The organism is Polaribacter sp. WD7 (assembly GCF_003335085.1).
Lineage (GTDB): Bacteria > Bacteroidota > Bacteroidia > Flavobacteriales > Flavobacteriaceae > Polaribacter.
In genome coordinates this window covers 173,015-230,685 of sequence record NZ_QPEJ01000017.1, presented here as the reverse complement: position 1 = coordinate 230,685, position 57,671 = coordinate 173,015, and the positions used below count along the sequence as shown (strand labels likewise).

The 57,671-nt window shown below is 30.2% G+C and carries 57 protein-coding genes and 2 tRNA genes (2 of these 59 running past the window's edge); 26 read left to right on the top strand and 33 right to left on the bottom strand.

Annotated features, from left to right (window positions below; all coding sequences use genetic code 11):
- Positions 1–27, top strand: partial view of a CsbD family protein gene (locus tag DUT90_RS07340; protein ID WP_114426514.1) — the final stretch only. 159 nt of this gene lie to the left of the window's left edge; 27 of the gene's 186 nt are visible here — the last part of the coding sequence; its start codon lies beyond the left edge, outside the window; it ends in the stop codon at positions 25–27.
- A 33-nt stretch (positions 28–60) separates the two neighbouring features.
- Here the strand turns inward: DUT90_RS07340 and DUT90_RS07335 are convergent, their stop codons facing one another.
- Positions 61–1,311 carry a sodium:proton antiporter gene (locus DUT90_RS07335; protein WP_114426513.1) on the bottom strand — a complete coding sequence of 417 codons (1,251 nt, stop codon included), beginning with the start codon at positions 1,309–1,311 and terminating at the stop codon, positions 61–63.
- A gap of 86 nt (positions 1,312–1,397) precedes the next feature.
- Entirely contained in the window at positions 1,398–2,672 is a 1,275-nt protein-coding gene (gene glyA, locus DUT90_RS07330) for a serine hydroxymethyltransferase (RefSeq protein WP_114426512.1), read from the bottom strand.
- A gap of 196 nt (positions 2,673–2,868) precedes the next feature.
- On the opposite strand from glyA, the gene fahA reads away from it, so the two are divergent.
- Positions 2,869–4,146 carry a fumarylacetoacetase gene (gene fahA, locus DUT90_RS07325; RefSeq protein WP_114426867.1) on the top strand — a complete coding sequence of 426 codons (1,278 nt, stop codon included), beginning with the start codon at positions 2,869–2,871 and terminating at the stop codon, positions 4,144–4,146.
- A gap of 190 nt (positions 4,147–4,336) precedes the next feature.
- Positions 4,337–5,158 (top strand): hypothetical protein, encoded by an 822-nt coding sequence (locus DUT90_RS07320; RefSeq protein ID WP_114426511.1) that lies wholly within the window; start codon positions 4,337–4,339, stop codon positions 5,156–5,158.
- Between the two features lie 46 nt (positions 5,159–5,204).
- Here DUT90_RS07320 and DUT90_RS07315 read toward each other — a convergent pair whose 3' ends face one another.
- Positions 5,205–6,755 (bottom strand): DEAD/DEAH box helicase, encoded by a 1,551-nt coding sequence (locus DUT90_RS07315; RefSeq protein ID WP_114426866.1) that lies wholly within the window; start codon positions 6,753–6,755, stop codon positions 5,205–5,207.
- A gap of 59 nt (positions 6,756–6,814) precedes the next feature.
- Positions 6,815–7,216 (bottom strand): bacillithiol system redox-active protein YtxJ, encoded by a 402-nt coding sequence (ytxJ, locus tag DUT90_RS07310; RefSeq protein WP_114426510.1) that lies wholly within the window; start codon positions 7,214–7,216, stop codon positions 6,815–6,817.
- 155 nt (positions 7,217–7,371) lie between these two features.
- Here ytxJ and clpB point away from each other — a divergent pair, with 155 nt between their 5' ends.
- On the top strand, positions 7,372–9,978 hold the full coding sequence (gene clpB, locus DUT90_RS07305) for an ATP-dependent chaperone ClpB (RefSeq protein ID WP_114426865.1): 2,607 nt from the start codon (positions 7,372–7,374) through the stop codon (positions 9,976–9,978).
- Between the two features lie 94 nt (positions 9,979–10,072).
- Positions 10,073–10,573, top strand: coding sequence for a histidine phosphatase family protein (locus tag DUT90_RS07300; RefSeq protein WP_114426509.1), 501 nt, complete (start codon positions 10,073–10,075; stop codon positions 10,571–10,573).
- Between the two features lie 174 nt (positions 10,574–10,747).
- On the opposite strand, the gene DUT90_RS07295 is transcribed toward DUT90_RS07300, so the two are convergent.
- Positions 10,748–11,476 carry a DUF6503 family protein gene (locus DUT90_RS07295; protein WP_114426864.1) on the bottom strand — a complete coding sequence of 243 codons (729 nt, stop codon included), beginning with the start codon at positions 11,474–11,476 and terminating at the stop codon, positions 10,748–10,750.
- A gap of 93 nt (positions 11,477–11,569) precedes the next feature.
- On the opposite strand from DUT90_RS07295, the gene smpB reads away from it, so the two are divergent.
- The 5 genes from smpB (at position 11,570) to DUT90_RS07270 (ending at position 15,239) form a co-directional block, all read left to right on the top strand.
- A complete protein-coding gene (smpB, locus tag DUT90_RS07290) occupies positions 11,570–12,031 on the top strand; it encodes an SsrA-binding protein SmpB (protein WP_114426508.1) in 462 nt (153 codons plus the stop codon).
- Positions 12,032–12,069: 38 nt separating this feature from the next.
- Positions 12,070–12,939, top strand: coding sequence for a geranylgeranylglycerol-phosphate geranylgeranyltransferase (locus tag DUT90_RS07285; protein WP_181858158.1), 870 nt, complete (start codon positions 12,070–12,072; stop codon positions 12,937–12,939).
- 33 nt (positions 12,940–12,972) lie between these two features.
- Complete coding sequence (locus DUT90_RS07280; RefSeq protein ID WP_114426506.1) at positions 12,973–13,551, top strand: Maf-like protein; 579 nt, start codon at positions 12,973–12,975, stop codon at positions 13,549–13,551.
- A gap of 129 nt (positions 13,552–13,680) precedes the next feature.
- Positions 13,681–14,634 (top strand): transketolase family protein, encoded by a 954-nt coding sequence (locus tag DUT90_RS07275; protein WP_114426505.1) that lies wholly within the window; start codon positions 13,681–13,683, stop codon positions 14,632–14,634.
- A gap of 5 nt (positions 14,635–14,639) precedes the next feature.
- Complete coding sequence (locus tag DUT90_RS07270) at positions 14,640–15,239, top strand: porin family protein (RefSeq protein ID WP_114426504.1); 600 nt, start codon at positions 14,640–14,642, stop codon at positions 15,237–15,239.
- A 77-nt stretch (positions 15,240–15,316) separates the two neighbouring features.
- Here DUT90_RS07270 and DUT90_RS07265 read toward each other — a convergent pair whose 3' ends face one another.
- Positions 15,317–16,105: an FKBP-type peptidyl-prolyl cis-trans isomerase gene (locus tag DUT90_RS07265; protein ID WP_114426503.1), complete on the bottom strand. Its 789-nt coding sequence runs from the start codon at positions 16,103–16,105 to the stop codon at positions 15,317–15,319.
- Between the two features lie 78 nt (positions 16,106–16,183).
- On the opposite strand from DUT90_RS07265, the gene DUT90_RS07260 reads away from it, so the two are divergent.
- Positions 16,184–16,564, top strand: coding sequence for an RNA-binding S4 domain-containing protein (locus DUT90_RS07260; protein WP_114426502.1), 381 nt, complete (start codon positions 16,184–16,186; stop codon positions 16,562–16,564).
- Positions 16,561–17,067, top strand: coding sequence for a phosphoribosyltransferase family protein (locus DUT90_RS07255; protein WP_114426501.1), 507 nt, complete (start codon positions 16,561–16,563; stop codon positions 17,065–17,067). The genes DUT90_RS07260 and DUT90_RS07255 overlap by 4 nt, the downstream gene beginning before the upstream one ends.
- Here DUT90_RS07255 and DUT90_RS07250 read toward each other — a convergent pair.
- Positions 17,047–17,574, bottom strand: coding sequence for a shikimate kinase (locus DUT90_RS07250; protein ID WP_114426500.1), 528 nt, complete (start codon positions 17,572–17,574; stop codon positions 17,047–17,049). The two genes, DUT90_RS07255 and DUT90_RS07250, sit on opposite strands and share 21 nt — an antisense overlap.
- A 95-nt stretch (positions 17,575–17,669) precedes the next feature.
- Between DUT90_RS07250 and DUT90_RS07245 the strand changes: the two genes are divergently transcribed.
- The 3 genes from DUT90_RS07245 to DUT90_RS07235 all read left to right on the top strand — a co-directional run bounded on the left by DUT90_RS07245 (position 17,670) and on the right by DUT90_RS07235 (position 18,769).
- Positions 17,670–17,742 (top strand) — tRNA-Lys (locus DUT90_RS07245).
- Between the two features lie 47 nt (positions 17,743–17,789).
- Positions 17,790–17,873 (top strand) — tRNA-Leu (locus DUT90_RS07240).
- A 92-nt stretch (positions 17,874–17,965) separates the two neighbouring features.
- Positions 17,966–18,769, top strand: a complete 804-nt coding sequence (locus DUT90_RS07235; protein ID WP_114426499.1) for a carboxypeptidase-like regulatory domain-containing protein — start codon at positions 17,966–17,968, stop codon at positions 18,767–18,769.
- Positions 18,770–18,841: 72 nt separating this feature from the next.
- On the opposite strand, the gene DUT90_RS13505 is transcribed toward DUT90_RS07235, so the two are convergent.
- The 4 genes from DUT90_RS13505 to DUT90_RS07220 all read right to left on the bottom strand — a co-directional run bounded on the left by DUT90_RS13505 (position 18,842) and on the right by DUT90_RS07220 (position 23,050).
- Entirely contained in the window at positions 18,842–18,967 is a 126-nt protein-coding gene (locus DUT90_RS13505) for a hypothetical protein (protein WP_258848518.1), read from the bottom strand.
- A 469-nt stretch (positions 18,968–19,436) separates the two neighbouring features.
- Positions 19,437–20,267 carry a prohibitin family protein gene (locus DUT90_RS07230; protein WP_114426498.1) on the bottom strand — a complete coding sequence of 277 codons (831 nt, stop codon included), beginning with the start codon at positions 20,265–20,267 and terminating at the stop codon, positions 19,437–19,439.
- A gap of 99 nt (positions 20,268–20,366) precedes the next feature.
- Complete coding sequence (locus DUT90_RS07225; RefSeq protein WP_258848517.1) at positions 20,367–22,181, bottom strand: VWA domain-containing protein; 1,815 nt, start codon at positions 22,179–22,181, stop codon at positions 20,367–20,369.
- Positions 22,182–22,540: 359 nt separating this feature from the next.
- Entirely contained in the window at positions 22,541–23,050 is a 510-nt protein-coding gene (locus tag DUT90_RS07220) for a redoxin domain-containing protein (RefSeq protein WP_114426497.1), read from the bottom strand.
- A 222-nt stretch (positions 23,051–23,272) separates the two neighbouring features.
- Between DUT90_RS07220 and DUT90_RS07215 the strand changes: the two genes are divergently transcribed.
- The gene (locus DUT90_RS07215; protein WP_114426496.1) at positions 23,273–24,910 is read left to right on the top strand and encodes an acetolactate synthase large subunit; all 1,638 of its coding nucleotides are present in this window, start codon (positions 23,273–23,275) and stop codon (positions 24,908–24,910) included.
- Between the two features lie 6 nt (positions 24,911–24,916).
- Positions 24,917–26,284: an NAD-dependent succinate-semialdehyde dehydrogenase gene (locus DUT90_RS07210; protein ID WP_114426495.1), complete on the top strand. Its 1,368-nt coding sequence runs from the start codon at positions 24,917–24,919 to the stop codon at positions 26,282–26,284.
- Between the two features lie 39 nt (positions 26,285–26,323).
- Here the strand turns inward: DUT90_RS07210 and DUT90_RS07205 are convergent, their stop codons facing one another.
- From DUT90_RS07205 to DUT90_RS13345, 3 genes are all read right to left on the bottom strand, one after another.
- On the bottom strand, positions 26,324–27,442 hold the full coding sequence (locus tag DUT90_RS07205; protein ID WP_114426494.1) for an alkene reductase: 1,119 nt from the start codon (positions 27,440–27,442) through the stop codon (positions 26,324–26,326).
- A gap of 52 nt (positions 27,443–27,494) precedes the next feature.
- A complete protein-coding gene (gene hpf, locus DUT90_RS07200; RefSeq protein ID WP_114426862.1) occupies positions 27,495–27,797 on the bottom strand; it encodes a ribosome hibernation-promoting factor, HPF/YfiA family in 303 nt (100 codons plus the stop codon).
- A gap of 141 nt (positions 27,798–27,938) precedes the next feature.
- A complete protein-coding gene (locus tag DUT90_RS13345; RefSeq protein WP_181858157.1) occupies positions 27,939–28,076 on the bottom strand; it encodes a hypothetical protein in 138 nt (45 codons plus the stop codon).
- Between the two features lie 267 nt (positions 28,077–28,343).
- Here DUT90_RS13345 and DUT90_RS07195 point away from each other — a divergent pair, with 267 nt between their 5' ends.
- Both DUT90_RS07195 and DUT90_RS13500 read left to right on the top strand, forming a co-directional pair.
- On the top strand, positions 28,344–28,628 hold the full coding sequence (locus tag DUT90_RS07195; RefSeq protein ID WP_114426493.1) for a hypothetical protein: 285 nt from the start codon (positions 28,344–28,346) through the stop codon (positions 28,626–28,628).
- A gap of 4 nt (positions 28,629–28,632) precedes the next feature.
- Positions 28,633–28,767 (top strand): hypothetical protein, encoded by a 135-nt coding sequence (locus tag DUT90_RS13500; protein ID WP_258848516.1) that lies wholly within the window; start codon positions 28,633–28,635, stop codon positions 28,765–28,767.
- An 18-nt stretch (positions 28,768–28,785) separates the two neighbouring features.
- On the opposite strand, the gene DUT90_RS07190 is transcribed toward DUT90_RS13500, so the two are convergent.
- From DUT90_RS07190 to DUT90_RS07125, 14 genes are all read right to left on the bottom strand, one after another.
- Complete coding sequence (locus DUT90_RS07190) at positions 28,786–30,084, bottom strand: nitrate/nitrite transporter (protein ID WP_114426492.1); 1,299 nt, start codon at positions 30,082–30,084, stop codon at positions 28,786–28,788.
- Between the two features lies 1 nt (position 30,085).
- Positions 30,086–30,973 carry an EamA family transporter gene (locus DUT90_RS07185; protein ID WP_114426491.1) on the bottom strand — a complete coding sequence of 296 codons (888 nt, stop codon included), beginning with the start codon at positions 30,971–30,973 and terminating at the stop codon, positions 30,086–30,088.
- Positions 30,974–31,198: 225 nt separating this feature from the next.
- Positions 31,199–31,798, bottom strand: coding sequence for a bifunctional phosphoribosyl-AMP cyclohydrolase/phosphoribosyl-ATP diphosphatase HisIE (gene hisIE / locus DUT90_RS07180; RefSeq protein ID WP_114426490.1), 600 nt, complete (start codon positions 31,796–31,798; stop codon positions 31,199–31,201).
- Positions 31,799–31,925: 127 nt separating this feature from the next.
- Positions 31,926–32,681 carry an imidazole glycerol phosphate synthase subunit HisF gene (gene hisF / locus DUT90_RS07175; protein ID WP_114426861.1) on the bottom strand — a complete coding sequence of 252 codons (756 nt, stop codon included), beginning with the start codon at positions 32,679–32,681 and terminating at the stop codon, positions 31,926–31,928.
- 88 nt (positions 32,682–32,769) lie between these two features.
- Positions 32,770–33,504, bottom strand: coding sequence for a 1-(5-phosphoribosyl)-5-[(5-phosphoribosylamino)methylideneamino]imidazole-4-carboxamide isomerase (gene hisA, locus DUT90_RS07170; RefSeq protein ID WP_114426489.1), 735 nt, complete (start codon positions 33,502–33,504; stop codon positions 32,770–32,772).
- Positions 33,505–33,640: 136 nt separating this feature from the next.
- A complete protein-coding gene (gene hisH, locus DUT90_RS07165; protein ID WP_114426488.1) occupies positions 33,641–34,222 on the bottom strand; it encodes an imidazole glycerol phosphate synthase subunit HisH in 582 nt (193 codons plus the stop codon).
- A 55-nt stretch (positions 34,223–34,277) separates the two neighbouring features.
- Positions 34,278–35,414 carry a bifunctional histidinol-phosphatase/imidazoleglycerol-phosphate dehydratase HisB gene (gene hisB, locus DUT90_RS07160; RefSeq protein WP_114426860.1) on the bottom strand — a complete coding sequence of 379 codons (1,137 nt, stop codon included), beginning with the start codon at positions 35,412–35,414 and terminating at the stop codon, positions 34,278–34,280.
- Positions 35,414–36,469, bottom strand: coding sequence for a histidinol-phosphate transaminase (gene hisC / locus DUT90_RS07155; RefSeq protein WP_114426487.1), 1,056 nt, complete (start codon positions 36,467–36,469; stop codon positions 35,414–35,416). Before hisC ends, hisB begins: the two co-directional genes overlap by 1 nt.
- A gap of 41 nt (positions 36,470–36,510) precedes the next feature.
- Positions 36,511–37,791 carry a histidinol dehydrogenase gene (hisD, locus tag DUT90_RS07150; protein WP_114426486.1) on the bottom strand — a complete coding sequence of 427 codons (1,281 nt, stop codon included), beginning with the start codon at positions 37,789–37,791 and terminating at the stop codon, positions 36,511–36,513.
- Between the two features lie 84 nt (positions 37,792–37,875).
- On the bottom strand, positions 37,876–38,733 hold the full coding sequence (gene hisG, locus DUT90_RS07145; protein ID WP_114426485.1) for an ATP phosphoribosyltransferase: 858 nt from the start codon (positions 38,731–38,733) through the stop codon (positions 37,876–37,878).
- A 343-nt stretch (positions 38,734–39,076) separates the two neighbouring features.
- Positions 39,077–39,334 carry a DUF1704 domain-containing protein gene (locus DUT90_RS07140; protein ID WP_114426484.1) on the bottom strand — a complete coding sequence of 86 codons (258 nt, stop codon included), beginning with the start codon at positions 39,332–39,334 and terminating at the stop codon, positions 39,077–39,079.
- Positions 39,335–39,389: 55 nt separating this feature from the next.
- Entirely contained in the window at positions 39,390–39,716 is a 327-nt protein-coding gene (locus DUT90_RS07135) for a hypothetical protein (protein ID WP_114426483.1), read from the bottom strand.
- Positions 39,717–39,728: 12 nt separating this feature from the next.
- A complete protein-coding gene (locus tag DUT90_RS07130) occupies positions 39,729–40,568 on the bottom strand; it encodes a sulfurtransferase (RefSeq protein ID WP_114426482.1) in 840 nt (279 codons plus the stop codon).
- Between the two features lie 386 nt (positions 40,569–40,954).
- Positions 40,955–42,280, bottom strand: coding sequence for a dicarboxylate/amino acid:cation symporter (locus tag DUT90_RS07125; RefSeq protein WP_114426481.1), 1,326 nt, complete (start codon positions 42,278–42,280; stop codon positions 40,955–40,957).
- A gap of 121 nt (positions 42,281–42,401) precedes the next feature.
- On the opposite strand from DUT90_RS07125, the gene DUT90_RS07120 reads away from it, so the two are divergent.
- Positions 42,402–43,040 (top strand): DUF937 domain-containing protein, encoded by a 639-nt coding sequence (locus tag DUT90_RS07120; RefSeq protein WP_114426480.1) that lies wholly within the window; start codon positions 42,402–42,404, stop codon positions 43,038–43,040.
- A 50-nt stretch (positions 43,041–43,090) separates the two neighbouring features.
- Here DUT90_RS07120 and bshA read toward each other — a convergent pair whose 3' ends face one another.
- The 5 genes from bshA to dnaB form a co-directional block, all read right to left on the bottom strand.
- Positions 43,091–44,224, bottom strand: coding sequence for an N-acetyl-alpha-D-glucosaminyl L-malate synthase BshA (bshA, locus tag DUT90_RS07115; RefSeq protein ID WP_181858156.1), 1,134 nt, complete (start codon positions 44,222–44,224; stop codon positions 43,091–43,093).
- A gap of 480 nt (positions 44,225–44,704) precedes the next feature.
- On the bottom strand, positions 44,705–45,508 hold the full coding sequence (locus DUT90_RS07110; RefSeq protein ID WP_114426478.1) for a hypothetical protein: 804 nt from the start codon (positions 45,506–45,508) through the stop codon (positions 44,705–44,707).
- Positions 45,509–45,975: 467 nt separating this feature from the next.
- On the bottom strand, positions 45,976–46,821 hold the full coding sequence (locus DUT90_RS07105; RefSeq protein WP_114426477.1) for a transketolase: 846 nt from the start codon (positions 46,819–46,821) through the stop codon (positions 45,976–45,978).
- A gap of 84 nt (positions 46,822–46,905) precedes the next feature.
- Positions 46,906–48,090 carry an asparagine synthetase B gene (locus tag DUT90_RS07100; RefSeq protein ID WP_114426859.1) on the bottom strand — a complete coding sequence of 395 codons (1,185 nt, stop codon included), beginning with the start codon at positions 48,088–48,090 and terminating at the stop codon, positions 46,906–46,908.
- 146 nt (positions 48,091–48,236) lie between these two features.
- A complete protein-coding gene (dnaB, locus tag DUT90_RS07095) occupies positions 48,237–49,763 on the bottom strand; it encodes a replicative DNA helicase (protein ID WP_114426476.1) in 1,527 nt (508 codons plus the stop codon).
- Between the two features lie 120 nt (positions 49,764–49,883).
- On the opposite strand from dnaB, the gene DUT90_RS07090 reads away from it, so the two are divergent.
- The 6 genes from DUT90_RS07090 to DUT90_RS07065 form a co-directional block, all read left to right on the top strand.
- Positions 49,884–50,978 carry a DUF3810 domain-containing protein gene (locus tag DUT90_RS07090; protein WP_258848515.1) on the top strand — a complete coding sequence of 365 codons (1,095 nt, stop codon included), beginning with the start codon at positions 49,884–49,886 and terminating at the stop codon, positions 50,976–50,978.
- 97 nt (positions 50,979–51,075) lie between these two features.
- Complete coding sequence (locus tag DUT90_RS07085; protein ID WP_114426474.1) at positions 51,076–54,036, top strand: amidohydrolase family protein; 2,961 nt, start codon at positions 51,076–51,078, stop codon at positions 54,034–54,036.
- Between the two features lie 4 nt (positions 54,037–54,040).
- Entirely contained in the window at positions 54,041–55,342 is a 1,302-nt protein-coding gene (locus DUT90_RS07080) for an amidohydrolase family protein (RefSeq protein ID WP_114426858.1), read from the top strand.
- A gap of 190 nt (positions 55,343–55,532) precedes the next feature.
- Positions 55,533–56,327: an RNA methyltransferase gene (locus tag DUT90_RS07075; protein WP_114426473.1), complete on the top strand. Its 795-nt coding sequence runs from the start codon at positions 55,533–55,535 to the stop codon at positions 56,325–56,327.
- Positions 56,328–56,333: 6 nt separating this feature from the next.
- Complete coding sequence (gene ppgK, locus DUT90_RS07070; RefSeq protein ID WP_114426472.1) at positions 56,334–57,080, top strand: polyphosphate--glucose phosphotransferase; 747 nt, start codon at positions 56,334–56,336, stop codon at positions 57,078–57,080.
- Positions 57,081–57,671, top strand: the beginning of a protein-coding gene (locus DUT90_RS07065; RefSeq protein WP_114426471.1) for a M48 family metallopeptidase. Its footprint extends 642 nt past the window's final position; 591 of the gene's 1,233 nt are visible here — the first part of the coding sequence; its start codon is at positions 57,081–57,083; its stop codon lies off the right edge, out of view.

Here is a 57,671-nt window from a genome sequence, read left to right as displayed (position 1 = left end):
ATTGCAAACAAAATAAAAAATTGGTAATACAGAAACTTAAATTACACAAAACGCATCAAATTATTGATGCGTTTTTTCTTTATATTTATGTACTAAATTACCAACTGTTAACCCTTGTACAATAATAGAGAAAACAACGACAACATAGGTAATTACCAAAATTAAATCTCTGTTCATTTCTGATGTTAAACTTAAAGCTAAGGCAATAGAAATTCCACCTCGTAAACCTCCCCAAGTCATAATTAAATTAGTTTTAGGTACAAATTCTAATTTTTCTTTAAAAAGATGAATCGGTAAAAACAAAGAAATATACCTGCAAACCAATACGATTGGTATGGCAAGACAACCAGCCAAAATGTATTTGCCATCTAAAACTAAAATTAGCATTTCCATACCTATCAATACAAACAAAATTGCATTCAATAGTATGTCTAACAATTCCCAAAATTTATCAACATATCTTTCCGTTATTTCAGACATAGATGAAGCCCTGACACGATCATTTCCAATAATTAAACCTGCTGTTACCATGGCTAAAGGTGCAGACAAATGTAGTTTTTGGGCTATTACAGTCCCCCCCATAACAGCAGCCAAAGTAATGATTACTTCAATATCATAATCGTTTATAGATTTCATTAATCGATATGAAATCCAGCCCAAAACAAGTCCTAATACAATTCCCCCAAAAACTTCTTGACCAAAAAGTTGTATTACATCTAGCACGCTTGTATTTGAAACACCAGACTTTGCTATTTGAAAAATAGTTAAAAATACCACAACTCCTACTCCATCGTTAAATAAAGATTCTCCTACAATTTTTGTTTCTAACTTTTTAGGCACACCAGCTTTTTTTAAAATTCCTAGTACTGCTATAGGATCTGTAGGAGAAATTAACGCTCCAAATAACAAACAGTAAATAAAGTCTATAGTAAAATTAAAAAGTTGTAATATAAAAAACATCATACCTCCTACTAAAAACGTAGATGTTAACACACCTAGTGTAGAGAATAACAAAATTGGCCATCGTTGAATTTTTAACTGCTCAAAATTTGTGTGTAATGCGCCTGCAAAAAGTAAAAAACTAAGCATTTCATCTAAAAGCAAGGTTTTAAAATCAATATTAGCGATAATAGATTTTTCTAGATTTAGTAAAGTTGGGTCAACATAACTTAGTAGTAAAACACCTAATGTAAAAATGATCGTAATAATCATTAAACCTATAGTATTAGGCATTTTTAAAAACTTTATATTGATGTACCCAAAAATGGCAGCTAAAAAAATTAGAATTGTAGCAATAACGTAAGTATCCATTATAGTATGTTAATTGAATTTTAAAGATAAAAAAAGCATCAAGATAACTTGATGCTTTTTAACTATATTTTTTAGAAGTTTATAATTTACATTACAAACAATCTTCTTGCACTCATCATTTCAGATACTCTTTCTGCTATTTCATGCAATGCTTCTTCATTTTCTGCATTTTTAATAGCTTCATCAATAAAATTAACAACTTGTACCATATCTTCTTCTTTTAAACCACGAGTAGTAATTGCTGCAGTACCAACACGAATTCCAGAAGTTACAAAAGGAGATTTATCATCAAAAGGAACCATGTTTTTGTTTACAGTAATATCTGCTTTACCCAATGCAATTTCTGCATCTTTTCCAGAAATGTCTTTGTTACGTAAATCAATTAGCATACAGTGGTTGTCTGTTCCGCCAGAAATTAAGTTATAACCTTTGTCTACAAACTCCTCTGCCATTTTAGCGGCATTCTTTTTTACTTGAATTTGATATTGTAGAAACTCATCAGTCAAAGCTTCTCCAAAAGCAATAGCCTTTGCTGCAATAACGTGCTCTAAAGGACCTCCTTGATTACCTGGAAAAACTGCTGAATTTAACAACATAGACATTTTTTTTGGTTTACCACTCTTTAGTGTTTCTCCAAAAGGATTGTCAAAATCTTCTCCCATCATTATCAAACCACCTCTAGGACCACGTAATGTTTTATGTGTTGTAGTGGTTACAATATGACAGTGTGGTAAAGGATCATTTAAAATACCTTTAGCAATCATACCAGAAGGATGAGAAATATCCGCCATTAAAATAGCGCCAACACTATCGGCTATGACTCTAAAACGCTCAAAATCGATGTCTCTAGAGTAAGCAGATGCACCAGCAATAATTAATTGAGGTTTTTCTGCAGTTGCTATTTCTTGAATTTTATCATAATTTAAAATTCCAGTTTCTTTTTCTACACCGTAAAAGACAGGGTTGTATAATTTACCTGAAAAATTAACAGGAGATCCATGTGTTAAGTGTCCTCCATGAGATAAATCGAAACCTAAAATTTTATCACCAGGTTTTAAACAAGCTGCAAAAACAGCTGTATTTGCTTGAGAGCCAGAGTGCGGTTGAACGTTTACATATGCTGCACCAAATAACTCTTTAGCTCTATCTATAGCAATTTGCTCAACAATATCTACCACTTCACATCCTCCATAGTATCTTTTACCAGGATAACCTTCAGCATATTTATTGGTTAAAATAGAGCCTTGTGCTCTCATTACCTGATCACTTACAAAGTTCTCAGAAGCAATTAATTCTAGACCATTTAGTTGTCTTTCTTTTTCTTCCTCTATTAAGTCAAAAATTTGATTGTCAAGTTGCATTATTGTTGTGTTTTATAAAAGTACAAAAATAACAAAAAACTAAGGTGTAAAAAAACAAGTTTTGTAGATATTTTTAAAAAGCTACTATCTAAAAACAATCCAAATTAAACATCTGTTAAAATTACTGTTTTCACTTATTTTTTATCTTTAAATGAAAAAAAAATATGTAGGTTTGATAAAAATAAAATTCAATAAAATGAAAATAACAGCAAATAATCCTAACCGTAAATCTTGGTTAAAAGTGGATGAAAACTCAGATTTTCCAATCCAAAACATTCCTTTTGGTGTGTTTATTACTAGGGATGATATTATTACTATTGGAAGCAGAATTGGAGACTATGCCATAGATTTAGGTGCTTTTCATCAGTTGGGCTATTTTGAGGGTATTCCGTTAACAGATGACATTTTTTTGCAGGATAATTTGAATGATTTTATTGCAGACGGACGCAAAACATGGCGCTTGGTTCGTAATAGAATTGCTGAAGTTTTTGATGTGAAAAATGGAAGTTTACGAGATAATGCAGCTCATAAAGATAAGATTATTTTTAGGATGGATGAAATTGAAATGTTATTGCCCGTTGCTGTAGGAGATTATACAGATTTTTACGCTAGTAAAGAACATGCTACAAACGTAGGGTCTTTATTTAGAGATCCAAAAAACGCTTTATTGCCAAATTGGTTGCACATACCCGTAGGTTATCATGGTAGAAGTTCTTCTATTATTCCTTCTGGTACTCCAATTAGAAGACCTTATGGACAAACAAAACCTGAAGAAGGAAGTAATAGCCCTGGTTTTGGACCAAGCAAATTATTAGATTTTGAATTGGAAATGGCATTTATTACAACAGATGCAAATGTTTTAGGAGAAAGAATTCCTATAGAAGAAACAGAAGAGTATATATTTGGTTTGGTACAATTAAATGATTGGTCTGCAAGAGACATACAAGCTTGGGAATACGTTCCTTTAGGACCATTTTTAGGTAAGAATTTTGCCTCAACGATTTCTCCTTGGATTGTTACTTTAGATGCTTTAGAGCCTTTTAGAGTAGACAACCCAAAACAAGAACACGAACCGTTACCCTATTTAAAACAAGAAGGGAAAGGAAGTTATGATATTCATTTACAAGTTGCCATTAAACCTGAAAATGCAAAAGAAACTGTTGTAGCCAATTCTAACTTTAAATATATGTATTGGACAATGATGCAACAATTAGCACATCACACTGTAAATGGTTGTCCTGTTGAAGCTGGAGATATGATGGGGTCTGGAACTATTTCTGGACCAACAAAAGATAGTTTTGGCTCTATGTTAGAATTGACATGGAAAGGACAAAACCCAATCATGATGAGCGATGGAACCAAACGAAAGTTTATTAACGATAATGATACTGTAGTTATGCGTGCACATTGTAAAAATGATAAAGTACGTATTGGCTTTGGAGAATGTGTAGGTAAAATATTGCCTGCGAAATAGAATATATAATTTTAAAAAAAACCTCAAGATTCTATTGAGGTTTTTTATACCAACAATTTAATATTTATCATTCTTTTTTAAAATAATATAAAAATATAAGGAATTTTCCTCATTAATAAACAGTATTTCACCTTAAAATTTTTGTGACATTTTTTTGAATTTAGCATAAATAAATTTAAACAAATATATCATGAAAATCAGAAACTACTTTTTCGTTATTTTTTTTCTTATACTGATCTCGTGTCAACAACCCAATACCTGTTTATCATTATCAGGAAATCCTATAGATGTTCAAATCTCAGAGTTTTGTGCTAATTCTTTATGTGCACAAAATAGAGCTACATTAACATTACCCAATGGTTTTCCCAATGGTTTTAATGTTGGAACTGACACTTATTTTGTTTACGAACAACTTTCACCATCAACACCATTAGGAACTTTTGTTTATAATGGTGTTAATCAGTTAGGTCAACCTTATTTTAGTTGGTGTTTTAATACACCGGGAGCAATTCAGGCATTTTACATAAAATTTGGTTTTGCAGGGGGGGCAACCAGTTGTCAGTCTCAACAATTTGGTTGGCCAACATCGTCAAATTATTTAAATAGTAATCTAGAAGTATATCTTACAGAAAATAATGATTTAAATACAATTACAGATTCCACAAAACATAGATTGTGTTTTGGAGATGTTACAGATCCAGTATTAGATATTAGAAAGTCAGACAATATATTGAATTATAGGTTAGAATATAGACCTGTTTTCTCAAATGGAACCTTAGGGTCAACAACTACCAAATATTTTCAATATACCAATTCTAGTTCTGATGGTTTAGTTAGGCTTAGTGATGAGTTTACTATTACACCTCCAACTAATACAAACCGAATAAGTAAATTTAAGTTAAAAGTAATTGCCGATAAATGCGATGGAAGCTCTGTAAGCGAAACGTTCGACGTTTCTATAGATATCAAATGCACAACAAATTCTGGAATGCAACTCCCATATAAAAATTAAAAATAATCAAAATAATAAATGTACTTGTTAAAGCGCTTTAAAATTGTTATTCATCCAAAGGTGGATGCCCAAATATTTTCTCAAAGTCTCTATCAAAATTATTTCTAAGATATGTATGTAATTTTTTACGATAGTCGTCTTTTAACCAAGTAACGAAGTTATGGGTACTTTTAGAAATACATTTTGCGTATCTGTTGATTCTGTCGTCTATTTCTTCACCTAATTTTTTAGAAAGAATTAAAGCATCAAATACATCTTCGCTGTTTTCTATACACATTTTTGCATGGTGTTCTATAGATTTCTCCAATACACGTTTAGAAGATTCTCCCGCTCTAATAGTGTCTATATACACTTTTTTCATATCAAAATAAGTGTCTTCAGACTTTGCAAATTCTTTTTTTACATCTGCGGGTAGTTCGTAACGAAAAGTGCTTTCAATTTCTTCATCAGAAAGTATAGCGTTTAGATAATAATCTGGCGCTCTAAACATTTTTTGCCAATCTAAATCTGCACCCCAAGGTCCAAATCTGTAAAAATTATTTCCTAAATCTATAACATCAAACGTACTTTTATTTCCAAAAATACGAGAACCACGCCCAATCATCTGGTAGTATAAGGTTAACGATTTTGTTGCTCTATTCAATATTATAGCTTCTATACTAGGCTCATCAAAACCAGTGGTTAAGATACTTACAGATGTAATAATTGCATTTGGTGTTTTATGAAACCAACGTAAAATTAACTCGCGTTCTTTTTTAGTATTGGTATTGTCTAAATGTGCAATAGGATATCCTGCCTTTTTAAAGGCATGAAAAACTTGAATAGAGGTATGTATACCATTGTTAAAAATTAAAGTCTTTTTTCCTTTAGCAGTTTCTTCATATGCAGAAACTAATTTAGACAACATGTCTGAATTGGTATATAAATCTTCTGATGATTTTACAGTATAATCTCCATTAGCACCTACCTCTAAAGAAGTTAAACCTACATTGTAAGAGTACATGTTGGCCTTGGCTAAATAACCACTATCTATTAAATCTTGAATGGATTCTCCTACAAACAGCTCTTGATAGTTCTCATACATAGGTAATTTTATGTTAGAGCTTAAAGGAGTTGCTGTAACACCTAGAATAAAAGAGTTGTTAAAAAACTTAAATATTTTTGTAAAAGAATTGTAATGTGCTTCATCTACAATTACCAAACCTATGTCTGAAATATCTAATTTATCATCATTTAGGCGGTTTTTTAGCGTTTCTACCATAGCCACAAAACAGTCAAAATCATGCTGATCATCTAATTTTGCGGTCGAATTTATAATCTTATTTGTAACGCCAAACTCACCAAGCATTCTAGAAGTCTGCTTACTTAATTCTATTCTATGCGTTAAGACTAAAACTTTCTTTTTAAAAGTTTCTAAATAACGTCTAACAATTTCAGAAAAGATTACTGTTTTACCACCACCGGTAGGCAATTGATACAGCAAATGGTAATCTGCTGGGGCAGTTTCAAAGCGCTTAAAAATTTCATGAAGCGCATCTTTTTGATAACCGTATAATTCTTTACCTGTTGTAGTGTTTGTCGTATTTGTATCTGCCAAGAGCATAAAAATTTAAGACACAAAAATACGATTTAAATAAGGTTTTATGCAAGTTTATGCTATAGAAATCTTGTTAAATCTACAGTAGTGATATCATAATGTGAAGTATGAAGCACAGTTACTCCGTTTTTTACAACAATTAATTGTGGAGATTGATGCATTACCTGAAAGGTATACCCTACTTCATCAGAAATGTTTCTGTAGTTTAATAAATCTAAATAATACACCTTTAAACGTTGATGTTCTTCCTGAAATAAAGCTTCAAATTGCTTGATAACCATACTACTAACACCACAACGTGTAGAGTGTTTAAAAATAAGTATAGATTCCGTTTTAGATTGTTCTTTGATTGTCTTTAATTGATCTAAAGAAGTTAACGGAATCCAATTAAGATTCGATTTACGTACTACTTTAGGCTCTTTATTTTTTTTATTTCCAAACATACTATTTAATAATCCCATTTGTATTTTCTTTATAAGTCGTCGTAAAGATATAAAACTTTCATCAGTCAAAAAGTCAGTTTACATGCTTAATTGCAAGACAAATTGACTTGTTTTCGATTTTTTATATTGATGGTATTATAATTGACTTACTAGAGGAAAATAAAAAAAGAATTATGAATTTTAATAATTATACAACAAAATCTCAGGAGACCATACAAATGGCGCAACAGATTGCGCAAGGTTTTGGTCATAACCAAATAGAAAACGAACATATTTTTAAAGCTTTAACACAAGTTGATGAAAATGTACTTCCTTTTCTATTGAAAAAATTGAATATCAATATTGCTATTGTTAGCCAAATACTAGACAAACAATTGCAAAGTTTTGCTAAAGTAACCGGAGTAGATTTAATGCTATCTAGAGAAGCTAGTAAAACACTAAATGAAGCGTCTATCATTGCTACTAAAATGAAAGATGATTATGTTTCTATAGCGCATTTAATTTTAGCCATTTTTAAATCAAAATCTAATATTGCTCAGGTTTTAAAAGATCAAGGAGTGACAGAAAAAAATTTAAAATCGGCTATTGATGAATTACGTAAAGGAGAAAGAGTAACTTCTCAAAGCGCAGAAGAAACCTATAACGCGCTAACTAAATATGCAAAAAATTTAAACGAATTAGCTCAAAACGGAAAGTTAGATCCAGTAATAGGTAGAGATGAAGAAATTAGAAGATTACTACAAATTCTATCTCGTAGAACTAAAAACAACCCTATTTTAGTTGGAGAACCTGGTACTGGTAAAACTGCTATAGCAGAAGGTTTAGCACATAGAATCGTAGATGGTGATGTACCAGAAAACTTAAGAGATAAACTTATTTTTTCTTTAGATATGGGCGCCTTAATTGCTGGGGCAAAATATAAAGGTGAATTTGAAGAACGTTTAAAATCTGTCATAAAAGAAGTAACTACTTCAGAAGGAGATATTGTGCTTTTTATTGATGAAATTCATACGCTTGTAGGTGCTGGTGGTGGACAAGGAGCTATGGACGCAGCAAATATTTTGAAACCTGCTTTGGCTAGAGGAGAGTTGCGCGCTATTGGTGCAACTACCTTAGATGAATATCAAAAATATTTCGAAAAAGACAAAGCTTTAGAGCGTCGTTTTCAAAAGGTTTTAGTTGATGAGCCAGATACAGAAAGTGCCATTTCTATATTAAGAGGAATTAAAGAAAAATATGAAACACATCATAAAGTTCGTATCAAAGACGAAGCTATTATTGGGGCGGTAGAGTTATCTCAACGTTATATAACCAATCGTTTTTTACCAGATAAAGCCATAGATTTAATGGATGAAGCTGCTTCTAAATTACGTATGGAAATCAACTCTAAACCTGAAGAATTAGACGTTTTAGATCGTAAAATAATGCAGTTAGAAATTGAAATTGAAGCGATTAAACGAGAAAAAGACGAAGTAAAACTAAAATCTTTACGTTCTGAGTTGGCAAACTTTAAAGAAGAAAGAAATACAATTAATGCGAAATGGAAATCTGAAAAAGAGGTTGTAGACAATATTCAGATTGCAAAATCTAATATTGAAAATTTTAAAATTGAAGCAGAAAAAGCAGAACGAGAAGGAGATTATGGTAAAGTTGCAGAAATTAGATATGGTAAGATAAAAGAAGCTCAAAATAAACTTGAAGAATATCAAGAAATATTAGCTCAAAATCAGAATGGTAGTTCTTTAATTAAAGAAGAAGTTACTTATGAAGACATAGCAGAAATTATTGCAAAATGGACAGGTATTCCTCTTACAAAAATGATTCAATCTGAACGTGAAAAATTATTGAAATTAGAACATCAATTGCACAAAAGAGTTGTGGGTCAAGAAGAAGCTATTGTTGCAATTTCAGATGCAGTTAGACGTTCTAAAGCTGGTTTACAAAACCCATCTAAACCTATAGGTAGCTTTTTATTTTTAGGTACAACAGGTGTTGGTAAAACAGAATTAGCCAAAGCGTTAGCTGAGTATTTGTTTGATGATGAAAATGCGATGACAAGAATTGATATGAGCGAATACCAAGAGCGCCACTCTGTAAGTAGATTGGTTGGTGCACCTCCTGGATATGTTGGTTATGATGAAGGCGGACAATTGACAGAAGCTGTTAGAAGAAGACCTTATTCTGTAGTATTGCTAGATGAAATTGAAAAAGCACATCCAGACACTTTTAATATTTTGTTACAAGTTTTAGATGAAGGAAGATTAACTGACAACAAAGGGCGTGTGGCAGATTTTAAAAATACCATCATCATTATGACCTCTAATATGGGAAGTCATATTATTCAAGAAAAATTTGCAGATGCTAAAGCAGATATAGATGCAGTAACAGAGTTGGCTAAAATTGAAGTCTTAGGTTTGTTAAAGCAATCTGTAAGACCAGAATTTTTAAACCGAATTGATGATGTTATTATGTTTACACCACTGAATCAAAAAGATATTTTCCAGATTGTAAGCTTGCAGTTAGATCAACTCAAAAAAATGATTGGTAAACAAGAGATAACTTTAGATGCTACAGATGAAGCTATCAAATATTTAGCTAAGAAGGGATATCAACCAGAATTTGGTGCAAGACCTGTAAAAAGAGTCATTCAAAAAGAAGTTTTAAATCAATTGTCTAAAGAAATTTTAGCTGGAAAAATTACAACAGATAGCATCATTTTATTAGATGCTTTTGATGACCAATTGGTTTTTAGAAATCAATCTGATTTGGTAGAGAATTAATATTTTTAAAAGCAATTTGTAATTAATAAAATACGGTGCTACTAAAAGCACCGTATTCTTTTTACGTATATTTAGCAGTATCAAAGTTTTTATTATGAGAAAAATTATATTTTTACTTGCTTTTACCTTTAGTTTGTTATTGTCATGTTCTTCTAATAAAAGTACAACCTATTACTTAATTCGTCATGCAGAAAAAGACAGATCAGATGCAACAAACAGAAATCCTAATTTAAATTTAAAAGGTAAAGAAAGGGCAGAAAAATGGGCTGCTTATTTTAAAAACATCGATTTAGATGCTGTATATTCAACCAACTATACTAGAACATTACAAACTGCAAAACCAACAGCTCAAAGCAAAAACATTCAAATTATAACGTACAATCCTGCTAAATTGTACGATTCTATTTTTCAACAAAACACAAAAGGAAAAACAGTGTTAATTGTTGGTCATAGCAATACCACACCAATGTTTGCAAACGCAATTTTAGGTAAAAAAAAGTATGCATTTATGAACGATAATGACAATTATAGCCTCTATATTGTTAGTATTTCTGGAGGCAAGATCATGAGTAGCATTAAAAAAATAGAATATTAAACCGTTGTAAATTTAGGTCTTAAATTATTGGTTTAAAAAGTATTGGTTGTAGTGATTTTTTGATGAAAAAATCACATAAAAAACTACTTTAGAATCCAAAGTTTTTTATTCAATTCAATCGTAAAGTTCTGATTTGACAAAATTCCATCAAAATAAACTAATAGACAATCTTACTTAATAAAAAGGTTTTACATTCACTTTTTCTAAAACAATTTCAGAAACCATCTCTAATTCGTCATCAACAAACGCTTTATCAATATTTTGTAAAGTTATCGTGTTGTTTTTGGGTTTGTAGTTGTAATAATCTACAAATCTAATTCCACCAATATAATTCTCATTTTTAATAGCTCTAAATCGTATACCACCTCCATTTACTTCATAAGAGTAGGCAAAATAATCTATAAGATAATCCTCTTTACCAACCCAATAAATAAAAACATCTTGGTGGTCTTCTCCTCCTCCATCTTCATCAAAAGTAATTTGAATTTTAAAATAATCTTCGCCTTTAATAGTAGTATTAGCTAGTAATTTTTTATGCACAGCTTCATCATGCAAACCATGTGGTAAAACAGAAAAATAATGCACAGAATTTACTGCTCCTGTATATTTTTTAATGTCTTCTTGAGACAAATCAACTTTACTGCCGTTTACAAATCTTGTAAAACCATTATTTGTTAAAACATCTTTAATATCATCAAAACTTCTGGTTAGAGTAAAGTTTCCTTTGGCCCTAACTGCGGTATAGAATTTATCTCTAAACACAAAAGAAATATCTGAGTTAGACACCCTATTAGACCCCGAGTATATAATAGTTTGATCTATAATATTCTCAGCTTGAATTTTATTTTTCTGAGGATTGCAAGAGAAAATTAGTACAGAAAATACTAGTAAAAAATACCGCATTATGGTTTTTGTTTGATTGAAAATAGTTTTCAAAATTACATTTCTTTGACCGAAGTAAAAACGTATATTTGTTAATCTTTTGTGAAGACGAATATGCAGAAAAAAATCAACATACAAAATAAAAAAGCTCGTTTCGAATTTGAAATCCTGGATAAATATATTGCAGGAATTCAATTGACAGGTACAGAAATAAAATCAATTCGAAATAGTCAAGCCAGAATTACAGAAAGTTTTTGTGAATTTAATGAGCGTGGAGAACTTTTTATTGTAAATATGTATATTCAAGAGTATATTTTTGGGCATCATTTTAATCATAATCCCAAAAGTGAAAGACGTTTGTTACTAAACAAGCGTGAATTGAGAAGTCTTAAAAAAGATGTAGAAGCTAAAGGAAATACTATTGTACCATTACGTTTATTTATAAATGAAAGAGGATTTGCTAAATTAGAAATTGCACTTGCAAAAGGAAAACAAACTCATGATAAGCGTAATGTTATAAAAGACAGAGACAACAAGCGTGATTTAGCAAGAATTAAAAAGAGTTTTAACGCATAATGGCTATTTTAAAACTGATTCGTTATAAAAATCTTTTGATGGTTTTATTAACGATGGTTTTAACCAAGTATGCGTTAATTAAAGTTTTTTTTGACAATTCTCATTTGTCTGTTTTTCAGTTTTTTATTTTAGTGTTTAGTGTTTTATCAATTACAGCTAGTGGTTATATTATTAATGATATTTTTGATATAAATGCCGATAAAATTAACAAACCTCAAAAACTATTTATAGAGGTTTTAGTAAGTAAAAAAAAGGCTTGGATTTTTTATTTTTTAGGTATATTGTTCGGTTTTATTACAGGCGTTTATATTTCTTTAACTACACAACTCCCCTATTATTCTTTTTATTTTATAGGCACAATTGGTATACTTTTTTTATATTCTAAATATTTAAAAAAGATTGCGTTAATTGGTAATCTCACAATTGCTGTGCTCTGTACACTGGTAATCTATTTGGTTGTAGAATTTGAAAGTGCTTATTTTATAAAAAACTCCAGTTTGGTTTCTTTAAAAATAGTATTTGTTGCTTATTATATTTTTTCATTTTTAACTACTTTAATAAGGGAAATTATTAAAGATATAGAAGATATAAACGGAGATACAAAGTTGAACGCACATACATTACCCATTTTAATTGGCAGAAAAAGAGCTTCTAAAGTCGCTTTTTTCTTTGCCGCTGTTTTACTTTTTGGGTTACTTTTAATTTTACAGTTGTTACATAAAGAGATTATTTTTGTTACTTATAGTGTTATTTTTATAGTACTTCCATTAGTATATTTTATGTATGTGTTATGGAAAATAGAAAGTAAAAGAGAATATTCAAAACTTAGTAAACTATTAAAAATAATAATGTTTTTTGGTATCATATCTATGATATTATTCAACTTTATAGATTTGAAAAACATTTAATTTATTTATAATTAACTAATTACATATATATAAATGTTAAACGAAAAATTAAAAAATTATACCATTATTTTAGCTTCTGGATCTCCTAGAAGACAACAATTTTTTAAAGATTTAGGCCTAGATTTTACAATTCAGCTTAAAGAAATTAAAGAAGTTTATCCTAAAGAATTAAAAGGTAACCAAATCACAGACTATTTAGCTACTCTTAAATCTAAAGCATTTAATACACTTACAGATAGAGACTTACTAATAACTTCAGACACCATCGTTTGGTTAGATAACAAAGCTTTGGGCAAACCTAAAGACGAACAAGAAGCATTTAAAATGTTACAATCTTTATCTGGTAAAGAACATCAAGTTATTACCTCTGTTTGTATTACAAATAATCATTTTCAAAAAGTGATAAATGACACTACCACAGTTTCTTTTAAAAAACTTACTGATGAAGAAATAACGTATTATATCAAAAATTACCAACCGTTTGATAAAGCTGGTGCATACGGAATTCAAGAATGGATTGGATTTATAGGTATAAAAACAATTAAAGGAAGTTACTTTAATGTGGTAGGTTTACCTGTACACAAACTTTATGACGAATTAATGAAATTATAATATTAACCGTAAAAACAATTTTATAATATAAAGAAATGTTAAAAAAATCTTTTTTCTAAGCTACTTTTTCTTCTCAAAAGCAAAATAAAAGGTTATTTTTACGCGGAATTTTACAACACAACATTTATAATGAAAAAATACACATACACAGAAAAAAAAGATACACGTTCTGGTTTTGGTGATGGTTTAACAGAATTAGGAAGAACAAACCCAAACGTTGTTGCTTTATGTGCAGATTTAATTGGTTCTTTAAAGATGGATCAATTTATTAAAGAAAATCCTGATCGTTTTTTCCAAATAGGAATTGCAGAAGCAAACATGATGGGTATAGCAGCTGGTTTAACAATTGGTGGTAAAATACCATTTACAGGAACATTTGCTAATTTTTCTACTGGTAGAGTGTATGATCAAATTCGTCAATCAATTGCATATTCAGATAAAAATGTAAAAATATGTGCATCTCATGCAGGTGTAACTTTGGGTGAAGATGGCGCAACACACCAAATATTAGAAGATATAGGTTTGATGAAAATGCTACCAGGCATGACCGTTATTAATCCATGCGACTACAACCAAACTAAAGCTGCAACTATAGCTATAGCTGAACATGAAGGTCCCGTTTACTTGCGTTTTGGTAGGCCAAAAGTGCCTATTTTTATGCCAGAAGACCAAGAATTTATTGTGGGTAAAGGTATTCAATTAACAGAAGGTAAAGATGTTACTATAGTAGCAACTGGTCATCTAGTTTGGGAGTCTTTGCAAGCTGCAGAGCAATTAGAAGCTCAAGGAATTTCTGCAGAAGTAATTAATATTCATACTATAAAACCTTTAGATGAAGAAATTATTATAAATTCAGTAGCCAAAACAGGTTGCATAGTTACTGCAGAAGAACATAATAAGTTAGGTGGTTTAGGAGAAAGTGTTGCTAGAACGTTAGCACTAAATACACCTACTCCGCAAGAGTTTGTTGCAACTAACGATACTTTTGGTGAGTCTGGTACACCAGACCAGTTAATGGCTAAATATGGTTTAGATGCTAATGCAGTTATTAAAGCTGCTAAAAAAGTAATTTCTAGAAAATAACATATATGAAAAAAATAATGTTAATGATGTTTTTGGCTTTTGGATTAAGCCAAACATTAAATGCTCAAGCAGCTTTTGGTATTAAAGGAGGCGTAAATTACAATTCTAATTCTATTAATGAAGTTCAAACTGATCTTTTTGAAGGTGCAGAAAGTAGAACTGGTTACCATGCAGGTATTTGGTTGCGTTTTAAAATACCAGTTATAGGTTTGTATTTAAGACCAGAATTAGTGTATACAAATCTTAGTAATGAAGTTCGTTTTAAAACTTCTGGAAATACAACAGAATTTAATTTTCAAAAAATTGACATTCCTGTATTATTAGGTAAAAAGATTTTTAGTGTGGGTAATGTTTTTATAGGACCGTCATTTCAATATGTTTTGGGGTCTGACTTTAGTTTTAGTGATATTTCTGAAGTTGAAACAGATGGATTTACTGTTGGATTACAATTTGGAGGCGGAATTGAATTGGGTAAATTAGGGATAGATGTAAGATGGGAAAGAGCATTTTCTGATGTAGAATCTAACTTTTTATCAGGTACAGTTTCACAACGTTTTGATACTAGAATTAATCAAATTATTGTAGGCTTATCATACAGACTTTAAATAAAAATAGTATACTGTAAAAAAAGCTCTTGAATAATTTCAAGAGCTTTTTTTATGTCTATTTCTTTTCTTAAATCTTATTTTATATTTGGATTTAGATAATCTGGTCTTGTAGGAAAATTAGGGTCACTAAAATCATTTCTAGGATTTCCGTCTCCATTAGCATCTTCTTGTATAGAAGGCACACCGTCGTTATCATGATCTGTGTCTACAACAAAATCTAATAATTCTATTTTGAAAACTAATATTCTATCGTAGGGAAGTGCATTAGGATCATTTTGACCAAAAACGAAATCTAAAGAAGGATAAGCTAAACCACTAGGAATAAAAATAAAACCTTTTCCTGTATTATTGTAAGTTATTGGACCATTGTTAGTAATATTATTTCCATTTCTAAAATTTGTAAAACCGTTTGCCCAACCAACAATAGAATTTCCAATCCAAATTTGAGTATTACTATCAAAAGGATCTCTATCAATAGTATTATTTAATAATTCTATACCAGAATATGTTGTAAACACAGAATCTACAATAGAAGGATTTCCTTTATCTGCACTAGGCTCTCCTTCATCTACAATATATGTATATAAAGTATACTTTATATCATTCTCTACCAAATCCTTAATCTCTAATGTGTTGTTATCTTCAAACAATGAAGTTTCATTACTACTAATTAGTTTTATAGAATCTGTTACCGCATCATAATAATGCGTATTTAAAAACTTTAAGATACTATCATTGTCAGAGATAGCTAATTGCTCATAATCTGTGCCTTCAAACGGATTGATAAAACCTCTATTATTATCATCACAATTATAAAAAACGATACTACTTAATAATAGTAGTATTAATTTTAATTTATTCATTTAATCTAAAAATTTAGGGTGCAATTTACCATTTTTATACCTTTGTAAAAAGGGTAACTTTGTTTTTTAACTAATTTTATGAGGATAGATAAATATTTATGGTGTATTCGTTTATTTAAAACAAGAAGTATTGCTACAACTGCATGTAAAAAAGGGCAGGTTAAAGTAAATAATAGTGCTGTAAAACCTTCTAAAGAAGTGTTTGGTGACGAAATTGTTGTAATAAGAAAAAATCAAATTAATTATCAAATTAAAGTTTTAGATTTACCTACAAGTAGACTTGGAGCTAAATTGGTAGATTTATATAGAAAAGACATAACACCTAAAGAAGAGTTTGAAAAAACAGATCTTTTAAAATATTCTAAAGATTATTACAGAAAAAAAGGAACTGGAAGACCTACCAAAAAAGACAGAAGAGATATAGATAACTATCAAGAAGATACAGAAGAAGACTTATGACAACTACAGAAAACATAATTTTAAATCAAGTTCAAATAGACCAAAAAATTAAACGTATTGCTTACCAAATTTATGAAACAAATGCTTCTGAAAAAGAAGTTGTTGTTGCTGGTATAATTGGTAATGGATTTGTATTGGCAGAAAAAATTATTACTGTTTTAGAAGAAATATCTACTTTAAAAGTTACTATTTGTAAAATAACTATAAACAAGAAAAAACCTTTAGAAGCAATAACTACCTCGCTTTCTGTTGATGATTATAAACATAAATCTTTAGTAGTTGTTGATGATGTTTTAAATTCTGGCACTACATTAATATATGCTGTTAAACACTTTTTAGAAGTGCCTTTAAAGCGTTTTAAAACAGCAGTACTGGTTAATAGAAATCATAAAAAATACCCCGTAAAAGCAGATTTTAAAGGAATATCATTATCAACATCAATTAAAGAACATGTTCAAGTAGAATTTTCAGAAAAAGGAGCATTAGCGTATTTGGTTGAATAATGCAGTTATTTCTACAGCTACTTCCTTTTTAGTTTTTCCATCAATAGAGATGTGTTGTTTGGCTTGCTCATAAAAAGGTCTTCTTTCAAAAAGATGTTTGGCAACAAACTCAGGAATTTTATCGTCATCTAAAGAAGCTACTAAAGGTCTCTTGGCTTTTTTTCTAATCAACCTATCAATCATTGTAGGAGTGCTTCCTTTTAAATAAATCGAAACTGAATTTTTATCTTTGTTAACACTGTCCATATTTCCCGCATAACAGGGTGTTCCTCCTCCTAAAGCTAAAATAAAGTCTTCTTCTTTTTGTAAAACTTCTTTTAAATATTTGTGTTCTATGGTTCTAAAATACACTTCTCCTTTTTGAGCAAAAATAGCAGGAATGGTCATATTTTCTTGTTCAGAAATGTAATCATCTAAATCTAAAAAATTCATTGAGAGTAAGTTAGAAAGTCTTCTTCCTATACTGGATTTTCCAGACGCCATATAGCCTAATAATACAATTTTCATTAAATAAATATTTTTACAAATATGCATAAAAATATTTCAAATAAACAGTTCTAATTCCAATGATTGATGTTATATTTGCAACCGTTTTAAGAACAGACCTGGTAGCTCAGTTGGTAGAGCATCTCCCTTTTAAGGAGAGGGTCCTGGGTTCGAGCCCCAGCCCGGTCACAATAAAAAGGTTAAGCTCATGCTTAACTTTTTTGGTTATATAAAGCGCGCACGTGGCGGAATTGGTAGACGCGCTGCCTTGAGGGGGCAGTAAACGTAAGTTTGTGGAAGTTCGAATCTTCTCGTGCGCACAAAACATCATCCTATATTTCCTTTATTTTTACGTACTGTTTCACAAAAAATTAACCTTTGTAAACTGTTTTATTAGTATTATTGCAGTATTATGCAAAAAATAATCTTTTTTTTACTTATTACCGTTTCTGTTTCAATATATGCTCAGAATGATTCACTTCAAGTGAAGAATTTAAAAGGGCAAATTATTCATGCTGAAAACAAGAAACCTTTGAGTGCTGCTCATATTCTAAATTTAAATTCAGTACAAGGTACAATTACTAATGAAAAAGGTTTTTTTGAAATACCAACGCAAGCTAACGATACAATTATAGTTTCTTATCTAGGATATGCTTCCATAAAATTAAAGATTACTAACGATTTATTGAAAGGAAATGAATTGTTAATTGCATTATACGAAAAGCCAGAAGAAGTTAAAGAGGTAGTGATTAAATCTACTAAACTTATAGGGGTTTTGGAAATTGATGTAAAACAGGTTCCTAAAGATAGGTTTACAAGAATAAAAATTAATGGTTTGCCACAGACTTATGAAGTTGGTAGGCCTAAAGGAAAAAACTTCTCCTCTCCTATTGCTGCTTTGTTTCAGCCAGTAGATTTTTTATATAATCTCTTTGGAAAAAAACCCAAACAACTTAAAAAGTTGAAAAAATTAAAAAAAGAAGATGATTTAAGAAAAATAATGGCTGGTAAATTTGATAGAGAGGTTATGATGGAATATCTAGAAATGGATAGACAAGAGTTGACCGAATTGCTAACAGATTGTAATTACTCTGACTATTTTATTAAAAAAGCTTCTGATTTACAGATGATTGAAGCAATTTTAGATTGTTATGAAAACTACAAAGCCATTAAAAAAGGTAAAATAGAACGAGATAAAATTCCTGTTAAAAATTAATTTTACAAAAGAAGAGAGTCAAAAAACGATGAAATTTCTTGACCCTCAATCAACTATTAAAACTAACTACAATTAAAATACAGTAGTTACGTACTTATAGTTGTATTTTCTTCTAATATTCCATGTCATTCTCTTAGACTTAATGCTCTCTAAAGAAGTATTATTTTTCTGATTATCATTATCGTTTTGTTTTCTCATGTGTTTGTTTTTTTGAATTGCATATATGACGCACACCTTACTCTTTTGTTACGCGTAAAAATCTGTTTAACAAAATTTTAGCAACTCTTCTTAATAAAGTCCTAACATCAAAAATGAACCATCAAAACTTGTTACTAGTAATATGATATTTCTCAACTACACTTTTACTTAGTAAGCTACTTTCAATTTAAATATATTTAAATTTCAGCAATGTTCTAAATGACAATCATATAATTTTCAGTTAAATAACACTTGTATAATAGAAAAGTAATATCGAAATAACGTTATTTAAAATAATCTCAAAGTATCAGAAATAGTGGTTTTTAGATAAAAAATCGTGTAAAAAGTTAGAGTTTATAAGCTAAAATGTTTATAGTATACACAAATTTTACTAAGTTCAATTGTAAAGTGTGTTACAAAAAAAATCCAGCATAAGCTGGATTTTAAAATTGTATTTGAAACTAAATTTTTATTGATTTCCTAAAATTATAGGCATTCCGCTTTTTCCAGAACCTATAACAACTACTTTGCTATTGCTAGATTCAGAAAGCTTTAATGTGGCTTCAATACCTTTTTCTTGTAAGATTTTATCTGTTAAAGATGCACTTAAAATCTTGTTTGCAGCAGCTTTACCTTCTGCATCAATTCTCTGTCTTTCTGCTTCCTTTTTAGCTTTTGCAATTCTAAACTCGTACTCTAAAGATTCTTGTTCTTGCTTTAATTTTGTTTCAATTGCTGTTCTAATAGTTGGTGGTAATTTTACGTCTTTAACTAAAACCCTTTTTACCATTAAATATTGATCTTTTAAAAGAATTTGTACTTCATCTAAAATTTCTTGTTCTATAACATCACGTTTACTAGAGTACAATTGTTCTGGAGTATACCGTCCAAAAACACTTCTAGCAGCAGCATTAATAGCAGGGTCTAACAATTCTCTTTCATAATCTTCTCCTTTAGTTTTTATCAATAATCCTAAATTGGAAAATTCTGGTTCATACCAAACTGTACCGCTTACTTTTACTTCTAATCCGTTTACAGAAAGTACATTCATTTCATCAGAAACAGATTGTTGACGAACTTTACGTACAATCATTTCATTCCAAGGAGCTACAATTTGAAATCCTTCTCCGTATGTTTTTTCTGTATTAATACCGTCTCCAAATCTTTCAAAAACCACTCCTCCTTCTCCAGGACCAATAGTTACGGTAGATTTAGAAAACAATATGATAACACCAAATAAAAGGATTATAAGAAAAATACCCCCTTTTGGTAATTTTAAATCAACTTGATTGTTTGCCATTTTTTAATTTTTTAGTTATAACAAATTTACGATATAAGTTTATCAAACACAATTTGTACTGTCTTAATATTTATTAAAAGTGGTTAGAACAAAACAAATCTATACTTTTCCATAATATTTTCTAATGAACCATTCAGCAGAAAATAGAGCAACTATTAGAAATAAAATCCATTTCCAATCGATTAAGTTTTTCTCTTTTAATTTAACATTTTGTATTGTATAATAAGATGAATTACCCAGTAGCTCTTGTTTTAAATTTTCAAACTCATTTTTATGATATCGTTTCCCCTTTGTTTTATTGGCTAACTGTAGAAGTTTTTCTGTATTAGCTCTAGTAAACTGGGCTTCTATTTCAAAATCTGTAATCTTAAAACTACCGTATCTATTAATATTTTGTCCTAAAGCTGTTACCTTATAAGTATAACTACCAGAAGGTAAATTTTGAATGGACGTTTTATAGTTATTATTGTCTAAAGAAAACGGAAGCGCAAAGGTTTCTTTAGATTCTATACTGGTTATTAGAATTTCAAGAGATGCCCTATTATCAAATTTGTAATTTTTATCAGTATAAAAAGCATTGAATACTACGTTTGAATTTGCAGCGAACAATTTTTCAGCTTGAATATCTAAACGATTTCGCTTTTTATTAGAAGATAAATATTGAATAAGGTTTCCAATAAAAGAATCGAAATCTTGAAAAGAATTGGTACTTAAAAAGCTGTTGGCTCTCCATTTCCAGATACCTTGCCCAAATAAAACTGAAGTCTTTTGATTGTTTTCTTCTGAAGTAATTAATAAAGGTTGCTGAGTAGCTACACCGTTAATATTTTGATTTAATAAAGTTTGATGCTCTTTTAAAATCTTTATTTCTCCAAATTGATCTTGTAGCGGCGGAAATTGAGAAAAACCAATGTCTTTTTGATAATATGTTTGAAATGCGCTATTGTAATCTGCATTATAACTTTCTGTTTGATTGATGAAATTTTTACGAAAACCAAGTTCATTTTGATTGATAAAATTCCAATCTGTATTCACTCCAGAAACTAGTAAATAATTACTTTTAGTACTTTTTACTGCATCAATTATATTTTTAAACTTTTTATTCACTTCAAATAAAATAACTAACTGATAATCATTTATTTCTTTTTTAAAATTATCAATCAAGAAAACGTCAACTTTACGTTGTTTGTTACTTTCTATTGCTTTTTTAAAAGCTCCAATATCAGGATGTAAAACCGAACTTAGTAGTAGAATTTTAGTTTGTTCATTAATAACCTCAATAGAAAAGTTTTTTACATTATTTTTTATATTTTTCTCTCTTTCAACCTTTTGTAAACTTGTTCTATAGTATTGCACTCCCTCTTGTAAAGAAGTTAAATTTGCAGTAAATGATTTTGAATTTTCTGTTGCAGAAAAACGCAATTGCTTTGAAAAAACAACGTTATTGGATTTGTTAAATATCTTAAATTTACTAGTAACGGACTCATTACCTTCATAATTTAGTAATACCTCTACTGGAAACTTATTATTCAAATAGCTATATTTATTGACATTTATCTGATTGATTTTAAGATCTATATGCCTAGTTGTATCTCCAAAGATTACAGGGTAAACAGGTTGTTTTGAATTGGTAAAACTGTAATCATTCCCAACAGTTTGATTTCCGTCTGACAATATAACTATAGGAGCTATTTCATTATCATACAACATATTAACTTTCGTAATAGCTTCAGATATATTTGTATTATTTCCTAAAAATTTTAGACTGTCTCGTATAGATAAATCATCATCAAAATAATAACTTTTAATGGTAAACTTGTCATTTAGTAAATTGTCGTTTTGAAGTTGATTTACAAAGCTATTAACACTGCTTGTATCTTTAAAGTAAGCAATAGATTTAGAGTTGTCAATCAATATTGAAAGTATGGGTTTTACATTATCTGTCTGTGTTGTCTTTATTTTAGGGTTTATCAACAACGCAAACAGCATAAAAAAACCTAGAGACCTTAATACTAGTAAAACGTAATTTACTATTGTCTTATTTTTTACGTTGTAAAAATATTGAAAATAGCCAATAGCAAAACTTAGTAAAAACGCCGCAAATAGATATGTAATTAAAATTAAAGACAATAAAAAAAAATTAATGTGAATATAAAATCTATTTGCAAATTAAATACAGAAATAGCTATAATTTCTTCTTAAAAAATTTTATTATCAACAGTGTTATACATAAAAAAGCTATTATTAGTTAAATAATAGCTTTTTTATTATGATTAAGCTTCTCCTCTTGCCGGATAATTTTCTTTCAGTATATAATCTATACCTCTCAAAACTTCTTCAAATGGAGGTCTTGCAAAGGGCATAGATTGTATAGAACTCCAATATAATTTACTTTCTTTATCAATAATAAACATACCTGGTTCTACAAAAGTGTTTGGTTCTTTATCGCTAACCCTTTCAGAAATAAACAGTCCCCATTTTCGGGCCTCTTCTATTGAAAATTCGTAACCAAGAGGAATGCTTTCTATCTTCCATTCTTTATAGGTTTCTTTGGCTCTAGCCTCAGTATCTGTGCTTATAGCTATTACATTGATTCCCTTATCTGTAAAGTCATTTACTTTTTGTTGTAATTCTTGTAATTGCTTTTTACAAACAGGACAATGCTTGCCTCTGTAAAAAAGAATCATAGTAAAATTATCTGGGTCTTGGTCTTGTAAATTCCATTGTGTATCATTTACTAAGTTGATGCGCAAATTCGGGGTTTTCTCTCTCGGTTTTATCATACCTTTTTTAATTTAATATAGTTTATACTTTTTTGCAAACATAATTTTATACCTCAAATAATGTGAACTCAAAAAAATAGAATTTTAACTCATACTCTACTTTAACAAAATCTTAAAAATTTAATAAAAAAATTAACATATTTTTAATTAATTCCTCTATAAAATAGGTTTTATTAATCCTTAATTTCGTAGTACTTACTTAAAATAACAACAAAAATATTTATGAAAACGAGTGATTTGATAGTAAAAGCATTAGAAAATGAAAATGTAGCATATATTTTTGGTTTACCTGGAGAAGAGAATTTAGATTTATTGGAATCGTTAAGAACTTCCAAAATAAAATTAATACTAACCAGACACGAACAAGGCGCAGGCTTTATGGCAGCTACCTATGGAAGGCTAACGGGTAAAGCTGGTGTTTGTATGAGTACTTTAGGTCCGGGAGCCACTAATTTATTTACACCTGCTGCTTACGCTCAATTAGGCGCTATGCCTATGGTAATGTTAACAGGACAAAAACCCATAAAAAGCAGCAAACAAGGTAATTTTCAAATTTTAGATATTGTAGAAATGCTTCAACCCCTAACCAAATATTCTAAACAATTAACCCATGGTAAAAATGCCTCGGCTTTATTTAGAGAAGCGTTCAGAAAAGCCGAAGAAGAAAGACCTGGTGTTACCCATATAGAAATACCAGAAGATGTAGCACAAGAAAAAGTTGAAGACATGCACGTTTTTGCCAAAGTTGAACCTAAAATTCCGACAGCCAATAAAAAAGACATTAAAAAAGCAGCTTCTATCATTGCAGCAGCAAAACAGCCCTTACTTTTAATAGGGGCAGGTGCCAATAGAAAAAGAGCTTCTAAAGCCTTAACAACATTTGTAAATGCATTACAGATTCCTTTTTTTAATACGCAAATGGGAAAGGGTATTATAGATGAACGACATGAACTTTATATTGGTACAGCCGCTTTATCGTCTGAAGACTTTATACATGAAGCTATAGAACATTCTGATTTAATTATAAACATTGGTCATGACACTATAGAAAAGCCTCCTTTTATCATGAATAAAGATGATAAAAGAAAAGTAATTCATATTAACTTTTTCAGTACAGAAGTAAATGAGGTTTATTTTCCGCATCATAATGTTATTGGAGATATCGCTTCTACAGTAAAAAAACTAACAAATCAATTAAAAAAACACGCAGGTAAATGGGATAATGATTTTTATATTAACATAAAACAAAAAGTAAACAAACATTTGTCTAAATATTTTAATGACAATCGTTTCCCTATTTTACCCCAAAGAATTGTAAAAGTAACCAGAGATATTATGCCAGATGATGGTATAGTAACCTTAGATAATGGTATTTATAAGCTTTGGTTTTCTAGAAATTATCCTGCATATGCTCAAAACACGTTACTCTTAGATAATGCCTTAGCTACTATGGGAGCTGGTTTAGCCTCTGCAATGATGGCCAAAGAATTATACCCTCACAAAAAAGTAATTTCTATCAATGGTGATGGAGGGTTTATGATGAACTCACAGGAGATAGAAACTGCGGTAAGAATGCAATTAGATTTGGTCATCATTATTTTGAATGATAATGCTTACGGAATGATAGAATGGAAACAAGAAGGAGAAGGATTTCCTAAATATGGTTTGGATTATCAAAATCCAGATTTTTCAAAATATGCAGAAAGTTTTGGTGCAAAAGGATATCAACCAAAATCAGTGGACGAGTTTATTGATACCTTACAAAAAACCATACACGAAAAAGGAATACACATCATAGATTTAGCGGTAGACTATTCTCTAAATCATGAAATATTAAATGTTTTAATAAAAGAAAATTAGAATACAATGGAAACTACAACAAGTATAAATCCAGCAACAGAAAAAGAGATTGCTAGTTATGCAAGAATTTCTGCTAAAGAAGCAGAAAAAAAAATTGCTAAAGCGCACAAAAGCTATCTTAATTGGAAACAAACCAGCTTTGAAGAAAGAAAGAAATTGATGCGCAATCTAGCCGCTATCTTTCAAAAAAATAAAGAAAAATATGCTCAATTAGCCACAGAAGAAATGGGTAAAATAATTGAGCAATCTAGAAGTGAGATAGAAAAATGTGCAAAAATATGCAATTATTATGCAGATCATATAGAAGAATTACTTGCAGATGAAATTATAGAAACCGAAGCTAAAAAAAGTTACGTTACCTTTCAACCTCTTGGGGTAACCTTAGCTGTCATGCCTTGGAATTTTCCATTTTATCAAGTTATTCGTTTTGCTGCACCAGCTGTCATGACTGGCAATACGGGTGTATTAAAGCATGCCTCTAATGTCCAAGGCTGTGCTTTTGCTTTAGAAGAGGCCTTTATAGAAGCTGGTTTTCCTAGAGGTGTATTTACCAATTTAAACATTTCATCTAAAAACATGGAAGCGGTTATAAAAAACCCTAACATTGTTGCGGTTACGCTAACAGGAAGTGAACCTGCAGGACGCTCTGTTGCTAAAATTGCAGGAAACAAATTAAAGAAAACCGTTTTAGAATTGGGTGGTAGTGACGCCTACATTATTTGTGAAGATGCTGATCTTGAAAAAGCTACTGACTTGGCCACTTTTGGACGCTTACAAAATAACGGGCAAACTTGTATAGCGGCTAAACGTTTTATTGTCTTAGAAAGTATTTATGATGATTTCGTAGAGCAATTCACAAAAAAAATGGCAAATGCCAAAATGGGAGAGCCCACAGATGAAGAGGTTTATTACGGTCCTATGGCCAGGGTTGATTTGAGAAACGAACTACACAAACAAGTAGAGAAAACAATATCTCAAGGAGGTACATTAATTTTAGGTGGTAAAATTCCTGAAGGAAAAGGAGCTTATTATCCTGCTACTATTCTTTCAGATTTAACACCTGGTATGGTTGGTTTTGATGAAGAACTTTTTGGTCCCGTCGCTTCCGTGATTAAAGCTAAAGATGATAAAGAGGCTATAGCATTGGCTAACAATTCTTCTTTTGGATTGGGTTCTGGTGTAATTACAGGAGATACAAAACGAGGTGAAAAAATAGCGCTGCAACTAGAAGCTGGTAATAGTTTTGTAAATAAATTAGTGGTTTCTGATCCTAGACTTCCTTTTGGTGGTATTAAAAATAGTGGTTACGGCAGGGAGTTGTCTAGTTTCGGAATTAAAGAATTTGTAAACACAAAAACAATTTGGATAGATTAATAAAAAAACCGGAATATTTAATATTCCGGTTTTTTATTGTTAAGCATTTTCCAATACTTTTTCTGTTGTTGCTCTTTCGTAATCTGTATACCCTTTATGTCCAGTTGTGTAAAACGTTTCTTCGTTCCAATCTGCTAACGGTACATCTTGCGCAAACCTTTCAACTAAATCAGGATTAGAAATATAGGGTTTTCCATAAGCTACCATATCAGCATTACCTTTTTGGATAACCTCGTTTCCAGATTCTTTATCAAAACCAGCATTTATAATGATATTACCGTTGTAAAGAGGTCTAAAATGCGATGCTATATTTTGAACAGCATATGGCACATCAGATACATCATTAAAAGGTTCTGATAAATGAATGTATGCTAGGTTATACGTATTTAATTTTTTTATGATATATTCAAAAGTTGGTATGCTTTCCTCATCCATCTGCATACCAAAAATTCCGTGTAAAGAGGGGTTAAATCGAGCCCCTATTTTTTGCTCAGGCACAACTTCTTTTATAGCATCTAAAACTTCAAAAAAGAAGCGCACTCGGTTTTCTTTGCTTCCTCCATATTTATCTGTTCTTTGGTTAGAAGTGGCATTAAAAAACTGATGTATCAAATAACCATTAGAAGAGTGTATTTCTACACCGTCAAAACCAGCTTCCATGGCATTTTGAGCAGCGGTTTTAAAATCGTTTATAGTTTCTACAATATCCTTTTCTGTCATTTCTTTAGGTGTAACCGTCTTCTTCTCTCCTTCTGGGGTGTATACTGTTTCATTTGCATTTAATGCAGATGGGGCTAAGGGCAGTTCACCATTATGAAAATCTGGATGAGACATTCTTCCTACATGCCATAACTGAATGAAGATTTTGCCTCCTTTGTCATGTACTCTTTTAGTCACATTTTTCCACCCTTCGACTTGTTCTTGACTATAAATTCCTGCTGTATTTATATAACCTACTGCTCTTTTAGAAACTTGAGCTCCTTCAGTAATTATTAAACCAGCACTAGCTCTTTGTTCGTAATACAAACCATGTAAATCATTTATAGGCACGTTACCCTCATTATTTGCTCTACTTCTTGTCATGGGTGCCATAACTACCCTGTTTTTTAACGGTAAATCTGTAATATTGTTAAATGGCTGTAATAAATAATCTTTCATTTTTTTGTTTTTTAAATTGGAATTTCTTTTTTGATAAATCGTATTAGTGAATCTAATACGTCATCATTTTTCCTTTTTTCTTTGTCAATTGTTTTTCCAAATCACTTACAGACTCATTAATAGAGCCTATAAAGTCCTCATGACTTGCTTCTGCAAACAATCTTGGACCAGGTACAGATAATCTAATGTTGCATATCATACCTGTTTTATCTGATGATGTATTTTCCGTTTTAAAAAAGACATCTGCTCGTACAATCATTTGAAATTTATGATAAAGTTTCTCCAATTTATCTTTAGTATATTCTTCTAGTCTATTACTAGCTTCTACATTGTGATATTCAAAATTAATATTCATATTTTTTATTTTTTTAGTTTCACTCAAAATTAACTATAAGCTAAAGTTATTCTTAGCTCAAACAAATACATAGTGAACTCATATAACTAAAATCACTGAGTATAGCTTAAAAAAAGTCCTAGATGTTATAGGACTTGATAATTAACTTTTCTGATTTTTTTTGATTGTATCAGCATCAATTTTAAACTCCTTGTTCTTTTCTAGTTCTCTATTAATACTCAAAGGAGTGTCTTGTCTTTTTGTTCTTTTAAACTTTTTGTTTTCCCTTATTGTACTCATTTTTAATATTTTTTTGATTCATTTCTAAATTAAAAAAAATGAGTTTTCGCATGGGTTAACAGCCTGTTAAATAAAAAAGGTAAAGTTTTAAAAAGTGTTAAATTGAATGGATTGGAATAAAATTTAAATCATTTACGATATTGTAAGGCTAATTCCGTTTCTACTTTTGTTCTTGTAGTAATGTACAAACTTGTTTACATAAAATGATTAATAACGGTTTCATACATTCTTAAAATTAAAATATATATTAATTATAAATTCAGTATAATGAAAATACAAAATAAGAAATACAATTCAGAAATCACAAAAGAAGATATAAACATTTTAGGTGATAAAGAGCAGCATTTGCGAAATGATGGTGGCGAAGATACCTATTTAAAAAACAGAGCCAAAGATGTTGATTTTACAGGAAAAGATTTAGATGTTCCCGGAAGAACTTTACCAAAAAACAAAACTGAAAAAGCTTACAAAGATGAAGAGAATCAATTGTATAGTTTAGGAAGTGAAGACAATGAAAATTTAGAAATTGACACCATTAACTCTAAAAAGTAATAAAATGAAAAATAAAAATATAAAGGAAGATAAAAAGCCGAAAGAAGATAATTTAGTGGTAAACTTTAACGACAGCGGAACTAAGGTTAGAGATACAAGAAGTGGGATAAATTATATACCTAACAGAAAAGGAAAATAGTAAAAAAGAGTCAAACATTTAGTTTGGCTTTTTTTTTGGTTTCTCTAATCTCAAAGACCCTAAAGTTAAGAAAAACAGAAATGTAATTAGCACATAACTTATGTAAGTATAGCTACCTAATTTTGTGTAACAGTAACTAAATAAACTTGGGGCTATTGCGCTTGCTACAACTAAAAAACTAGCAACTTTACCTGTTATAGCACCTAAAAATTTTCTTCCAAAATAACGAGGCCAAGTTACTGCGTTTACTACGGCAAACAGACCACTATAAATACCCAAACCTAATAATATGAGGTACATACCAAAATCATCTTCTAAAAAAAGTAGACCAAAAGAAGCTGTAAACCCACCTATAATCATTACATATAAATAATATTTATGAGCAACATAATCACTCAAAATATTTGCGACAGTTGATGTTGAAATTGAAATTATTGAAATTGGAAAAAAGATTGCTATGGCGTCTGATTTTGATAACGAAACAGATTCAAAAATAGAAACCACATGAAATGTAAATCCTGTAATAAAAAAGCTACTAAAGGTTAATGCCAAACCAAACATCCAAAATGCTCTCGTTTTTTTTGCTTCAGTTAATGTAAAATCTATAGTTTCTATTTTAGGAGATTTCTTTTTTGCCTTAGCAGAATAACCATCAGGAACCAACCCAAAATCTTCTGGTTTATTTCTGAAAAACTGTAGTATTAAAAAAGCAAAAATGAATAGTGAAATGGCTAATAATTGCCATGTTAATTGCCAACCGTTATTACGAATTAAATAATCTAAAAAAATAGGCGCCGCAGAAAAACCTAGAGAAATAGAAATACTACTTACTGCGTTTACTTTTCCCCTATTTTTATCAAACCACATCATTACCATATTTCTAGAAGACATGGTTAATACTCCTTGGCCACAAAAACGTATTAGAAAGAATAAGAAACAGAGCAATACAAAAGGAATACCCCAAGATTTACTAGTAAAACTAGTTACAATTAATTCTGAATAAGAAAAAATAATTAAAGATACTCCTAAAAAAAAGGCTGCAAAAAAAGCAACTATTCGAGCCCCTAATTTATCAAATAAAAAACCTGCTTTGGTTACAAAAAAGGCGCTTATTAACGTACCAATCATATATGCATTACTAAATTCATTTCTAGTTAAACCTAGGGCATCTTTTACTGGATCTGTAAATACAGAAACGCCAACTGTTTGCCCTGGTATACTAAACAATACACCTATGCTGCCAAAAATTAAAATTACATAACCGTAAAAAAAAGGCCATTTTTCTGGTTTGACAAATGAATATTTATTGGGTTTCAAATTATTTTCGTTTTCTAGAGGTTATAAAATAGACTCCTGTCAGTAAAACACAAGAAGCAATAATTGATTGTGCTGATAGTTTTTCGTCTAAAAAATACCATCCCATAAATAATGCTATTACAGGATTCACGAAGGCAGATGTAGCAACTTTGTCCGGTGAAACATTTTTCAACAAAAAATTGAAAGATGTAAAGGCTATAATTCCTCCAAAAACAACTAAGAAAAACATGGCTAACTGCACATTAGGACTCCAACGTAAAGGAGAAGACCAATCTTCTTGAAAAAAAACACTAATTGTACCTAATAAAATTCCACCAATTATCATTTGATACCCTGTACTCACTAAAAAATTATTTGGTAAGGAGGCTTTAGACACAAAAATGCTACCATAACTCCAATTTAAAACACAAAAAAGCATTACTAAAATACCCATTAAACTCCCTTCTTTTGCTGTAAATTCTTGTTGACTGATTAATAAAATCATACCGAGTACTCCTAGAGTTACACCAAGAATAGATTTTTTTTGCATCTTTTTTTTATCGGTGATTCTCATCATCAACAAAACAAATAAAGGGTTTGTAGAGGCTATTAATGACCCAAAACCACTATCTACAAATTGTAAAGCCCAAACAAAGACACTATTTCCAAGAATTAAAAAGAAAAACGAAGTTATGCTGATGTTTAAAAGTTCTTTGAGAGATACTCTTAATCTTGCTTTTGTAAAATAAGCTATTAAAATCATGATACAACCCGCAGTAAAAAAGCGAATTGATGCTAAAAAAAATGCAGGAAGCTCTGTAACAGCTATCTTATTAAACAAATAAGTAGAACCCCAAACTATATAAATAGCTAGGAAAGATAGAATAATAAGTATTTTGGAATTTTTCAAAAAGTATCATTATAAATAAGTTGCGAAAGTACTACTTAATACAAGTACAGAAAATTAAATTATTATTAAAAAATAACACTAAAGCATTAAATAATACTATTTATCTTATTGTATAAATTCTCAAAAAAATCTTTGATTGCTATTCTATGCACTATCAATCATATTATAAATTAGTACAGTATAGACTATTTTACAAATCAAATAATATTAATTAATTTTTACATTTTATTTATGTCTGCCTTTTAATTCTGCTTCAATATCTTTTAATGTAAACCCTTTTGCTTGTAATAACATTAAATAATGAAATAATAAATCTGCAGATTCATATAAAAACAACTCGTCATTAGTATCCATAGCTTCAATAACAGTTTCTACAGCCTCCTCACCTACTTTTTGAGCCACTTTATTAATTCCTTTTGCAAATAAGCTTGCAACATAAGATTTTTTAGTGTCTTTGTTGGTTACTCTTTCTGTAATAACGTTTTCTAGTGTTGAAAAGAATCCATAGTTTGGTGTATTTTCTTCGTTCCAGCATGTTCCAGAACCTGTATGGCAAGTTGGTCCTTTTGGATTTACAGAAATTAATAAGGTATCATTATCACAGTCTAATTTTATATCAACTAAATGTAACACATTACCGCTTTCCTCACCTTTTGTCCAAAGACGATTTTTAGTTCTACTGAAAAAAGTTACCAAATTTGTTTCTTGAGTTTTAGAAAACGCTTCTTCATTCATATAGCCTAACATCAAAACATTTTTTGTGGTTGCATCTTGAATGATTGCTGGGACTAATCCGTCATTATTTTTATCAAAGTTGATGTTCATAATTATAGTTTTATATTTTGTCAGTTAGATTGATTTCATTTTTCTTATCGAAGTTATATTAAAAACTTTTAACTACTTCTCGATATAATTTTTGCTACCTCAAAATCACTCGAAGTGACAATTTGCATTACAATCGTACTGGAATATTATTCTCTTTTAATTTTTGTTTTAATTCTAATATCGGAATTTCACCAAAATGAAAAACACTTGCTGCCAAAGCCGCATCTGACTTCCCTTCTTTAAACGTATCTACAAAATGCTCTATACTTCCTGCTCCTCCAGAAGCAATAATTGGGATATTTACTAAGTTTGATAAGTGAGCCAAAGCTTCATTGGCAAAACCAGCTTTTGTACCATCATGATCCATTGAGGTAAACAGAATTTCTCCTGCGCCACGTTTTTCTACCTCTTTAGCCCAATCAAATAACTTTATTTTTGTAGGTATTGTTCCTCCTGCCAAATGTACAAACCACTCTCCATCAATTTGTTTTGCATCTATAGCAACAACAACACATTGGCTACCAAATTTTTCTGCTAGTTCGCTTACCAATTCTGGTCTTTTAACAGCAGAAGAATTGATAGAAACTTTATCTGCACCACACTTTAATAAGGCATCTACATGTTCTACTGAAGAAATACCACCTCCTACTGTAAACGGTATGTTTACCTGTTCTGCTACTTTTAAAACCATATCTAATGTGGTTCCTCTATTTTCTAAAGTAGCAGCTATGTCTAAAAACACCAATTCGTCTGCCCCCAAATCTGCATATTGTTTTGCCAAAACTACAGGATCTCCAGCATCAATTAAATTTACGAAATTAACACCTTTTACAGTTCTACCGTTTTTAATATCTAAACAAGGTACTATTCTTTTTGTTAACATATTTTTATTGTTGGTTGTTGGTTGATGGTTGTTAGTTGTTAGTTGATGGTCATGAATAATAAAACTATTAACCAAAAACTAAAAATCATCAACTAATTATATACTTTTCTAATTGTTTTAAGCTGATTTTGTTTTCATAAATGGCCTTACCAATAATAACGCCTTCACAACCTATTGCTGCTAATTTTGGGAGTTCATCAAAAGTTGATATCCCACCTGAGGCAATTAATTTAAGGTTTTTAATATCATTTAAAATAGTTTTATACATATCAAAACTTGGCCCTTGCAACATACCATCTTTAGAAATATCTGTACAAATTACATACTGAATTCCGTTTTGTTGATACTCAGAAATAAAAGGAATTAAATCTAAGTTACTTTCTTCTTGCCATCCATTGGTTGCTATTTTTCCTCCTGAATTATCAGGATAAAAATCTGCTCCTAAAATTATTTTTTCTGAACCAAATTTTTGAATCCAACTCTCAAAAACCGTTTTATTTTTTACAGCAATACTACCTCCTGTTATTTGATGTGCTCCAGAATTAAATGCAATTTCTAAATCTTTATCTGCCTTTAGGCCTCCTCCAAAATCAATCTTTAAATTGGTTTTTGTAGCAATTTGCTCTAAAACTTTGTAATTGATAATTTGACTTGCTTTTGCCCCATCTAAATCTACAACATGTAAATATTCTATACCTGCGTCTTCAAATTCTTTTGCAACTTCTACAGGGTTTTCATTATAAATCTTTTTTGTATTATAATCGCCTTTTGTTAAACGAACGCATTTGGCATCTATAATATCTATGGCTGGTATTATTCTCAAAATAAATTATTAGTTTTTAGTTGTTAATCTTGTCATATCGAGTGAATTTATGACATTAGGAATTAATTTGTTTCTAAATATTTGTTCTTTATACAATTTTATCATTCTTCAATAATTACTCGAACTGACATTATGTTTATAAATTGAGAAAATTCTCAAGAATTTTGCTTCCTTCAATTCCTGATTTCTCTGGATGAAATTGAACACCGTAAAAATTATCTTTTTGTAAAGCAGATGCATACTCAACCTGATAATCTGTTTTTGCTATCATTTCATCACACTTTTCTGCGTAATAACTATGCACCAAATACATAAACTCTTTGTCTTTGATTGTTTTGAATAAATCTGATTTTAAATCGGAAATCACATTCCATCCCATTTGCGGAACTTTTACATCGTTTGCAAAACGTTTTACAGCTACATTAAAAATACCTAAACCTTTTGTGTTTCCTTCTTCAGATGAGTTACACATTAATTGCATACCCAAGCAAATACCTAAAACAGGTTGTTTTAAGGTGGGTATAATTGTATCTAAACCACTTTCTTTTAACATTTTCATTGCAGAACTTGCTTCTCCAACGCCGGGAAAAATAATCTTATCTGCTGCTTTAATTTCTGCTATATCATTAGATAAAACAGCATCTACTCCTAATCGTTTAAACGCAAACTGAATGCTTTTGATGTTTCCTGCTCCGTAATTTATAATTACTAGTTTCATTTATTATTGGTTTTTGTTTGATAGTCTAAATCTACTAACAACTCAAAACGATCAACTAAAGAAGACCTTTTGTAGATGGTAAAAACATGTTGTTGGCGTTTCTTTTTACTGCCATTTTCATTGCTTTAGCAAATGCTTTAAAAATACCTTCTATTTTATGGTGTTCGTTTACACCTTCTGCCTTAATGTTTAAATTACATTTGGCACCGTCTGTAAAAGATTTAAATAAGTGATAAAACATTTCTGTTGGCATATCTCCTATTTTTTCTCTTTTAAAGTCAGCGTCCCATTCTAACCAATTTCTTCCGCCAAAATCTACTGCTACTTGTGCCAAACAATCATCCATAGGCAAACAAAAACCATATCTTTCTATACCTAACTTATTACCCAGAGCTTTGTTAAACAACTCTCCAAAAGCAATCATAGTATCTTCTATAGTATGGTGTTCATCAACTTCTAAATCTCCATCAACTTTAATTGTTAAATCCATAGCGCCATGTCTACCAATTTGATCTAACATGTGATCAAAAAAATGTAACCCGGTAGCAATATCATTTTTACCAGAACCGTCTAAATTTAATTTGATATAAATTTTAGTTTCGTTGGTGTTCCTGGTAATTTCTGCAACTCTATCTTTTAATTTTAAAAACTCGTAAATTGTTTTCCAATCTGTAGATGTAAGTGCTATACAATCTAAAATTTCTTGTTTAGAACTTTCTATTTCATCTGCTCCCAAAGTTGGATTTTCTGATAAATAAATTCCTTTTGCACCTAAATTTTTAGCCAATTCCATGTCTGTAATGCGGTCACCTAGCACAAAAGAGTTGTTCAAGTCGTATTCTTCTGAGAAATATTTAGTTAACAAACCTGTTCTAGGCTTTCGAGTTTCTGCATTTTCATGCGGAAACGTTTTATCTATACATATTTCAGAAAAAACAACACCTTCTTTTTCAAAAGCACTAATGACTTTATTTTGAGCTGGCCAAAAAGTTTCTTCAGGAAAAGAAGCTGTACCCAAACCATCTTGATTGGTTACCATTACCAATTCATAATCCAATTCTGACGCTATTTTTGCCATGTATTGAAATACTTTAGGATAGAATTCTAATTTCTCTAAACTGTCTAATTGATAATCTACAGGTGGTTCTAAAACTAACGTACCATCTCTGTCTATAAATAATACTTTTTTCATTACTGAATTGCTTTTAAAGCTCTTATTAATTTCTGATTTTCTTCGCAAACTCCAACGCTTATACGTAAACAATTTTCGCACAAAGGTTGAGTAGTTCTATTTCTGATAACTACACCATAATCTATCAATTGATTGTAACGTAAGTTTGCATCATCTACTTTTAGCAGTAAAAAGTTACCGTCTGAAGGATACACTTTTTCTATATAACTCACACAACATTCTAATTCTTTTTTCAGTCGTTTTCTTTCACTTATTAATTGTGCAATTTCATTTTCAACTTCATTTAATCTTTGTAATCTTTGAATAGCTCTTTGTTGTGTAAGTTCATTGACGTTGTATGGAGGTTTTATATTGTTTAATATATTAATTATTGCTGTAGATGCATAACAAATTCCTAACCTAATTCCTGCTAAACCGTAGGCCTTAGATAGCGTTTGTGTAATTATTAAATTAGGATATTTTTCTAATTTTTCTAACCAACTATTTTGCTCAGAAAAATCTATATAAGCCTCATCTATAACTACCAAACCATTAAATTCTTTTAGTAATCTTTCTACAGCAGTGTTAGAAAAACTATTTCCTGTAGGGTTGTTAGGAGAGCATAAAAACAATAGTTTACTGTGCTCATTAGCAGTGGCTAAAATTTTACTTACAGATGGTTGAAAATTTGCATTTAATAATATTTTTTTGTTTTCTATGGCATTTATATTTGCCAAAACACCATACATACCATAAGTAGGTGGTAATGTGATGACATTATCTATATGGGGTTCACAAAAAGCTCTAAATAAAAGATCTAAAACCTCATCACTACCGTTACCTAATAAAATATTTTCTTTAGGTATTTTTTTTATTTTGGCTAATAAATCTTTAACATTATTTTGTTTAGGATCTGGATAACGATTTACCCCATTTTCAAAAGGATTTTCATTAGCATCTAAGAAAATCATTTCTTGTATGTTAGCATCTTTATATTCATCTCTAGCGGAAGAATATGGTTGTAGAGATTTGATGTTTTCTCTAACTAGTGAATTGATGTTAAAGTCTGTCTTCATACTTTTAAGGACTCTAAAAATAGGCTTTTAATTATATTTTATTACAACTCTTTTAAACGTAAGGTTACTGCATTTTTATGTGCTTGCAAGCCTTCTGCTACTGCCATTAGTTCTATAGCTTTACCAATACTACTTATACCTTCTTTATTGATTTCTTGAAAAGTAATACTCTTTAAAAAACTATCTAAATTTACACCAGAATAGGCTTTACTAAAACCATTGGTAGGTAATGTATGATTGGTTCCTGATGCATAATCTCCAGCACTTTCGGGAGTATAATTTCCAATAAAAACAGATCCTGCGTTTTCTATATTGTCTACAAAGAAATTGTTATTTGTAGTATTTACAATAAAATGCTCTGGTCCATATTGGTTTATTAAATCTAAAGCAATCTCATTATTTTCAACTAGAATAGATTTAGAATTCTCAATCGCTTTTTTAGCTATTTCTACTCTTGGTAATGCTTTAATTTGTTTTTCAATTTCATCAGCTACTTCAGTTATCAATTTTTTTGATGTTGATACTAAAATAACCTGACTGTCTACCCCATGTTCTGCCTGACTTAATAAATCTGCTGCTACAAAACTTGCATTTGCGGCGTCATCTGCAACCACTAGTAATTCACTAGGGCCTGCAGGCATATCTATAGCAACTCCGTATTTTGTTGCCAATTGTTTTGCAACGGTAACAAACTGATTTCCTGGTCCAAAAATCTTATAAACCTGAGGTATATTTTTTGTTCCAAAGGTAAAACCAGCAATGGCTTGAATGCCTCCTACTTTAATTATCTTGGTTACACCACACAAATTAGCTGTGTATAAAATTGCAGGATTTATTACTCCGCTTTTATCTGGAGGTGAACATAAAACAACTTCTTTACAACCTGCTATCTGTGCAGGTACTGCTAGCATTAAAACAGTGGAGAGTAAAGGAGCTGTTCCTCCAGGAACATATAACCCTACTTTTTGAATTGGTCTTTTTTCTTGCCAACATGCTACACCGTTAGCTGTTTCTACATAAACTTTTTCTGTTTTTTGAGCTTTATGAAACGCGGTGATATTATTTTTTGCAAGCTGAATGGCTTCTTTTAAATCTTGAGGAACAAGCTCTATAGCCGCATTAATTTCTGCGGTAGAAACAATATTATTTTTTAGAGAAACTCCATCAAACTGTTGCGTGTATTTATTTACAGCACTATCTCCATTTTTTTGAACTTCTTCAAAAATTTGAGTAACCGTTTTTTCAATATCATCAACTGTTTTTGTTGGTCTTTCTAAAATTTTAGACCATAACTCTTTAGATGGGTTATTAATAAATTTCATAATTTCTTTTCTTTATATCATTCAATTCAACCAAAATATGTATTAGGTTACGAGTGATATTTTGCTTTTTACAAGTTAGATAAACTACACTACCATTTTTTCTATTGGACAAACTAAAATACCTTCTGCTCCATTAGCTTTTAATTCGTCAATAATTTCCCAGAATTCATTTTTACTAATTACTGTATGTACAGAACTCCAACCTTCCTCTGCTAAAGGCAATACTGTTGGACTTCTCATACCTGGCAACAATTTTAGAATGTTATCTAATTTTGTGTTGGGTGCATTTAATAATATGTATTTGGATTGTCTTCCTTTTAACACAGATTGAATTCTAAATTGAATCTTTTCTAAAATAGCTTTTCTATCTTCTGATATTTGAGGAGAAACCGCTAAAACTGCTTCTGATTTTAAAAGCACTTCAATTTCTTTTAAACCATTTTTAAACAAGGTACTTCCGCTAGAAACAATATCACAAATTCCGTCTGCTAAACCTATATTTGGTGCAATTTCTACAGAACCATTAATTTTATGTAATTGAGCACTTACATTTTGTTGTTTTAAAAACTTTTTGACAGTTTCAGGGTATGAAGTTGCAATTCTCTTTCCGTTTAAGTCTTTTAAAGAATTGGCATCAGATTCTTTTGGTACGGCTATAGATACTTTGCATTTAGAAAAACCTAAACGTTCTACAAATTGAATATCGTCCCCTTTTTCTATCAAAACATTTTCGCCAATAATAGCTGCATCTACTACTCCGTCTTTTAAATACTGAGGAATATCTCCATTTCTTAAATAAAATACTTCTACAGGAAAATCTCTAGCTGCTGCTTTTAATTGATCTTTACCATTATCTATAGAAATACCAATATCTTTTAAGATTCTCATAGAATCTTCATTCAATCTTCCTGATTTTTGTACTGCAATTCTTAAGTTACTCATTTTTTATTTTTTTAAAACGTAAAGCTTATATTAACAAACCTTGTTTTTATCTTGATTTTTAAAGGTTACCTATGAATAATTAGAAATAGAAAACCCGTTCGATTCGCTCAAACGGGTTTATAAATATCTTGATTTTATTCAATACATTTTTAAATCGCTTGAGAGCAATTGAAAAAATGATGATGGTTATGAATAAAAGTCATGTCTTATTATTATAATGCAAATATCTATAATTTATTGGTTAAAAACCAAATGATACACATAAAAAAAACAACAACGTAAAATTTTATCAAATTTTTAAGTTTTGTTTGAAATTTAAGTACTCCTCATTTTAAGTTGATAATTATTTTAAATTATGTAAAATAAAATTTACAGTTTTACTAGTGTTTTTATTTTCTAAATAAGAATCTGTAATATGTTTTGGTGTAATCACATATTTATGATTAATCATATATTCTATCTCATTCAAAAATTCTAGAGAAACTTTACCAGTTAACGGTATACCTAAATCTGTACCTGCTGCATAATAATTGTAAATATTTTTGACGTGGAAGTGGTATTGTTTGGGTTGTAAAAGAATAATCTTGAGAAACAGCTTCAAAACGTGTTTGTTTTTAATGTTATTGAAAATATTTTTTTTAGAAAAACATTACATATTATCCTATTATTTTTTGTAAAATTTTAAACACTTTTTTCTCCATATTGTCTACATATCCATCAGCAAAAAAGACCTTTTTAATTTCTCTTATTAAACCGTCTCTATCTGGCTGACTCAAGTAGTAATGTGAAATATAGTCCTGAATTTTAGTTAAGCTATCTTCATCAGAATCTGCCACTACTTCATTATGAATTTTTAAATATGTTTCTTGATTTACTACTGATAAAATGTATTTTTCTTCCTCTTTAGATTCAAAAAAATTACAATGTGAAGCATATAAAAGCAAGTATGCTAAAAATTCTTCTTTTTTCCAATTATTATTCATTTGTAAATTATTTTAGATTTCTATGGGTACATTTTTTGAACTTCCCCACTCTGTCCAAGAACCATCATAAACTGCATATTTTTTAAATTCTGATAACTCTGCTGCTAACGCTAAAATTGACGCTGTAATTCCTGTACCACAAGTAAAAATAAATTCTTTGTAATCAGGATTTATCTTTTGAAACATCAATTTTAATTCCTCTTTAGGTTTTAAAACCCCTTCTTTTAGAACAGAAGTATACGGAAAACTTTTAGAATTAGGAATATGACCACTTTTTACATCAACTCTAGGTTCTGGCTCAGTGCCGTAAAAGCGACCTTTAGACCTAGCATCAGCAATAATAATATGATTATCTTTGAGTTGAGACAAAACATTGTCTGTGTATTTTATCTTTGTGGGGCTATACTTTACTACAAAATTTCCTTTTGTTAATTTATGTTGTTGTTTTGGCTCTGTAGGATAATTTTTGGTTTTCCATTTTGGAAAACCACCATTTAAAACAGCAACATTATCAAAACCCATCAATTTGAAATTCCACCAAACTCTTGGACTAGAATACACGCCTAAATTGTCATAACAAACAACAATACTATCATTATTGATTCCTAATTCTTGGGCTTTCTTTTCAAACTCTTTAGGATTTAAAACCGTATTGGGAAAATTTGCGTTTTGGTCTGAGAACGTGTTTTTTATATCAAAGTAAACAGCACCTAAAATTTGCATATCTGAAGTACTTTTAAGTTTTGATGTAACTTTAGGTATAGTGCAGTCTAGAACAATTAAATTCTCATAATTAAAATGATGTTTTAACCAATCTACAGTAACTAAAGGTGTGTCAATTTTTATCTTCATTATAAATTTTGAATAGATAAACCATTAAAAAAAGAAATTCTCTTTTACAGAATCTAAAAAGTTTAACTTTAAAGGGTCTAAAGATGGTTCTGCACGCATAAAATAATATCAAAACCAACAAGAGGTAACATTTCTCATCTTGTTATAGTCTTTTATAAAATATTCTTATACTACTTAGTGTTTTGTCTAATTTATTTAAAATTGTACAAAAAGCATTGGTAACACTATTTCTAATGGTTAAATTAGAAGATTAGCAAATGGGTAAACCATGAACTCTTTTTACACATTCGTGAATTAAGGTTAATGATGTATCTTTTTCTAGATTTTTAATACTTTACCAAGGATGCATCAAAAAAAAAATATTCATAATTGCCTATATTTTTAAATTATTTTACTTTGTCATAATTATCGTCCCAATTTTTTGGTTTAGGATCATGAAGTTTACCTAAAGATTTAGCAACAATCATAGAAACTGTAGCATCTCCTGTTACATTTACTGTTGTTCTACACATATCTAGAGGTCTATCAACCGCAAAAATTAAAGCAATACCTATAGGTAATAATTCTGACGGAAAACCGATAGTTTCTAAAACTATAACCAACATTACAATACCAGCACTTGGTACAGCAGCACTACCTATTGAAGCCATAACAGAGGTTCCTATAATTACCAATTGATTGGTAAACGTTAAGCCCTCTGGCCATAAGACTTGCATAATAAAAACAGCTGCAATGCCTTGATATAAACTTGTTCCGTCCATGTTTACAGTAGCTCCAACAGGCAATACAAAACCTGAAACTTCTTTATCTACTCCTAGATGTTCTTCCACACGCTCCATAGTTACTGGTAATGTAGCTGCACTAGAACTTGTTGAAAAAGCTAATAGTTGAGCTGGACTAATTTGTTTTAAAAACCAAATGGGAGATTTCTTAGTATAAACACTAACTAGCACTAAGTAAAAAATAATCATTGTTATCAAACCTGCAACAACACATAATGCATATGCCAATAATTTTAAGAGTATTTCAGTATCATCAAAAGCAATAATTACATTTGCTAATAAAGCAAAAACAGCATAAGGAGCAAACAACATAATTAAGTCTACCATTTTCATGACAACTTCATTAAGAGAATCAAAGAAACTAGTTAATGGTTTTGCTTTTTCTTCAGAAATTAATAACAAACAAATTCCTACAAAAAGAGCAAAAAATATGATTTGTAACATGCTAGCATCTGCAAAAGATTTGAATATATTACTAGGAAAAATATCTACAAGAGCCTGTAAAGGACCCGCATCTTTTTGCATAGAGGCTTTTGCTAACTTATCTGAAACACCACTAGAAGTGGAATACTTTTCCTTAATTTTCTCTATTGTATCTGTAGGCATACCCTCACCTGGTTTTACAACATTAACAATACCTAAACCAATAATTACGGCTATTACAGTAGTAAAAATATAAATAGAAATTGTTCTGAACCCCATAGATTTAATCTTAGAAATATCTTTTAAATCTGAAATTCCCTTAATTAGAGAAGCTAATATTAACGGAACAGCAATTAATTTTAAAAGATTAATAAATATGGTTCCAAATGGTTTTACCCAGTCTGTAACAAATCCTTTACCACCATCAATAGAGTTCATGATAAATCCAAAAATTATTCCAAGTATCATTCCTATTAAAATCTTCCAGTGTAATGCTATTTTTTTCATTAATTATTTAAATTTATTTAAGAAATTTAAAGATAAAAAAATCTCAAAGAGTAATGTGACTTTATTTGTATATTGTGTCATATTTTTAGAAAAACTAAATATTAATTATTAAAAACATAAAATGGCAGGAATTTTAGACTTATTAAATAGTGACTTAGGAAAACAAATTATATCTGGTGTTGCAGGTTCTACTGGTAACGATTCTAGTAAAACTAGCAGTGCTTTAACAATGGCTTTACCTGTTTTAATGAAAGCTATGCAAAGAAATGCAGCTACACCTGAAGGTGCACAAGGATTGATTGGAGCATTAGATAAAAAGCATGATGGTAGCATTTTAGACAATCTTGGAAATTTATTTAATGGTGGCGTTAATGATGATGTTGTAAATGATGGTAGCAAAATTTTGAGTCATGTTTTAGGAAGCAAACAACAAGGTGTACAACAAGTAATTGGGCAAAAATCTGGTTTAGACGCAGGAGCTGTAGGTAATATCCTAAAAGTTGCTGCTCCAATTTTAATGGGCGTATTAGGAAAACAAAAACGTGAGCAAAATGTAAGTAGTTCTTCTGATATTTCAGGACTTTTAGGTGGACTTTTAGGCGGAAACAATGCTAATAACGAGCAAAACTTTTTAGAACAAATTTTAGATGCAGATGGTGACGGAAGTGTAATTGATGATGTAGCAGGTATGTTTTTAGGGGGTAATAAAAAAGAATCTGGTGGTATTGGCGGAATGCTTGGAGGTTTATTTGGAAAATAAACCTTTAAGAAAATCAAAAAAGCTCAAACATATGTTTGAGCTTTTTTGATTTAAACTTTAGTCTTGTAACAAGATTTATAAATTTCTTCATAAACTGGTAAAATATTTTCTATAGAAAATCGCTTTGTATGTTCCCTTGCATTTTCTTTAAATAAAGCCAAAGTACTATCATCTTTCAAAATAGATATTGCATTTTTTGCCATATCATCTACATCTCCTAAATTACTTAAATATCCAGTAACTCCGTTTATATTTACCTCTGGTAAACCTCCAGTATTGGTAGAAATTACCGCAGACTTAGCGGCCATGGCCTCTAATGCTGCTAATCCAAAACTCTCTGTTTGTGAGGGCAGCAAAAAGACATCTGTATAACATAATATTTTAGAAACTTCAGAACTATTACCCAAAAACAAAACTTTGTTAGACAGTTTATATTTTTCTACTAATTTTTCAGCTTTTAACCTCTCAGGTCCTTCCCCGATTAATAGTAACTTAGACGGAATTTCTTTTTGAACTCTGTAAAATATTTCTACAACATCTTCAACTCTTTTTACAGGTCTAAAATTACTTATATGTGTTAATATTTTTTCATGAGGTTGTGCTACAGCTATTCTATTGCACTTTTGATTATGAATTTTATCGTATTTCTTAGAATCTATAAAGTTATAAATGACCTTAATATCATTTTTAATGGTAAATAGTCTGTTTGTGGTTTCTTTTAAATTATTAGAAACAGCTGTAACAACATCAGAATTATTAATACTAAATTCTACTGCGGTTTTGTATGTTGGATGACTACCAACTAAAGTAATATCTGTACCATGTAGCGTGGTTACCACCTTAACAGGTATCTTTTTTTCCTTTAGCATTTGTTTTGCCATAAAAGCAGCATAAGCATGAGGAATTGCATAATGTACGTGTAAAACTTCTAAATTGTGTTTTTCTACAACATCTACCATTTTACTAGACAATGCTAATTCATATGGTTGATATTGAAAAAGAGGATATTCCTCTACAATTACTTGATGAAAATGCAATTTATGTGATAAAAAATCTAAACGAACAGGTTGATTGTAGGTTATAAAATGAACTTCGTGTCCTTTATCTGCCAATGCCATCCCTAATTCTGTTGCTACTACTCCACTTCCTCCAAAAGTAGGATAACAAACAATTCCTATTTTCATGTAATCTATTAAGTTGATATTTTTCTTGGTTGTAAATATATACTTATTCTTACACATCAGTTCTAAATATAATCACAAAACTATATTGTTTTTTATATTATTGATTGAATATAATACAGATTTACCTGTTGCATATTATGATGTAAAATAATGTTAAAGTGTAATTTAGAGTGATTTTTTTGATAATAAAATTGTATCGAGAACTACTTTAGAAGTTGACGTTTTTATTCTCGATACTAATTTCACTCGCTTCTATCCTAAAATTTACTAAAACTGATAAAACTTCATCAAAATGTACAACAAACATAGATTTTTAAGAATATAGTAGAGTGCCTTACTTTTAGCATTCATTGTTTTATATAAACTTACACGCTCATCTTTTCTTTTAGATTAATCTGTAATTACAAATGATGAAAAACCAATAATATATTATGGGTAAGACCAAAATTATAATAAAATTTACACCAATTTAATTTTGGTTTAATCCATACCCATTTGTCCAAAATATAAATCGTCTATAGAGGCTTCTGTTATAATTTCTTCACTATTTTCAATATCATAAATCATAGACTCATTCATTTTAAATTTCGGCTCAAAAATTGGTTCATTCCACCAAGGAAAGGGGTTTTTAATTTTGCTCAAACCAATCATAATATCCAAACCTTCTACACCATCAACTCTATAACCAATACTAGATTCTGATTTAAAATCAAATCCTACAGATGCATCAGCAAGATTAATACTTTCAATTTCATCACTACTAGCTTTAAATGATATACCAGAGCTATTGCTTTCAGAAATTGCAATAATTGTTTTACCTGCTTTAACAATATCAGTTACCACACAATATTTTTTCTTCCATTTATTTTCTTTTAGCATAATTTTCAGAATTTTCCCAATTTCAGCTTTGTTTGAAATTCTATTTGTTACACATTCTGCGGCGTTAAAAAAAATGGAATCTTTACTGGAGAATTTTATTTCTAATTCTGCTTTAGCTAATGGCACGCCAGATGCGTCAAGAGATCCTTTAGATTTTAAATTTACATCTACTCCTTTTTCAGATTTAAAACTTTTATGATCTTTTTTTGAATCTAAAATAATTTTAATTACATCTCCTTGGAACTCTTCGAAATCTTGTTTTAAATTTCCCATTGGAATAAAAATATTTCCATTCATAACACCGTAATCACCTAGTTTTATTGGCCCTCCTGGTTCCCAATTAGCATAAAATATTTTGAAATTCTTTTTTAATTCGTTTGAATAAAGTTTTGCTATGTTGCTCATAATAATAGATTTAATTTAGTTCTGCTATTATATAATAAAAGAGAATCTCTTGTACTAGCTATAGTTAGGTATTTTATTACAGATAATATTTATAAAGTAGTTATCTAAAAAATTAATTCATTCTTTGAAACATATTAATATATAATATGAGTTTCTTTAAAATACAATGTTAAAAAAAGCTGATAAACTAAGTACTTATTAAAAGTTAAACGTATAAAAATTATATCGAAATTATATTTTTACATAAAAATTTATTTGTCTTCAATATAATTTTCAATCAAAAATCAATCTGACTGACATAAATTTTCTTGGATTAAATTTATGTTGTTTAGCGATTTTTACAAAGTCTTTATTTATTACATAAAAGAATTGGGATTAGTGTTTTTAATAAAACTAAACTTTTTACATAAAAAAACAGCTTTGTTTTGTATAACAAAGCTGTTTCTAAATATTTAAAAAAAATATTATTAATAATCTCCTAAAGTTTCAGGGTTTTGAGCTAAAGCATTTTTTAGTTGTTCATCATTTGGTGCTTTACCGTGCCACGCATGCGTATGCATCATGTAGTCTACTCCATTACCCATTTCTGTATATAATAATATGCAAACTGGTTTACCTTTTCCTGTTAAAGCTTTAGCGTCTGTCAAACCTGCTAAAATAGCTTCAATATCATTTCCATTTTTTACCTCTAATACATCCCAACCAAAAGCTTCAAATTTTGCTTTGATACTTCCCATTGGTAAAACATCATCTGTTGTTCCGTCTATTTGTTTTCCATTTAAATCAACTGTAGCAATAATATTGTCTACTTTTTTAGCTGATGCATACATTATTGCTTCCCAGTTTTGACCTTCTTGCAATTCACCATCACCATGTAATGTATATACTAATTTGTCATCTTCATTTAGTTTTTTAGCTTGAGCAACTCCTAAAGCTACAGACAGTCCTTGGCCTAAAGAACCTGATGCTATTCTAACTCCTGGTAATCCTTCATGAGTTGTAGGGTGACCTTGTAAACGAGAATCTATTAATCTAAAAGTAGCTAACTCTTCTACAGGAAAAAATCCACTGTGCGCCAAAACACTGTACAAAACAGGAGATATATGTCCGTTTGATAAGAAAAATAAATCTTCATTTTTACCATCCATAGTAAAATCTGTAGAATACTCCATTACTTCTTGGTATAAACAAGTAATAAACTCTGCACATCCTAAAGAACCTCCTGGATGACCAGAATTTACTTTATGTACCATTCTTAAAATATCTCTACGAACTTGTTGTGTAAAATCTTGTAATTGTTGTGTTGTTGGCATTGTAATTAATTTGTTAACGCAAAAGTAATTTTTTTAGTAGCAATTAACAAGATAATTTAAAGTAAAAAGTATTAGAATACAAACTTAGGTTTTTTGTTTTTTCTTTTTAGCTGCAGGAAACAAAACATTGTTTAATATTAAACGATAACCTGGAGATGTAGGGTGTAAATCTAATTCTGTTTTGGGGTCTCCTACCCTATGCGTATAATCTTCTGGATCATGACCTCCATAAAACGTAAACATTCCTTTTCCTTTTGTACCATGAATATATCTTGCTTCATTATTGGTTTTATTTTCACCTAAAACAAGTACATTGCTTTTTACTGTATTTCTATCAAAAGAAGTAGTTTGCCCCATAAAACCTTTAACTAAAATGGTATGATTTTGTGTTAACATAGTTGGTACAGGATCCCATTTTGCAGAAAACTCTATTAAAGAAAAGTAATCTGAAGTTTTGGGTATTTTTCGTTTTCTAGTCATATCTATAGAAGAAAACTCATAAGTTGTTGGATTACGAATTAACTGAAAATCTTTAAATGCAAAAGTTTTATTATAATTAATTTTAGATTGGTAATTGGGTTCTGATGCATCACCATCAAACATAGCTTCTGCTATATCTACACCTTCTGCAGACAGTGCAATATCAAAACTATCTGTTGCAGAACACATTGCAAACATAAAGCCACCGCCTATAACATAGTCTCTTATTTTTTTTGCTACTGCTAATTTGGCTTCTGAAACTTTTGTAAAACCCAAAATTTCAGCTTGTTTTTCTGCATTTTTTTTCGATTCTACATACCATGGTGCAGTTCTAAAGGCTCCATAAAACCGACCATATTGTCCTGTAAAATCTTCATGATGTAAGTGCAACCACTCATATAACAACAATTTATCTTCTAAAACTTCTTGATCATAAATTACATCAAAAGGAATTTCTGCATAGGTTAAAACCATGGTTACAGCATCATCCCATGGTAATTTATCTTTAGGAGAATATACAGCTATTTTAGGTGCTTTTTCTAAAGTTACTGCTTCTTGATTTGATGAAGGTGAAGCAATTTCTTGTAAAACTAACTGTGATTTTGCATCTGAAATTACTTGATAAGAGACGCCTCTAATTTTACATTCATTTTCAACAATTTTATTGTTTTCTATTAAAAAAGCGCCTCCATCATAATTTAACAACCATTTTGATTTTAGACCTGCTTCTAAAGAAAAATAGACAATTCCGTATGCTTTTAAATGGTTTTTTTGATTGTCATGATTCATGGGTAGATAAATAAATGAAGCCCAAGTTGCACTAGATAACGTTGTAAAAAATAAAATAGCAAATACTTTTTTCATATTAAAAACTAAAATACACAATTACTTTGATGCAATTGTGTATTTCTAAAATTTTATAAAATGTTTAGGAATTAAAAAGGAACATCATCTTCATTATCAAAGGCGTCTTTTGGTTCTATTCTTTGATTAACAGAAAACTCATCATCTTCTGCAAAAGGATTATTCATAGAAGATTGAAACTCAGAACTAAATCCTTCTTCTAAATCTGAAAATTTTGCCAAATGTCCAGTAAATTTTAAACGAATGTTGTCCAAACCACCATTTCTGTGTTTTGCAACAATAAACTCTCCTTGTCCTTCACAAGGTGTATGTTCATCATCATCCCATTCTGTCATTCCATAATATTCTGGTCTAAAAATAAAACTTACAATATCTGCATCTTGCTCAATTGCTCCAGATTCACGTAAATCTGATAACAAAGGTCTTTTGCTTCCTCCACGAGTTTCTACTGCACGAGATAACTGAGATAAGGCAATTACAGGCACAGATAATTCTTTAGCCAATGCTTTTAAGTTCCTAGATATGGTAGAAATTTCTTGCTCACGATTCCCTCCTCCTTTTCCGTTTCCTCCTGCTGTCATTAATTGCAAGTAGTCAATTACAATAATTCTAACATTGTGTTGCGAGACCAAACGTCTTGCTTTTGCACGCAAATCGAAAATAGAAAGTGATGGCGTATCATCAATAAAAATAGGTGCATCAGACAACCGTTTTACTTTTACGTTTAGTTGCTCCCATTCATGTGGTTCTAGGTTTCCTTTTCTTAGTTTTTCTGAAGTCAATCCTGTTTCTGAAGAAATCATACGTGTTATTAACTGTACTGATGACATCTCTAATGAAAATACTGCTACAGCATGATTAAAATCGATTGCCATATTTTTTGCCATCGAAATGACAAAAGCTGTTTTACCCATACCTGGTCTTGCAGCTATAATAATTAAATCTGAAGGTTGCCATCCAGAAGTTAATTGGTCTAATTTGGTAAAACCTGTTGCCAAACCAGACATTCCTTCTTGATTACCAATTTCTTGTATTTTCTTTAAGGCTTGTTTTACTAAAGAACCTGCATCTTCTGAACTCTTTTTCAAATTACCTTGGGTAACCTCAAACAGCTTACCTTCTGCATCATCTAATAAATCAAAAACGTCTGTACTTTCATCATAAGCGTTTTCAATAATTTCTGAAGAAATAGATATTAATTTTCGTTGAATGTATTTTTGGAGGATAATTCTTGCATGAAATTCTATATGCGCAGAAGAGGCTACTTTTTGTGTAAGACGAATTAAATAGAAATCACCGCCTACCATTTCTAACTTTCCGTTCTTTTTCAACAAATTAGAAACTGTTAACAAGTCTATAGGTTGTGAATTTTGAAATAATTCATAGATAACCGTATAAATTTCTTGATGCTTTACATCATAAAATGCATCTGAATGTAAAATATCAATTACATCATCAATTCCTTTTTTATCAATCAACATTGCTCCAAGCACTGCTTCTTCTAATTCTAATGCCTGTGGCGGAATTTTACCTTTTTCAAGACTTATAATTCTTGATTTATCTATTTTTTTTCCAGCTATTGCAGTCGGTTTCTCCATATCAGCAAATGTAATTTTTTAGGCGGAAAATGCTTTGTAAAAAGTAACTTTTATTTGTACACAAATATTGTAAACTAAATTGTTATTATCTTGTTAATAACCAGTCAACTTCTAAAATGAATGCCTATTTTTACACAGATGAAATGGAATAAAAAATACATATTTCTTATAGTTATGCTGCCTATTCAAATGCTTTTTTTGAGGTGGTTGGCTCAAAAACCTTTGTTAGTTGAGCAATATTATGCAAACGGTATTTACCCTTATATATCCTCTTTTTTTAGAATACTTTTAGGTTGGGTGCCTTTTTCTGTTGGTGATGTTTTGCTGGGTATCTTACTTATTCTTTCTCTTCATTTTATATTTATGCTATGTAAAACCCGCTTTAAAAATTTTTTGCGAAAAATGTTAAAAGTGGGTGCTGTATGCTCTATTTTTTATTTTTGTTTTTACCTTTTTTGGGGATTAAATTACTACAGAGAACCTTTAGCTAAAAACCTAGGGTATTCTCAGCAAAAATATACGACAACGCAGCTAAAAAAAGTTACAGAACATATTGTAGAACAATTAAATAAGTATCATATACAAATTACAAAAAATGATACGATAAAGATTCATAATCCCTATTCACAAAAAGAAATGTATGCTATTGCAGTTTCTGGATACCATAATTTATCTAAAGACTATCCTCAATTAACATACAAATTTCCTTCTGTAAAAAGCTCATTAATGAGTCTATTACAAACCTATAATGGAACATCTGGTTATTTAAATCCGTTAACTGGAGAAGCTCAGGTTAATGCTAAAATTCCAAAAACAAACTACCCAACTACTACTTGCCATGAAATGGCACATCAAATAGGATTTGCAGCAGAAAATGAAGCTAATTTTGTAGGTTTTTTAGCCGCAAATTATAATGATGATTTGTATTTTAAATACTCTAGCTACAGAATGGCTTTTGGGTATTGTATTTCTGAAATTAGAAAAAGAGACCGTAATTTATCTAAATCTATTTGGCAAAACGTAAATAAGGGAGTTACTAAAGATTTTAATAGTAGTTATAGGTTTTGGCAAGCCTATAAAAACCCTTTTGAACCCATTGTAAAAAAAGGGTACAGTGCTTACTTAAAAGCTAACAAACAAGATAAAGGTGTAGCTTCTTACAACTATGTGGTAGACTTGTTTATATCTCACTTTGAGAAGCATTTAAAATTGTAAATCTTTTTTTGTTAAAATTTGTTAAAATCTATTCTTTTTAACAGATTTCAAAAAGCATATCAATAAATTTAGACACAATTCAAATAATCCATACTTTATGAAAAAACTATATTTATTGTTGTTTTTCTTGTTTGTATCTACAATAAAAGCGCAAGAGTATTTCCCTACAGACAAAGGGGTGAAAACTACAGAAAACAAAATGGTTGCCTTTATCAATGCTACTATTTTTGTAACTCCAGAAAAAGTTATAAGAAAAGGTACGTTATTAATTAAGAATGATAAAGTTGTAGCTGTTGGTAAAACTGTCAAAATTCCTTCTGGTACAGAGATTGTAGACGTATCTGGTAAAAATATCTATCCATCATTTATTGATATTTATTCAGATTTTGGTATTAAAAAACCTAAAAGAATTACTTCTGGTTACGGTGGTACACAATACGCTGCTGAACGTGATGGTTATTATTGGAATGATCATATTAGGCCAGAAACCAACCCTATTGATGAATTTGAATTTGATACCAAAAAAGCGAAACATTTTATAGATGCTGGTTTTGGTGTGGTAAATACTCATTTACATGATGGCATTATCCGTGGAAACGGTTTGTTAATCGCTTTAAATACAAACACTAACAATTCTTATCGTGTCTTAGACGATATGTCTGCTCAATATTTATCCTTTTCTAAAAGCTTTAAATCTAAACAATTATATCCTGGATCACGTATGGGAGCCATGGCATTATTACGTCAAGTATATTATGATGCAGATTGGTATGCTAAAGGAAATATGAAAAATAAAGATTTGGCTTTAGAAGCATTAAATAAGAAAAAAAACCTAATACAAATTTTTGAAACAGATAACAATTTAGATGCTTTAAGAGCTGATAAGGTTGGAGACGAGTTTGACATACAATACACCTTAGTAGGAAGTGGCGAAGAGTATGAAAGAATAAACGATATTAAAGCTACAAACGCCACGTTTATAATTCCTATAAATTTTCAAGTGGCTTATGATGTTTCTAATCCGTTGTTGGCAAAACACATTACTTTAAGAGATATGCGAAAATGGAATCAAGAGCCTTCTAATTTGCATGTGCTGTCTAAAAACGGAGTTTCTTTTGCCCTAACAACCCATAGACTAAAATCTATAAGTGATTTTCATAAAAACCTTCAAAAAGCTATTGAGTATGGTTTTGATAAAAAACAAGCATTAGCGGCTTTAACAACCATACCTGCAAACATAATTGGAAACACTTCTGTAGGAAATTTAAATACAGGTAGTTACGCTAATTTTATCATTACTTCTGGTGATGTTTTTGATAAAAAAAATACAATTCATGAAAATTGGGTTCAAGGCTCTAAAAATGTCATTAATTCGATGACCATTGCTGATATTTCAGGAAAATATGAGCTTGCTGTAAATGATAATGTATATACCTTAACAATCTCTGGAAAAGGTAAAAATCAAAAAGGGAGTGTACAATCAAATAATAAGAAAATAAAATCAAAGTTTTCTTTCAATGACGATTGGATTACGATGACCTTTAATGATGGAGGTAATTTTACCAGAATTTTAGGCAAAATAACTAAAAACTCAACCACTCTTCAAGGAAATGCTTTTGATAGCTTAGGAAACAAATCTACTTGGACTGCTACAAAATTAGAAGATAAAAAAGAATCAAAGAAAAAAGATAACAAGTCAGATAATTCTCCTGTAACCGTTTTGCCTGTTACCTACCCCAATGTAGGTTTTGGGAATTATAATTTACCAAAAACACAAATATTTTTAATCAAAAACACTACTGTTTGGACTAGTGAAGCTGATGGAATTTTAGAAAACACAGATGTTTTATTAAAAGATGGTAAAATTGCTGAAATAGGTAAAAACCTATCCTATAGAAGAGCTACTGTGGTTGATGGTACTGGCAAACATTTAACCGCTGGTATTGTAGATGAACATACACATATTGGTGCTTCTGCGATAAATGAATGGGCGCAAAACTCATCCGCAGAAGTTAGTATAGAAGACGTTGTAGACCCTAATGATATTAACATTTATAGAAACCTTTCTGGAGGCACAACTTCTGCTCAAATATTGCATGGTTCTGCTAATCCTATTGGAGGGCGTTCTGCAATCATCAAACTAAAGTGGGGAGAAAATGCAGAAAATATGATTTACAATAACTCGCCTAAATTTATAAAATTTGCTTTAGGTGAAAATGTAAAACAATCTCGCAGTCCAAACGGAGTTCGTTTTCCTCAAACACGTATGGGTGTAGAACAAGTTTTTGTAGATTATTTTACAAGAGCAGCTGCATACGATGCACTACGTAAAAGCGGAAAACCTTATAGAAAAGATATTGAAATGGAAGTGCTAGCAGAAATTTTAAATAAAGAACGTTTTATTTCTTGTCATTCTTATGTACAATCAGAAATTAATATGTTAATGAAAGTTGCTGAGAAATTTAATTTTACGGTAAACACTTTTACGCACATTCTTGAAGGATACAAGGTGGCAGATAAAATGGCAGCACATGGTGTTGGAGGTTCTACTTTTTCAGATTGGTGGGCATATAAATATGAAGTAAATGACGCAATTCCTTTTAACGCAGCCATTATGCACAATGCAGGAGTTACGGTTGCTATAAATTCTGATGATAGAGAAATGTCTAGAAGACTGAATCAAGAAGCTGCTAAGACAGTAAAATATGGTGGAATGTCTGAAGAAGAAGCGTGGAAAATGGTTACTATCAATCCTGCAAAACTATTGCACATAGATGATAAAGTTGGCAGTATTAAAGTAGGTAAAGATGCTGATGTTGTATTGTGGAGTCATCACCCAATGTCTATTTACGCTAAGGTAGAAAAAACGATTATAGAAGGTAAAGTCTTTTTTGATAGAGATAAAGACATTAAAAAACGTCAAGCCATTAAAGAAGAAAAAAGTAAACTCATTAATATGATGTTGCAAGAAAAGTTAGGAGGAGGTAAAACACAAGTGCCTGTAAAAAGAGGAGATAGAAACTTTCATTGTGATACACTAGAAGAACTTAAAAGCTAAAATGATGAAAAATTTAATATATACGATGCTATTTTTCTTTTTTATAGGAAACAGTATCGCACAACAAACACCAGCTAATAAGCAATTAACAGCAATTTCTATAGAAGGTGCTACAGCTCATTTAGGAAACGGAAAAGTGATTGAAAATTCTTTAATCATGTTTAACAACGGTAAAATTACTTTTGTTGGAAGTGCAATGATGAAGATTGCAAGACAAGGAACAGTTATTAATGCAAAAGGAAAACATATTTATCCTGGTTTTATTGCCGCTAATGCCTCTTTAGGTTTGGCAGAAATAGATGCCGTAAAAGCCTCTAGAGATTTTGATGAAGTTGGTATTTACAACCCACATATTAGAAGTTTAATTGCCTATAATGCAGAAAGTAAAGTTATTGAATCTATGAGACCAAATGGTGTTTTAATGGCTCAAATTACACCTAGAGGAGGCACAATATCTGGTACATCTTCTATAACTCAATTAGATGCATGGAATTGGGAAGATGCAGCTATTCAAGTTGATGGAGGAATTCATATGAACTGGCCTGAGAGTTTCACACAAGGACGCTGGTGGTTAGGTGAAGATCCTGCATTAAAACCTGATTCAAAATACAGTAAAAACATCAATCAAATTAAAACGTACTTGCAAGATGCTAAAAATTATTTAGCTAGTAAAAAAGAGAAAAAACACCTTCCTTTTGAGGCAACCAAAGGCTTGTTTAATGGAACTCAACGTTTATTTATTCATGTTAGCGGGCAAAAAGAAATTACAGATGCTGTAACAATTTCTAAAGATTTAGGTATTAAAAATATAGTTATTGTTCATGGAGATGGTGCAGAGTATGTAACAGATTTATTAAAAAAACACAATGTACCCGTAATTTTAGACAGACCTCATAGAAATCCAGATAGTGAAGATGACGCTTATGATTACACATATACCATTGCTAGTACTTTAGCAAATAAAGGAGTTTTAGTTGGTATAGGAATGGAAGGACAAATGGAAAGAATGAATACTAGAAATTTACCTTTTTATGCAGGTACTTTTGCTGCACATGGCTTAGATAAGGAAGCTGCTGTTTCTTTAATAACGCTTAACAATGCTAAAATTTTAGGTATTGACAGCTTTACTGGTTCATTAGAAGTTGGTAAAGATGCCACTTTGTTTATTTCTGAAGGAGATGCACTAGATATGAAAACAAATATAGTTGCTAAAGCCTTTATAAAAGGAAGAAATATTAGTTTAGAAACACATCAAACTAATTTATGGAAACGATATGCAAAAAAATACAATCAAAAATTAAAATAATTGAAAAAGGCTCATAAATTATGAGCCTTTTTCTTTAGTTAAATGGATAGTCTAAACACCAATTCAAATAATAAAAGTTCTAATCAAATAATTCTCCACAGTAACAAAAAATACTTTCTTTTTCTATCCACACAAATATTCTGCTATAATTACATTTATACAATACCTACATTTCGGTATATTTGCTATAATGAAAGAAATTACAAGCGTTCATAATCCTCAAATAAAAAACATTTTAAAGCTCCAAGAGAAAGCTAGAGAACGCAAAAAACAAGGTCTTTTTATAATTGAAGGTAAGCGTGAAATTTCATTAGCCGTAAAAAGCGGTTACGAATTTGAAACTATTTTATTTGCTGAAGAAATTATTAGTTTAGATGAGATTAGTCAAATAGTTTCAGATCATAAACTTTTGGTTAAAATATCAAAAGAAGTGTATCAAAAAATAGCCTACAGAAACTCTACAGAAGGACTTATAGTAATTGCTAAAACCAAAAGCTTTTCTTTAGAATCTATTACGTTTTCTAATAAAAATCCTTTACTATTAATTGCAGAAGGTATTGAAAAACCAGGAAATATAGGCGCTCTATTAAGAACCTCTGATGCAGCTAATGTAGATGCCGTTTTGATCGCAGATCCTAAGAGCGATTTGTATAACCCCAATATCATTCGTTCAAGTATAGGTTGTGTATTTACCAATCAAATAGCCATTGGTGATTCTGATGAAATTGTTTCTTTTCTTCGTAAAAAAAATATCCATATTTTTGCTGCAACTTTACAAAATTCTAACGAGTACCATAAAGAAAATTACACTTATGCTTCTGCTATCGTAGTGGGTACCGAGGCTACTGGGTTAAGTGATATTTGGAGAACAGCGGCAACCCAAAATATTAAGATACCCATGCAAGGAGAAATAGATTCTATGAATGTTTCTGTTGCTGCGGCAATTGTTATCTTTGAAGCTAAGAGACAACGAAATTTTAAATAGTAAAAAATGAATATATTAGGAATAGACATTGGAGGTTCTGGAATAAAAGCAGCAATTGTAGATACGAAAACGGGTGAATTATTATCTGAAAGACATCGAATTCCTACACCAAAACCGGCTACTCCAGAAGCTATTTCTAAAACAGTTAAAGAAATGATACATTTTTTTGACTGGAAAAAAGAAGTTGGTTGTAGTTTTCCGACTACAATAGTAGACGGAACCTGCATTCATTCAGGAAATTTAAGCACAAAATGGTTAAATATTAAGGTAGATAAACTCTTTAAAAAAGAATGTAAACTACCTTTTTATGTGGGTAATGATGCCGACTTAGCAGGACTTGCAGAAGTAAATTTAGGAGCTGGAAAAAATGAAAACGGAGTCATCATTGTCATCACAATTGGAACAGGAATAGGCTCTGGTCTTTTTTTTAATCAACAATTAATTCCGAACTTAGAAATCGGAAAGATGCTACATACAGACGGTAAAATTATCGAATATTTTACTGCTGACTCAGTAAGAAAAAAAGAAGATTTATCTTTAAAACAGTGGGCTATTCGTTTTGATACCTTGCTAGATTATGCGCGTATTGTTTTTTCTCCTAGTCTTATCATTTTAGGAGGCGGAATTAGTAAAAAATACGACAATTTTAAAGAGTATTTAACTACAGATGTAAACGTTAAGGTTGCAGAATTCAAAAATAATGCTGGTATTATTGGAGCAGCAATGTACGCAAAGCAAAAACATAAAAAATAAATGCAAGCAGATACATTATTTTATATTATTATCGGAATTTTAGTATTCAATTACATATCAGAAAAAATATTAGATACCTTAAATGAAAAACATTTTGATGATGAAATTCCTACTTCGTTAAAAGATGTATATAATGAAAAAGAATACAAAAAATCTCAGCAATACAAAAAAGTAAATGCTAAATTCTCTAATTTCACTTCTCTTATAACAACTGTTATTACTCTTGTTTTTTTCTTTTTAGATGGATTTAATTATGTAGATCAATTTGCAAGAAGTTATACAGATAACCCAATATTAATAGCTTTGTTATTTTTTGGAATCATCATGCTAGGGTCAGAAATCATATCAACACCTCTTGCTTATTACAGTACATTTGTAATTGAAGAAAAATTTGGTTTTAACAAATCTACTCAAAAAACATTTTGGATAGATAAACTAAAAGGCTTGTTTTTAAGTGCGATATTAGGTGGTGGAATATTATCTTTAATTATTTGGTTTTACCTTCTTACAGGAAAAAACTTTTGGATTTATGCATGGGCACTTGTTGCCATTTTTTCTATTTTCATCAATATGTTTCATGCAAAATTAATT

Bases quoted from the DNA above. Each gene is read 5' to 3' on its own strand.
- DUT90_RS07335 (WP_114426513.1), bottom strand. From the start codon at position 1,311: ATGGATACTTACGTTATTGCTACAATTCTAATTTTTTTAGCTGCCATT.
- glyA (WP_114426512.1), bottom strand. From the start codon at position 2,672: ATGCAACTTGACAATCAAATTTTTGACTTAATAGAGGAAGAAAAAGAA.
- fahA (WP_114426867.1), top strand. From the start codon at position 2,869: ATGAAAATAACAGCAAATAATCCTAACCGTAAATCTTGGTTAAAAGTG.
- DUT90_RS07320 (WP_114426511.1), top strand. From the start codon at position 4,337: ATGAAAATCAGAAACTACTTTTTCGTTATTTTTTTTCTTATACTGATC.
- ytxJ (WP_114426510.1), bottom strand. From the start codon at position 7,216: ATGGGATTATTAAATAGTATGTTTGGAAATAAAAAAAATAAAGAGCCT.
- clpB (WP_114426865.1), top strand. From the start codon at position 7,372: ATGAATTTTAATAATTATACAACAAAATCTCAGGAGACCATACAAATG.
- DUT90_RS07300 (WP_114426509.1), top strand. From the start codon at position 10,073: ATGAGAAAAATTATATTTTTACTTGCTTTTACCTTTAGTTTGTTATTG.
- DUT90_RS07295 (WP_114426864.1), bottom strand. From the start codon at position 11,476: ATGCGGTATTTTTTACTAGTATTTTCTGTACTAATTTTCTCTTGCAAT.
- smpB (WP_114426508.1), top strand. From the start codon at position 11,570: ATGCAGAAAAAAATCAACATACAAAATAAAAAAGCTCGTTTCGAATTT.
- DUT90_RS07285 (WP_181858158.1), top strand. From the start codon at position 12,070: ATGGTTTTATTAACGATGGTTTTAACCAAGTATGCGTTAATTAAAGTT.
- DUT90_RS07280 (WP_114426506.1), top strand. From the start codon at position 12,973: ATGTTAAACGAAAAATTAAAAAATTATACCATTATTTTAGCTTCTGGA.
- DUT90_RS07275 (WP_114426505.1), top strand. From the start codon at position 13,681: ATGAAAAAATACACATACACAGAAAAAAAAGATACACGTTCTGGTTTT.
- DUT90_RS07270 (WP_114426504.1), top strand. From the start codon at position 14,640: ATGAAAAAAATAATGTTAATGATGTTTTTGGCTTTTGGATTAAGCCAA.
- DUT90_RS07265 (WP_114426503.1), bottom strand. From the start codon at position 16,105: ATGAATAAATTAAAATTAATACTACTATTATTAAGTAGTATCGTTTTT.
- DUT90_RS07260 (WP_114426502.1), top strand. From the start codon at position 16,184: ATGAGGATAGATAAATATTTATGGTGTATTCGTTTATTTAAAACAAGA.
- DUT90_RS07255 (WP_114426501.1), top strand. From the start codon at position 16,561: ATGACAACTACAGAAAACATAATTTTAAATCAAGTTCAAATAGACCAA.
- DUT90_RS07250 (WP_114426500.1), bottom strand. From the start codon at position 17,574: ATGAAAATTGTATTATTAGGCTATATGGCGTCTGGAAAATCCAGTATA.
- DUT90_RS07235 (WP_114426499.1), top strand. From the start codon at position 17,966: ATGCAAAAAATAATCTTTTTTTTACTTATTACCGTTTCTGTTTCAATA.
- DUT90_RS13505 (WP_258848518.1), bottom strand. From the start codon at position 18,967: ATGAGAAAACAAAACGATAATGATAATCAGAAAAATAATACTTCTTTA.
- DUT90_RS07230 (WP_114426498.1), bottom strand. From the start codon at position 20,267: ATGGCAAACAATCAAGTTGATTTAAAATTACCAAAAGGGGGTATTTTT.
- DUT90_RS07220 (WP_114426497.1), bottom strand. From the start codon at position 23,050: ATGATAAAACCGAGAGAGAAAACCCCGAATTTGCGCATCAACTTAGTA.
- DUT90_RS07215 (WP_114426496.1), top strand. From the start codon at position 23,273: ATGAAAACGAGTGATTTGATAGTAAAAGCATTAGAAAATGAAAATGTA.
- DUT90_RS07210 (WP_114426495.1), top strand. From the start codon at position 24,917: ATGGAAACTACAACAAGTATAAATCCAGCAACAGAAAAAGAGATTGCT.
- DUT90_RS07205 (WP_114426494.1), bottom strand. From the start codon at position 27,442: ATGAAAGATTATTTATTACAGCCATTTAACAATATTACAGATTTACCG.
- hpf (WP_114426862.1), bottom strand. From the start codon at position 27,797: ATGAATATTAATTTTGAATATCACAATGTAGAAGCTAGTAATAGACTA.
- DUT90_RS13345 (WP_181858157.1), bottom strand. From the start codon at position 28,076: ATGAGTACAATAAGGGAAAACAAAAAGTTTAAAAGAACAAAAAGACAA.
- DUT90_RS07195 (WP_114426493.1), top strand. From the start codon at position 28,344: ATGAAAATACAAAATAAGAAATACAATTCAGAAATCACAAAAGAAGAT.
- DUT90_RS13500 (WP_258848516.1), top strand. From the start codon at position 28,633: ATGAAAAATAAAAATATAAAGGAAGATAAAAAGCCGAAAGAAGATAAT.
- hisIE (WP_114426490.1), bottom strand. From the start codon at position 31,798: ATGAACATCAACTTTGATAAAAATAATGACGGATTAGTCCCAGCAATC.
- hisF (WP_114426861.1), bottom strand. From the start codon at position 32,681: ATGTTAACAAAAAGAATAGTACCTTGTTTAGATATTAAAAACGGTAGA.
- hisH (WP_114426488.1), bottom strand. From the start codon at position 34,222: ATGAAACTAGTAATTATAAATTACGGAGCAGGAAACATCAAAAGCATT.
- hisB (WP_114426860.1), bottom strand. From the start codon at position 35,414: ATGAAAAAAGTATTATTTATAGACAGAGATGGTACGTTAGTTTTAGAA.
- hisC (WP_114426487.1), bottom strand. From the start codon at position 36,469: ATGAAGACAGACTTTAACATCAATTCACTAGTTAGAGAAAACATCAAA.
- hisD (WP_114426486.1), bottom strand. From the start codon at position 37,791: ATGAAATTTATTAATAACCCATCTAAAGAGTTATGGTCTAAAATTTTA.
- hisG (WP_114426485.1), bottom strand. From the start codon at position 38,733: ATGAGTAACTTAAGAATTGCAGTACAAAAATCAGGAAGATTGAATGAA.
- DUT90_RS07135 (WP_114426483.1), bottom strand. From the start codon at position 39,716: ATGAATAATAATTGGAAAAAAGAAGAATTTTTAGCATACTTGCTTTTA.
- DUT90_RS07130 (WP_114426482.1), bottom strand. From the start codon at position 40,568: ATGAAGATAAAAATTGACACACCTTTAGTTACTGTAGATTGGTTAAAA.
- DUT90_RS07125 (WP_114426481.1), bottom strand. From the start codon at position 42,280: ATGAAAAAAATAGCATTACACTGGAAGATTTTAATAGGAATGATACTT.
- DUT90_RS07120 (WP_114426480.1), top strand. From the start codon at position 42,402: ATGGCAGGAATTTTAGACTTATTAAATAGTGACTTAGGAAAACAAATT.
- bshA (WP_181858156.1), bottom strand. From the start codon at position 44,224: ATGAAAATAGGAATTGTTTGTTATCCTACTTTTGGAGGAAGTGGAGTA.
- DUT90_RS07110 (WP_114426478.1), bottom strand. From the start codon at position 45,508: ATGAGCAACATAGCAAAACTTTATTCAAACGAATTAAAAAAGAATTTC.
- DUT90_RS07105 (WP_114426477.1), bottom strand. From the start codon at position 46,821: ATGCCAACAACACAACAATTACAAGATTTTACACAACAAGTTCGTAGA.
- DUT90_RS07100 (WP_114426859.1), bottom strand. From the start codon at position 48,090: ATGAATCATGACAATCAAAAAAACCATTTAAAAGCATACGGAATTGTC.
- dnaB (WP_114426476.1), bottom strand. From the start codon at position 49,763: ATGGAGAAACCGACTGCAATAGCTGGAAAAAAAATAGATAAATCAAGA.
- DUT90_RS07090 (WP_258848515.1), top strand. From the start codon at position 49,884: ATGCCTATTTTTACACAGATGAAATGGAATAAAAAATACATATTTCTT.
- DUT90_RS07085 (WP_114426474.1), top strand. From the start codon at position 51,076: ATGAAAAAACTATATTTATTGTTGTTTTTCTTGTTTGTATCTACAATA.
- DUT90_RS07080 (WP_114426858.1), top strand. From the start codon at position 54,041: ATGAAAAATTTAATATATACGATGCTATTTTTCTTTTTTATAGGAAAC.
- DUT90_RS07075 (WP_114426473.1), top strand. From the start codon at position 55,533: ATGAAAGAAATTACAAGCGTTCATAATCCTCAAATAAAAAACATTTTA.
- ppgK (WP_114426472.1), top strand. From the start codon at position 56,334: ATGAATATATTAGGAATAGACATTGGAGGTTCTGGAATAAAAGCAGCA.